At 68.5% G+C, this 57,671-nt stretch carries 49 protein-coding genes and 1 pseudogene (2 of these 50 running past the window's edge); 21 read left to right on the top strand and 29 right to left on the bottom strand.

The genetic code is table 11. The annotated features are described in order from the left end of the window. The 4 genes from EV192_RS36725 to EV192_RS36710 form a co-directional block, all read left to right on the top strand. Positions 1-449, top strand: the 3' portion of a protein-coding gene (locus EV192_RS36725; RefSeq protein WP_132123229.1) for a beta propeller repeat protein. 439 nt of this gene lie to the left of the window's left edge; the window shows 449 of its 888 coding nt (coding positions 440-888); its start codon lies beyond the left edge, outside the window; the stop codon is at positions 447-449. A gap of 23 nt (positions 450-472) precedes the next feature. Further along, a complete protein-coding gene (locus tag EV192_RS36720) occupies positions 473-1,300 on the top strand; it encodes a class I SAM-dependent methyltransferase (protein WP_132123228.1) in 828 nt (275 codons plus the stop codon). Continuing rightward, positions 1,297-1,653, top strand: coding sequence for a nuclear transport factor 2 family protein (locus tag EV192_RS36715; RefSeq protein ID WP_132123227.1), 357 nt, complete (start codon positions 1,297-1,299; stop codon positions 1,651-1,653). Before EV192_RS36720 ends, EV192_RS36715 begins: the two co-directional genes overlap by 4 nt. 66 nt (positions 1,654-1,719) lie before the next feature. Beyond that, complete coding sequence (locus EV192_RS36710) at positions 1,720-2,616, top strand: RNA polymerase sigma-70 factor (protein ID WP_132123226.1); 897 nt, start codon at positions 1,720-1,722, stop codon at positions 2,614-2,616. Between the two features lies 1 nt (position 2,617). On the opposite strand, the gene EV192_RS36705 is transcribed toward EV192_RS36710, so the two are convergent. Next, positions 2,618-3,226, bottom strand: a complete 609-nt coding sequence (locus EV192_RS36705) for a TetR/AcrR family transcriptional regulator (protein WP_132123225.1) — start codon at positions 3,224-3,226, stop codon at positions 2,618-2,620. Between the two features lie 92 nt (positions 3,227-3,318). Between EV192_RS36705 and EV192_RS36700 the strand changes: the two genes are divergently transcribed. Then, positions 3,319-3,684, top strand: coding sequence for an ester cyclase (locus EV192_RS36700; RefSeq protein ID WP_132123224.1), 366 nt, complete (start codon positions 3,319-3,321; stop codon positions 3,682-3,684). 9 nt (positions 3,685-3,693) lie between these two features. Here EV192_RS36700 and EV192_RS36695 read toward each other — a convergent pair whose 3' ends face one another. Next, positions 3,694-4,038, bottom strand: coding sequence for an ArsR/SmtB family transcription factor (locus tag EV192_RS36695; protein ID WP_132123223.1), 345 nt, complete (start codon positions 4,036-4,038; stop codon positions 3,694-3,696). Positions 4,039-4,154: 116 nt separating this feature from the next. Here EV192_RS36695 and EV192_RS36690 point away from each other — a divergent pair, with 116 nt between their 5' ends. Further along, complete coding sequence (locus tag EV192_RS36690; protein ID WP_207926475.1) at positions 4,155-5,582, top strand: MFS transporter; 1,428 nt, start codon at positions 4,155-4,157, stop codon at positions 5,580-5,582. Positions 5,583-5,767: 185 nt separating this feature from the next. On the opposite strand, the gene EV192_RS36685 is transcribed toward EV192_RS36690, so the two are convergent. Beyond that, positions 5,768-6,889, bottom strand: coding sequence for an HNH endonuclease signature motif containing protein (locus EV192_RS36685; RefSeq protein WP_165960825.1), 1,122 nt, complete (start codon positions 6,887-6,889; stop codon positions 5,768-5,770). 417 nt (positions 6,890-7,306) lie between these two features. On the opposite strand from EV192_RS36685, the gene EV192_RS36680 reads away from it, so the two are divergent. The 4 genes from EV192_RS36680 (at position 7,307) to EV192_RS36665 (ending at position 13,856) form a co-directional block, all read left to right on the top strand. Further along, a complete protein-coding gene (locus tag EV192_RS36680) occupies positions 7,307-8,146 on the top strand; it encodes a siderophore-interacting protein (RefSeq protein WP_132123221.1) in 840 nt (279 codons plus the stop codon). A 126-nt stretch (positions 8,147-8,272) separates the two neighbouring features. Beyond that, positions 8,273-10,996 carry an AfsR/SARP family transcriptional regulator gene (locus tag EV192_RS36675; RefSeq protein ID WP_132123220.1) on the top strand — a complete coding sequence of 908 codons (2,724 nt, stop codon included), beginning with the start codon at positions 8,273-8,275 and terminating at the stop codon, positions 10,994-10,996. Positions 10,997-11,210: 214 nt separating this feature from the next. Then, the gene (locus EV192_RS36670) at positions 11,211-12,845 is read left to right on the top strand and encodes a M28 family metallopeptidase (RefSeq protein ID WP_165960824.1); all 1,635 of its coding nucleotides are present in this window, start codon (positions 11,211-11,213) and stop codon (positions 12,843-12,845) included. 33 nt (positions 12,846-12,878) lie between these two features. Beyond that, positions 12,879-13,856: a LacI family DNA-binding transcriptional regulator gene (locus EV192_RS36665; RefSeq protein WP_243727305.1), complete on the top strand. Its 978-nt coding sequence runs from the start codon at positions 12,879-12,881 to the stop codon at positions 13,854-13,856. A gap of 34 nt (positions 13,857-13,890) precedes the next feature. On the opposite strand, the gene EV192_RS36660 is transcribed toward EV192_RS36665, so the two are convergent. Further along, positions 13,891-14,349 (bottom strand): cupin domain-containing protein, encoded by a 459-nt coding sequence (locus tag EV192_RS36660; RefSeq protein ID WP_132123217.1) that lies wholly within the window; start codon positions 14,347-14,349, stop codon positions 13,891-13,893. Between the two features lie 149 nt (positions 14,350-14,498). On the opposite strand from EV192_RS36660, the gene EV192_RS36655 reads away from it, so the two are divergent. Genes EV192_RS36655 through EV192_RS36640 form a run of 4 tightly spaced genes read left to right on the top strand, consistent with a single transcriptional unit; the run spans position 14,499 to position 19,556 of the window. Further along, positions 14,499-16,058, top strand: coding sequence for an ABC transporter substrate-binding protein (locus EV192_RS36655; RefSeq protein ID WP_132123216.1), 1,560 nt, complete (start codon positions 14,499-14,501; stop codon positions 16,056-16,058). 6 nt (positions 16,059-16,064) lie between these two features. Then, on the top strand, positions 16,065-17,003 hold the full coding sequence (locus tag EV192_RS36650) for an ABC transporter permease (protein WP_132123215.1): 939 nt from the start codon (positions 16,065-16,067) through the stop codon (positions 17,001-17,003). Further along, complete coding sequence (locus EV192_RS36645; RefSeq protein WP_132123214.1) at positions 17,000-17,827, top strand: ABC transporter permease; 828 nt, start codon at positions 17,000-17,002, stop codon at positions 17,825-17,827. The genes EV192_RS36650 and EV192_RS36645 overlap by 4 nt, the downstream gene beginning before the upstream one ends. A gap of 1 nt (position 17,828) precedes the next feature. Beyond that, the gene (locus EV192_RS36640) at positions 17,829-19,556 is read left to right on the top strand and encodes a dipeptide ABC transporter ATP-binding protein (protein ID WP_132123213.1); all 1,728 of its coding nucleotides are present in this window, start codon (positions 17,829-17,831) and stop codon (positions 19,554-19,556) included. On the opposite strand, the gene EV192_RS36635 is transcribed toward EV192_RS36640, so the two are convergent. After that, entirely contained in the window at positions 19,510-20,655 is a 1,146-nt protein-coding gene (locus EV192_RS36635) for a TetR/AcrR family transcriptional regulator (RefSeq protein ID WP_132123212.1), read from the bottom strand. The genes EV192_RS36640 and EV192_RS36635 overlap by 47 nt on opposite strands. A gap of 103 nt (positions 20,656-20,758) precedes the next feature. Here EV192_RS36635 and EV192_RS36630 point away from each other — a divergent pair, with 103 nt between their 5' ends. Both EV192_RS36630 and EV192_RS36625 read left to right on the top strand, forming a co-directional pair. After that, positions 20,759-22,504, top strand: a complete 1,746-nt coding sequence (locus EV192_RS36630; protein ID WP_132123211.1) for an AMP-dependent synthetase/ligase — start codon at positions 20,759-20,761, stop codon at positions 22,502-22,504. Continuing rightward, positions 22,501-23,637, top strand: a complete 1,137-nt coding sequence (locus EV192_RS36625; protein ID WP_132123210.1) for an acyl-CoA dehydrogenase family protein — start codon at positions 22,501-22,503, stop codon at positions 23,635-23,637. The genes EV192_RS36630 and EV192_RS36625 overlap by 4 nt, the downstream gene beginning before the upstream one ends. Before the next feature lie 419 nt (positions 23,638-24,056). Here EV192_RS36625 and EV192_RS36620 read toward each other — a convergent pair whose 3' ends face one another. Genes EV192_RS36620 through EV192_RS36605 form a run of 4 tightly spaced genes read right to left on the bottom strand, consistent with a single transcriptional unit; the run spans position 24,057 to position 29,254 of the window. Next, a complete protein-coding gene (locus tag EV192_RS36620) occupies positions 24,057-24,536 on the bottom strand; it encodes a (2Fe-2S)-binding protein (RefSeq protein ID WP_132123209.1) in 480 nt (159 codons plus the stop codon). Beyond that, a complete protein-coding gene (locus EV192_RS36615) occupies positions 24,529-26,805 on the bottom strand; it encodes a molybdopterin cofactor-binding domain-containing protein (RefSeq protein ID WP_132123208.1) in 2,277 nt (758 codons plus the stop codon). Before EV192_RS36615 ends, EV192_RS36620 begins: the two co-directional genes overlap by 8 nt. Next, the gene (locus EV192_RS36610; RefSeq protein WP_132123207.1) at positions 26,805-28,004 is read right to left on the bottom strand and encodes an oxygenase MpaB family protein; all 1,200 of its coding nucleotides are present in this window, start codon (positions 28,002-28,004) and stop codon (positions 26,805-26,807) included. Before EV192_RS36610 ends, EV192_RS36615 begins: the two co-directional genes overlap by 1 nt. 35 nt (positions 28,005-28,039) lie before the next feature. After that, positions 28,040-29,254 (bottom strand): oxygenase MpaB family protein, encoded by a 1,215-nt coding sequence (locus EV192_RS36605; RefSeq protein WP_132123206.1) that lies wholly within the window; start codon positions 29,252-29,254, stop codon positions 28,040-28,042. Between the two features lie 157 nt (positions 29,255-29,411). On the opposite strand from EV192_RS36605, the gene EV192_RS36600 reads away from it, so the two are divergent. Next, a complete protein-coding gene (locus EV192_RS36600; RefSeq protein ID WP_424923416.1) occupies positions 29,412-30,101 on the top strand; it encodes a TetR/AcrR family transcriptional regulator in 690 nt (229 codons plus the stop codon). 3 nt (positions 30,102-30,104) lie between these two features. Here EV192_RS36600 and EV192_RS36595 read toward each other — a convergent pair whose 3' ends face one another. The 4 genes from EV192_RS36595 to EV192_RS36580 are packed head-to-tail and all read right to left on the bottom strand — an operon-like array spanning position 30,105 to position 37,675. Then, the gene (locus tag EV192_RS36595) at positions 30,105-30,983 is read right to left on the bottom strand and encodes a hypothetical protein (protein WP_207926447.1); all 879 of its coding nucleotides are present in this window, start codon (positions 30,981-30,983) and stop codon (positions 30,105-30,107) included. Continuing rightward, complete coding sequence (locus EV192_RS36590; protein WP_243727304.1) at positions 30,967-34,116, bottom strand: efflux RND transporter permease subunit; 3,150 nt, start codon at positions 34,114-34,116, stop codon at positions 30,967-30,969. The genes EV192_RS36595 and EV192_RS36590 overlap by 17 nt, the downstream gene beginning before the upstream one ends. Positions 34,117-34,119: 3 nt before the next feature. Beyond that, entirely contained in the window at positions 34,120-34,533 is a 414-nt protein-coding gene (locus tag EV192_RS36585) for an efflux RND transporter periplasmic adaptor subunit (RefSeq protein ID WP_132123205.1), read from the bottom strand. A 19-nt stretch (positions 34,534-34,552) separates the two neighbouring features. Then, a complete protein-coding gene (locus tag EV192_RS36580; RefSeq protein WP_132123204.1) occupies positions 34,553-37,675 on the bottom strand; it encodes an efflux RND transporter permease subunit in 3,123 nt (1,040 codons plus the stop codon). Positions 37,676-38,036: 361 nt separating this feature from the next. On the opposite strand from EV192_RS36580, the gene EV192_RS36575 reads away from it, so the two are divergent. Together EV192_RS36575 and EV192_RS36570 are read left to right on the top strand one after the other, a co-directional pair. Further along, positions 38,037-38,813, top strand: coding sequence for a sensor histidine kinase (locus EV192_RS36575; RefSeq protein ID WP_132123203.1), 777 nt, complete (start codon positions 38,037-38,039; stop codon positions 38,811-38,813). After that, complete coding sequence (locus tag EV192_RS36570; RefSeq protein WP_132123202.1) at positions 38,814-39,479, top strand: response regulator; 666 nt, start codon at positions 38,814-38,816, stop codon at positions 39,477-39,479. It abuts the gene before it with no gap. A gap of 20 nt (positions 39,480-39,499) precedes the next feature. Here EV192_RS36570 and EV192_RS36565 read toward each other — a convergent pair whose 3' ends face one another. The 11 genes and pseudogenes from EV192_RS36565 to EV192_RS36520 all read right to left on the bottom strand — a co-directional run bounded on the left by EV192_RS36565 (position 39,500) and on the right by EV192_RS36520 (position 50,928). Continuing rightward, positions 39,500-40,678 (bottom strand): cytochrome P450, encoded by a 1,179-nt coding sequence (locus EV192_RS36565; RefSeq protein WP_132123201.1) that lies wholly within the window; start codon positions 40,676-40,678, stop codon positions 39,500-39,502. A gap of 25 nt (positions 40,679-40,703) precedes the next feature. Then, a complete protein-coding gene (locus tag EV192_RS36560) occupies positions 40,704-42,158 on the bottom strand; it encodes an MFS transporter (RefSeq protein ID WP_132123200.1) in 1,455 nt (484 codons plus the stop codon). Between the two features lie 680 nt (positions 42,159-42,838). Continuing rightward, positions 42,839-43,771, bottom strand: coding sequence for an SMP-30/gluconolactonase/LRE family protein (locus tag EV192_RS36555; RefSeq protein ID WP_207926443.1), 933 nt, complete (start codon positions 43,769-43,771; stop codon positions 42,839-42,841). A gap of 164 nt (positions 43,772-43,935) precedes the next feature. After that, complete coding sequence (locus EV192_RS36550) at positions 43,936-45,129, bottom strand: hypothetical protein (RefSeq protein ID WP_132123198.1); 1,194 nt, start codon at positions 45,127-45,129, stop codon at positions 43,936-43,938. A 4-nt stretch (positions 45,130-45,133) separates the two neighbouring features. Beyond that, complete coding sequence (locus tag EV192_RS36545; protein WP_132123197.1) at positions 45,134-46,480, bottom strand: amidase family protein; 1,347 nt, start codon at positions 46,478-46,480, stop codon at positions 45,134-45,136. A gap of 44 nt (positions 46,481-46,524) precedes the next feature. After that, positions 46,525-46,815 carry a hypothetical protein gene (locus EV192_RS56325; protein ID WP_243727330.1) on the bottom strand — a complete coding sequence of 97 codons (291 nt, stop codon included), beginning with the start codon at positions 46,813-46,815 and terminating at the stop codon, positions 46,525-46,527. Positions 46,816-46,831: 16 nt separating this feature from the next. After that, positions 46,832-47,005: pseudogene (locus tag EV192_RS56985) on the bottom strand (winged helix-turn-helix domain-containing protein); the annotation flags it as partial. Between the two features lie 21 nt (positions 47,006-47,026). Further along, entirely contained in the window at positions 47,027-48,565 is a 1,539-nt protein-coding gene (locus tag EV192_RS36535) for a molybdopterin-dependent oxidoreductase (RefSeq protein ID WP_132123195.1), read from the bottom strand. Positions 48,566-48,609: 44 nt separating this feature from the next. After that, on the bottom strand, positions 48,610-49,059 hold the full coding sequence (locus tag EV192_RS36530; protein ID WP_132123194.1) for a hypothetical protein: 450 nt from the start codon (positions 49,057-49,059) through the stop codon (positions 48,610-48,612). 32 nt (positions 49,060-49,091) lie between these two features. Beyond that, positions 49,092-49,286, bottom strand: a complete 195-nt coding sequence (locus EV192_RS36525; RefSeq protein ID WP_132123193.1) for a hypothetical protein — start codon at positions 49,284-49,286, stop codon at positions 49,092-49,094. 88 nt (positions 49,287-49,374) lie between these two features. Continuing rightward, the gene (locus EV192_RS36520; RefSeq protein WP_132123384.1) at positions 49,375-50,928 is read right to left on the bottom strand and encodes a peroxidase family protein; all 1,554 of its coding nucleotides are present in this window, start codon (positions 50,926-50,928) and stop codon (positions 49,375-49,377) included. A 210-nt stretch (positions 50,929-51,138) separates the two neighbouring features. On the opposite strand from EV192_RS36520, the gene EV192_RS36515 reads away from it, so the two are divergent. After that, on the top strand, positions 51,139-51,864 hold the full coding sequence (locus EV192_RS36515; RefSeq protein WP_132123192.1) for an IclR family transcriptional regulator: 726 nt from the start codon (positions 51,139-51,141) through the stop codon (positions 51,862-51,864). Here the strand turns inward: EV192_RS36515 and EV192_RS36510 are convergent. The 5 genes from EV192_RS36510 to EV192_RS36490 are packed head-to-tail and all read right to left on the bottom strand — an operon-like array spanning position 51,861 to position 57,081. Further along, the gene (locus EV192_RS36510) at positions 51,861-53,198 is read right to left on the bottom strand and encodes an LLM class flavin-dependent oxidoreductase (RefSeq protein ID WP_279494975.1); all 1,338 of its coding nucleotides are present in this window, start codon (positions 53,196-53,198) and stop codon (positions 51,861-51,863) included. The two genes, EV192_RS36515 and EV192_RS36510, sit on opposite strands and share 4 nt — an antisense overlap. A 1-nt stretch (position 53,199) precedes the next feature. Continuing rightward, positions 53,200-54,408: an ROK family transcriptional regulator gene (locus EV192_RS36505; RefSeq protein WP_132123191.1), complete on the bottom strand. Its 1,209-nt coding sequence runs from the start codon at positions 54,406-54,408 to the stop codon at positions 53,200-53,202. After that, positions 54,408-55,262 (bottom strand): ABC transporter permease, encoded by an 855-nt coding sequence (locus EV192_RS36500; protein WP_243727303.1) that lies wholly within the window; start codon positions 55,260-55,262, stop codon positions 54,408-54,410. The genes EV192_RS36505 and EV192_RS36500 overlap by 1 nt, the downstream gene beginning before the upstream one ends. Beyond that, a complete protein-coding gene (locus EV192_RS36495) occupies positions 55,259-56,080 on the bottom strand; it encodes an ABC transporter ATP-binding protein (RefSeq protein ID WP_132123190.1) in 822 nt (273 codons plus the stop codon). The genes EV192_RS36500 and EV192_RS36495 overlap by 4 nt, the downstream gene beginning before the upstream one ends. Then, positions 56,077-57,081, bottom strand: a complete 1,005-nt coding sequence (locus EV192_RS36490; RefSeq protein ID WP_132123189.1) for an ABC transporter substrate-binding protein — start codon at positions 57,079-57,081, stop codon at positions 56,077-56,079. Before EV192_RS36490 ends, EV192_RS36495 begins: the two co-directional genes overlap by 4 nt. A 276-nt stretch (positions 57,082-57,357) precedes the next feature. Here EV192_RS36490 and EV192_RS36485 point away from each other — a divergent pair, with 276 nt between their 5' ends. Beyond that, positions 57,358-57,671, top strand: the 5' portion of a protein-coding gene (locus tag EV192_RS36485; protein ID WP_132123188.1) for a TauD/TfdA dioxygenase family protein. The gene runs 604 nt beyond the window's last position; the window shows 314 of its 918 coding nt (coding positions 1-314); it begins with the start codon at positions 57,358-57,360; its stop codon lies off the right edge, out of view.

Here is a 57,671-nt window from a genome sequence, read left to right as displayed (position 1 = left end):
GCAGGTCCTGGAACCATTCGACCGGGCTCGGCAAGCCAGGCGACGTGGTGAACGCGTTCTCCGTGGCGGTGTCGCCGGTCAACCCACAAGTGGTGTGGGCGCAGGGAATCAACATCGCCGAGAACGACGCGCACGCTCCCTCCGAAGGCCGGCACATCTACCGCTCCACCGACGGCGGCCGGACGTTCCGGGTCGCGGTCGACCACAAACCCGGCCAGGTCACCCTGGTCAACGGCGCCCTGCTGGCGCCGAGCCCGACCGACGAGAACGTGCTGTACTTCATCTTCGGCACGTCGTTCGCGCGCTACGGAACGGACCTCTTCCGCTTCGACGCGCGCCACAACGAGCTGTCCGTGCAGCACAACAGCCACGACGGCATCAAGTCGATCTCCTTCAACCCAGGGGAGGAGAAGGTGATGTACCTCGGGTTCGCCGCCGAACTCGGGTAGCGCCTGATCCGTAGGATCGCCGGGTGAACAACGACGACTTCGACAGCTTCGAACGAGCCGGCTGGGTCGGCCGCGCCGCCGCCTACCAGCGCGGCTTCGCCCGGATCACCGCGCACACCATCCCGTTCCTGCTGGACGCCGCCAAGGTCACGGCCGACACCCACGTCCTGGACGTCGGCTGTGGCCCCGGCATCGTCACGTCGGCGGCCGTGGACCGGGCCGCCGACGTCGTCGCCGTCGACGCCGATCCCGAGATGGCCGCGCTCGCCGGGGCGGAGAACCCGTCGGTGCCGGTGCATGTGGCGGTCCTGCCGACCCTTCCCTTCGCCGACAACACGTTCGACGCGGTCGTGGGCAACTTCGTGATCAACCACACCGGTGACCCCGCGGCCACGTTGACGACGCTGCGCCGAGTCCTGAAACCCGGCGCGCACCTCGCGCTCACCTGCTGGACCTACCCGGCGATGCGGGCCAACGGCGTGTTCACCGAGGCGGTCGAGGCAGCCGGCGTCCACCATCCGGACGACGTCCCCGCCGGCAGCCCGATGAGCCAGCACGCCCAGCAGGCCCCGTTCGGCGAGCTGCTCACGTCCGCCGGCTACCGGGACGTGCGGGTGGACGTGCTGAGCTGGATCCACCGGGTGGACCCGCACGCCTGGTGGACCGACATCCTCGCCGGGACGTGCGTGAACGCGGCCGTGATCACCCGCCAGGACGAGCTGACCCAGGCCCGGATCAAGCGGGAGTACCTGCGGATCGTCAAGGAGTACGCCACCCCGGAGGGCCAGGTGGCCCTGCCCGCGGTCGCCCTGCTCGCGTCCGGCGTCGCACCGACGGGTGATGGCGGATGAGCGGTCTCGACGACCTGATCGACACGTACTGCGCGGCGTGGAGCGATCCCGACCCGACGCGTCGGCGCGAGTTGCTGAGCGGTGTGTGGACGGACGGCGCCACGTACACCGACCCGACCGTGCACTGCGTCGGTGTGGACGAGTTGCTCGCGCATATCGCCACTGTGGTGGCACGTCGTCCCGGCGCACAGGTCGTCCGGACGAGCCCAGTTGACGCCCATCACGACCTGGGCCGATTCGCGTGGCACGTGGTGTTGGCCGATGGCTCCGCGTTGCCGGAGGGGCTGGATGTCGTCGAGTTGTCGGCCGGGCGGATCCGCCGGATCATCGGCTTCTTCGGGCCGTTGCGCTAAGTGTCACAAAACGGCGGGATGCGGCGTCTGGTGGGCGACACAGCCGAGAGCGAGGAGGAGCCGTCCATGGCCCCCGAGAACGACCGCCCGGACGCCGCCACCGAGGTGTTCCTCACCCACCGCAACCTGCTGTTCACGGTCGCGTACGAGATGCTCGGCTCGGCCGCCGACGCTGAGGACGTCCTGCAGGAGACCTGGCTGCGGTGGGTGGGCGTCGATCTCGACACCGTGCGGGAGCAGCGCGCGTACCTCGTCCGGATCGCCACCCGCCAGGCACTGAGCCGGCTGCGCACGCTCGGCCGCCGCAAGGAGTCCTACGTCGGTCCGTGGCTGCCCGAGCCGCTGCTGACCGCGCCTGACGTGGCCGAGGACGTCGAGTTGGCCGACAGCGTCTCGATGGCGATGTTGCTGGTGCTGGAGACACTCGCGCCGGTCGAGCGGGCGGTGTTCGTGCTGCGCGAGGTGTTCGACGTCGGGTACGACGAGATCGCCGAGGCTGTCGACAAAAGCCCGGCCGCGGTCCGTCAGATCGCCCACCGGGCACGGACCCACGTCGCGGCCCGCCGACCGCGCGGGGCCGTGTCCAGGGACGAGACCCGCAACGCGCTTGAGGCGTTCCAACGGGCGGCCGACACGGGCGACCTGCAGAGCCTGCTCGACCTGCTCGCGCCGGATGTCGTGTTCCTGGGCGACGGCGGGGGAGTCAAACAGGCCGTGCTGCGGCCCGTCGTGGGGGCCGACAAGGTGGCGCGCCTGCTGGCTCTCGGGCTGGACAACATCGACGCGGCGTCGCTGCGACTGGCGCAGGTCAACGGCTACCCGGCGCTGATCCTCCGGCTCGACGGCGAGATCGACACCGTCCTGGCGATGCGCGTCGAAGACGGCCTCATCACTGGGCTCTACGCCGTGCGCAATCCCGAGAAGCTGTCGCACATGGAGCGGGAAACCGCTCTGCGCCGCTGATTTACCGAGGGCGCAGTCCGTCGAGGATGATCTGGGCGAGGTGCGCTGAGCGTTCCCGGTTGGTCTCCGCGTTGGCGTGGCGGATGGCGGCGAAGGCGCCCGCGACGAGCGCCATCACGTCGTCGACGGTGACGTCGTGGCGCACGACGCCGGCCGTGTGTGCGCGTTCGAGCAGGTCCGCGACCTGGCCGGTGAGGTTCGCCGCGACGTCCGGGGCGGCGGTGCGCAGGTCGAACTCGGCGGCCACCAGCGCGCTCTTCACGGCGACGTTCTCGGCACCCATCGCCATCATCCGGGACAACTGGGTGAACAGCGCCGTGGGATCGCCGGTGGCGGCGAGCACTTTCGCCTCCGCCACCAACTGTTCCAGCTGATCGATCGCGACGGCCAGATACAGCGCTTCCTTGGTGGGGAAGTGCCGGTGCACAGTGCCGGGGCCGACACCCGCGCGGCGCGCGATCTCGTCGAGCGAGACGCCGAGACCGCCCTTGGCGAACAGTTGCTGTGCGGTCTCTAGGACCCGCTCGCGGTTGCGGCGTGCGTCGGCTCGCAGCTCGCGGTCACTTCCGTGAGCTGTCGGTGTGTCGCGCTCGGGCGTTCTGCTGGACATGGCGACCCTAGTGTAACCGGGGCTTCGCACCGTATAGTCCGGTCATAACCGGGGCGACGACCCGGTTATGACGATCACGAGGAGGCCCGCCGATGACCGCGCGCGACCCCGGAGCCCTGGTGCGCCGGATGCAGGAGTGCTTCAACACCCGCCAGTTCGACCAGGCCGACGACCTGTTCACCGCCGATTTCTTCAGTCACGCGCTCGGCACCGCCGGGTTCGAGGCGGGCAAACAGGCCTGGCGGACCCTGGTCGCGCACTTCCCCGACTACCGCGTGGTCGCCCAGGACATTCTGGTCGACCGCGACAAGGTCGCGGTGCGCTCGTCCGTCGAGGGGATTCCGGACGGCGACGTGCCGCCGGTGATGATCGAGATCTTCCGGGTCTCCGATGGCCGGCTCGCCGAGATGTGGGGGCTCGCCCAGGGACTCCCGCTTGACGTGCTCCGCGCCGGTTGACCCGAGGAGTCAGCGCCTGCGTCCGACGGGCTGGGCGGCCACGTCGGTACAGGCGCCGGCCAGGATGGAGTCGAGCAGTCCCGGGTAGCGCTTGTCCAGGTCCAGGCGGCGGAGCGAGACCAGGTTCTCCCGGCCTGAGGGCTGTTGCCAGATCACGCCGCTCTCCCGCAGGACGCGCCAGTGGTGCGTCATGGTCGACTTCGACGTGACGCCGAGCATGCTCAGTACGCTGCCGCAGTTGTGTTCACCGCCGGCGTCGAGCACCTGGACGACGCTGAGCCGCAGGGGATTTCCCAGTGCCAGCAGAACGTTCTCGATCCGGATCTGATCCCGGTCGGGGTGGAGAAGGTTCATATGTCCCACTGTAGTCGGACAGTCAAACAGTCGTACTTGTCAGACGGTACGTTAGTACGCAATCATACGTACTAACGTACCGTCCAAGAGCGACATTCAAGGAGGGCTCATCCCTCATGTCCACGTCATACGCGCCGGCCCCGAGCGGTGTGCGGCCACGGCTGGGCTGGATCCTGGCCCTGCTGGCACTGGCCCAGCTGATCTACGGGCTCGACCTCAACATCGTGTACGTCGCGCTCCCGGACATCGGGACCAAGCTCGGCTTTCCCGGCCAGACACAGCAGTGGGTGATCAGCGCCTACGTGGTCTTCGCGGGCGGCTTCCTGCTGCTCGGCGGGCGCGCGGCGGACCTGCTCGGCCGCCGCCGGATCTTCGTACTCGCCCTCGCTCTCTATGCCGCGTCGTCCCTGGCGGGCGGACTGGCCGGCAACTCCACTGTGGTCATCGTGGCCCGCGCCGTGCAGGGCATCGGCGGGGCCTTGCTGCTGCCGTCCACTTTGGCGTTGATCAACACGCTGTTCGACGAAGGTCCACAACGGAACCGGGCACTGGCGGTCTGGGGCGGTGCCGGCGCCAGCGGTCTCACCATCGGCGCCCTGCTGGGCGGCGTGCTCACCGAGAACCTGGGCTGGCGCGCGGTCTTCTTCGTCAACGTGCCCCTCGCCGGCCTGGTCGCGCTGGCAGCACTGTTCGTCATTCCACGGGACGCGGCCCGGGGCGAGCGCCGCCGGTTCGACCTCGGCGGCGCGCTCAGCGCGACCGCGGGCGTCACCCTGCTGGTTTTCGGTCTGGTGCAAGGCCCGGAGCAAGGATGGGGCGACCCCGTGGTGGTCGGCGCCTTCGTACTGGCCGCCGTGCTGCTGGCGGTCTTCACGATCATCGAGGCGCGCAGCGCCGATCCACTGATGCCGTTCCGCCTGTTCCGCAACCGCAACCTGACCATCGGGATCACTGTCATCTTCATCTACATGGCGACATTCGGTGTGTTGCCGTACTTCCTGACTGTCCTTTTGCAACGCGTGCACACCTACAGTGCCTTGCAGACTGGACTCGCGTTCCTCGTGCCTTCGGTCGCCATCGCCGCGGGCACTCAACTCGGCGCGCGCTTGACCACGCGCATCGGTACGCGTGGCGCGCTGGTGATCGGTTTCACCATCGGTGTCGTCGGCACGGTCTGGCTCGCCTTCGGGTTCGACGCCACCGGATACCCACAACTGGTGCCCGGACTGGTGATCTCCGGCGTGGGGCAGGGCATCGTCTGGACCGCGATGTGGATCGCCGCCGCCACCGGCACCGCGCCACGGGAACAGGGCATCGCCAACGGCGTCGCCTCCACCACCCTCAACATCGGGAACGCCATCGGTCTGGCGGTGTTCACTGCCGTTGCCACTGCCGCCGGCTCTGGCTCGTCCGAGCACGCGTCCGCCGATGGTGAGTTCTTCGTGGTGCTGTTGACGGCGGCGGGCATGCTGGTCGGGTTGCTCGTCTCACTTGCGCTGCGGCGGAACAGTGGTTGTGAGCCCTCCGTGCCTTCAGGTCTTTGATCCTGGTTGTCTTTCGGGGGCTGGGTTCGTCGGGCGTCGCTCTTTTTTGGACCTTTCGAAAAGAATGATTGTGCTGGGCGCGAAACGTTGTTTGGTCACCTTGGAGTGCGGTTTCCAGCCTCGGGTTCCGGTTCCGGCGCTGGTTACCCTTCTGTGGTTCCATTCCAGCCAAAGACAACTGATCTTCACGCAACGAGCGCTGGAGGTGTGGTCTGGTACCGGCGACCTTCAGGACTGGTAAACACCAACACACCCTCACTCGGCTGATAAATGTCCCAGTCGCTGCGCTCGCGGAGCAGATTGTGATACTTACACAATGCGGCGAGATTGTCCGTGCTGCTGAGTCCCTGATCGCAATGACGAACAGTGTGATCGATCTCCGACCGGTGGGCGGTGGTGGTGCAGCCGGGCATGCGGCAGTGCTGGTCGCGCAACCGGACATGCTCGGCCATCGCTGGTGAGGGGAATCGGCGTGGGCTGGCTTCCAGGAGATGTCCGGCTGGGTCGGTGAGGATCCGTCGCCAGGTGGCATCACGCGCCAACTCCCGGGCATGCTCAGCCGTGATCGGCCCATACCCTGACAGCACACCGGGCTGCTCATTGAGGCCCATCAGTGTGGTGGCCGGGACGGTCACATTGACCTGGACCTTCACCCGGTCCCGCTGCTCACCGAAAATCAATCCCAGCAACACATCCGCCCGACACTGCCCCAGCGTCCGATCGGGGGTCTTGGCCTTGCGGGCGAGCTTGTCGATCTGTTGGTGGGCGGCCAACGCCTGCTCGGCGGTCAGGGCAGCGCTGAGGTGCCCGACCCCGTCCTCGCCTGCCATGTAGGTGACATCGCGGTCCTCCCGGGCAGTCACCCGGCGGCGTTCGGCGGAAGCCGGGTCGACTTTGATGACGTGGTAGCGGATGGAGTCCCGGAACCGGCTGGGGTTGGTGCGGCCTCCGTAGGCCAACACCCGTCGTTCCACCCGCCCGGCATCCTCCATCGACAACACCTCGGTCAGGTCATCCATCGCCAGCGCCCGCTTGAAGTCGATGTCCCCGGCGGCCAACGCGTCCACGGTCGCGGGCAGCCGAGTGGCCAGGCGCTGTGCCCGCAGAATCTGCGTGGCGGCGGCTTGCGGGCTGACTCCGATCTCAATGGCGACCTCTTCCCGCGCGCCATCAGCCAATTCAGTGTGGCGTCGGGTCGGTGGCCGCAACACGGCGAACCGAGCCAGCACGCGCACCTTGGCGGCCTCTGCCTCGGCGATAACCCGTTCGGCGGCGGTCAGGACATCCAGGCATTCCGACGCGGACATCTCTTCAACAGGAATGTCGACCGGCGGAAGCGGTGTACGAAAGAGAGTTAGTTCCCCACCCATGCCTCAATGATATCGAAGATTGGTGGTGGTGGCTAATCGTAAATTGAGTGTGGGGGGTCTTTGGCTGGAATGGAACCACAGAAGGGTAACCAGCGCCGGAACCGGAACCCGAGGCTGGAAGCCACACTCCAAGGTGACCAAACAACGTTTCGCGCCCAGCACAATCATTCTTTTCGAAAGGTCCATAAAAGAGTGGCGCCCGAGGAACCAGCCCCCCGAAGGACAACCAAGATCAAAGGTCATAACGGTACGAAGCATCCCCACCACCCCGGACGAAGGCGAACGTGACCCAACCCTCCGGGTTAGGTAAGGCTAAGTTGGAGGTGCACAGATCATCGTAGGAAGGCGTTCTACATGGCGAACAGGCCTGCCCGGCCGGCGACCGTCGGCGTTGTCACCCGGGTTGAGAGTCTCACTCCGCACATGGTGCGGGTCGTGGTCGGCGGCGAGGGGCTCGCCAAGCTGGCTATGGGCGAGTGCACTGACCACTACGTCAAGGTGCTGTTCACGCAGCCCGGCGTGACCTATCCGGAGCCGTTCGACGTCAACGCGATCCGCGAGACGATGCCGCAGGACACCTGGCCGGTCGTGCGCACGTACACGGTTCGCCGTTGGGTGCCGGACGTGCCCGAGTTGTGGCTCGACTTCGTGGTGCACGGCGATGAGGGTGTTGCCGGCCCGTGGGCGGTTCGTGCCCGGCCTGGGGATCCGGTTCGGTTCATGGGGCCAGGTGGCGGTTACGCGCCGAGTCCGGAGGCGGACTGGCATCTGCTCGTCGGCGATGAGAGTGCTTTGCCGGCGATCGCGGCGGCGCTGGAGGGGATGCCCGCTGGTGCGACTGTGAAGGCGTTCATCGAGGTCGCGGACGACCAGGAGGTGCAGAAGCTGGAGACGCCGGCGGGCGCTGAGATCGTCTGGCTGAGCCGGGATGGCCGGCAGGTGGGGGCGGCGCTGGTTGACGCCGTTCGCGGCCTGGCGTTCCCGGACGGTGAGGTGCACGCGTTCGTCCATGGTGAGGCCACGTTCGTCAAGGAACTGCGCGGTCACCTTCGTTTGGAGCGTGGCCTGCCGATGCGGCAGCTGTCCATCTCGGGTTATTGGCGGTGTGGCCTGAACGAGGACGGCTGGCAGTCCAGCAAACGTGAGTGGAACCAGCAGGTCGAGCGCGAGCAGGAGGAGTCCCAGCCTCGATAGCGGCGACCGGTGTCCACCAGTGGGACCATCGGGGGTGGGGCCGCCTGGCGGCAATCTGGGGAAAACCTGGTAACGCCGGTCAGTCCGGGTGAAACGATGCCGTCGGGAACGTCCTGAGGGGGGACGATGACGGCTGGGTTCCGTCTGCTGGGCGACATCGAGGGGCGGGTCGACGGCCGACCGGTCGCGTTGGGGCATCAGCGGCAGAGGTCCGTGTTGGTCGTGTTGTTGGTGGAGGCCAACCGGGTGGTGCCGGTCGACCAGTTGGTCGACCGGGTGTGGGCGGGGCAGCCGCCACACCGCGCGCGGGAGACGCTGTACGGCTATGTGCACCGATTGCGGCGGGCGTTGGCCGTCATGGCCGAGGTGGACATCGTTCGGCAGCCGGGCGGCTATCTGCTGTCGATCGACGAGGATCTGATCGATCTCCACCGGTTTCGGGACCTGGTGCGGCAGGCTCGTGCGACGGACGAGGACGCCACCGCGTTGGCGTTGTTCGAGGAAGCGTTGGCACTGTGGCGGGGTGGGGCGTTCGCCGGCGTGGACATCCCGTGGCTGAACGGTGTCCGCGAGGTCGCCGAGAAGGAACGGTTCGCGGCCGAGCTCGACCACACCGACCTGCGGTTGCGGCACGGCCAGCACACCGACCTGGTGGCCGGCCTGGTCAGCCGGGCCAGCGAGCACCAGTGGGACGAACGGCTGGCGGCCCAGTTGATGCTCGCCCTGTACCGGTGCGGACGACAGGCCGACGCCCTGGCGCACTACGAGCAGACCCGGCTCAGGCTGGCCGACGAACTGGGCATCGATCCCAGCCCGGCCCTGCGTGACCTGCGCCAGCGGATCCTGACCGCCGACCCCGAGCTCATCGTTCCCGTGCCGCAACCGGTTAAGCCCGCCGCACACTCCACATCGGACAGTCAGCTGGATCTCGCGACGCGGGAGTTGGCGATGGCGGTCACCCGCCAGTGGACCGCGGAGGCCGAGACACGGTCGCTGCACCGGCCGGCGCCGGTCCGGGTGCGGTGGTCGACCACGGGCCGGCCGGTTTCCGCCGCCGCGGCAGGGACCGACGTGCTGTTCGGTGACATCGCCGACGTGGCCGCGAAATTCCGGGCGCTTTCGGTGCGTCAGCTGGTGGTGCTGGGCGAGCCGGGCGCGGGCAAGACGGTACTGGCCATCCTGCTGACCCTGGGCCTGCTGGCCGACCGCACGCCGGTCGAGCCGACCCCGGTCCTGCTGTCCCTGTCGTCCTGGAACCCCCACCGGGACCACCTGCACTCGTGGTTGGCGCGCCGGTTGGTGGCGGAGTATCCCGGTCTGGGCAACGCCGGCGCGTACGGGCCGGACGCCGCGACCCGTCTGGTGGCCGAGGAACGCGTGATCCCGGTGCTGGACGGGCTCGACGAGACACCACCTGGGGCGCACGCCGCCGCGATCGACGCCCTCGACCAGGCGATCGCCGGCGGCCGTCCGCTTGTGGTGACGTGCCGGGCCGAAGAGTACGAGACCGCGGTCCGGCACAGCGGCGCCATCCTCGCCCGAGCCGCCGTGGTGGAGATCGAACCCGTCGAACTGGATGACGCCATCACGTTCCTCACCGCACGCCGCCATCTCGGCGACACCCGTTGGCAGCCGGTCGTCGAGCACCTGCGCCACCACCCGGACGGTCCGCTGGCGCGGGTGCTGTCGACGCCGTTGATGGTCGACCTCGCCCGGACCGCGTACACCCGTCCCAGCAGTGACCCCGCTGAACTCCTTGACCCGTCCCGGTTCGCCGACCGGGCCGGGATCGAGGAGCATCTGCTCGACAGTTTCGTCCCCGCCGCCTACGCACACCGTCCGCCACCGCCGGGACTGCCGCCGGCGGCCACCCGGTACGAACCGGAGCAGGGCCGCCGGTGGCTGGCGTTTCTGGCCCGTCACCTACAGCGGGTGCCGACCCGTGACTTCGCCTGGTGGCGCCTGGTCCAGGAGATCCCGCGGCCGACCCGGGGCCTGGTGTTCGGCCTGCCGGCGGCGGTCCTGTTCGCGATCACCGGCCTGGTGGTGGCGGGTCCCATGATGGCCTTGGTCTACGGCTTGTCCACGGCAGCGGCCGGGTGTGCCGCGCACGGCTGGGGAACACGTCCGGAACCGCTGCGGGTGGAGGTGCGGTTCCAGGGCACCGCGACACGTTTCCTCATCCGGTTCGCGGTCGGCGCGGCCATCAGCGTGGTGATCGGGTTGGCCTGGTCGCTCCCGGTCGTCGTGGTGCTCATCCTCGCGGTGGTCTTCGGGTTCGGGATCGGGCTGCACGTGTGGCTGAAGGTGCCCACCGGGGCCGACCGAGCGTCCACCCCGGCGGCCGCGCACCGCCAGGACCGGGTCGCGACGTGCGCGTTCGCCCTGTCCGTGGCGTTGTCGATCGGGCTGTTCTACGCGTTCACGATCGCGGTGAGCCAGCCGTCCAGCGGCCTGGGCACAGTCCCGGAGACGTTCTACTTCGCCCGCGCGCTGCCGGCCGGTCTTGTGTCGGCGCTGTTCGGCTGGTTCGCGTTCCGGCGCCTCGGCGCGGTGAGCTACGGGCTGGCCGGCTTCGTTGTCGGCGGCCAGGCGATGCCGCACCACATCCCGCTCGGTCTCGGCCTGGGGGCCGGAGCACTCTTCGGACTCGCCATCGGCCTCGTCGCGGCCCAGTCCCGGTCGTGGGGCGCGTACCTGGTCACCCGGACCTGGCTGGCGCTGCGCGGGCGGACACCGTTGCGGCTGAACAGGTTCCTCATCGACGCCCACCAGCGCGGAGTCCTGCGCCAAGCCGGCGCGGTCCACCAGTTCCGGCACGCCCGACTCCAGGACCACCTCGCGGACTGAACGCCTGGGTGCTCACCGTCGCATCCGTTGACAGACAGTCACTTCGCGCTCATCAACGGCTGAGAGTCCGAATCACGACTTGTGCCTCTGGTCGCGTAAACGGATGTGTGGCACGGTGTTCCCGCTCGGTCGGTTGGCGAATTCGAGTCGCTTGCGATGGGAGCTTCCGATGTCTCGACGTCCTGTGAAGTTGTCGCGTCTGTTCATGGTTCTGATGGCGGTTGTCGGTCTGTTCGCTGGGGTCACCGCGGTGCCGGCCAGTGCGCAGTCCGCTGTTGACGATGTTTCCGTTGACGGGTTCGGCGGGGCCGAGTGCGCCCACCGGGTCAACGACACGGCGCGCAAGTTGTTGCCCTGCATCCGAACCGAGGATCTTTGGCACCACATGAAAGTGTTGCAGGCGATCGCCGACGCCCATCCGGGGCCGGACGGCCATCCGTCGCGCAACTCGGGCGAACCGGGCTACAAGGCGTCCGCGGACTATGTCGCCAAGGTGATGCGTCAATCCGGTTATGACGTCACAATCCAGACATACCATTTCTTCTACTTCGCTTTCACGGCAGTGCCGACGTTGCGCGAAGTGTCGCCGACTCCGCACGACTTCACGGTCGCCACTGACTGGAACCCCGGACAGAGCACCGGATCCACGACCGCGGCCCTGCAACCCGCCGGCGGCATCGTGATCCCGCCGACGCCGACGCCCAGCTCGTCCAGCGGCTGCGCGGCGACCGATTTCACCGGTTTCGTCCCGGGTCGGGTCGCGTTGATCCAGCGCGGTACGTGCAACTTCGGCGTCAAGGTCCAGAACGCGCAGGCGGCCGGTGCCTCCGGTGTCGTGATCTTCAACGAGGGCAACCCCGGCCGGACAGGCGTGTTCGGCGGCGGTGGCCTGCAGGACGCCGCCGGGAACCGGGTCGTCCCCAACATTCCGGTCGCATTCGTCCCGTTCGCGACGGGCAGCGATCTGGTCACCCAGTCCAGCCAGGCGGTCAAGCCGGTGATGACCATCGGTATCAAGGCGGTCGTGAACCCCAACGCCGAGGACTTCAACGTCATCGCCGACTCACGCGGCGGCGACCCGAACCACACCGTGGTCGTCGACGCGCACCTGGACGCGATCTACGGCGCCGGCATGCTCGACAACGCGTCCGGCTCGGTGACGATCCTCGACATCGCCCAGATGATGCGCAAGGTCAAGCCGCGCAACAAACTGCGGTTCATCTGGTTCGGCGGCGAGGAACTCGGCCTGCTGGGGTCGAACTTCTACGTCGACAACCTCAGCCCGACCGAGCTGGCCAAGATCGGCTACGACCTGGACGCGGACGTGACCGCGACACCGAACTACATGGTCGGGGTCCTCGACCCGGCCGGGGTCGACCTGTTCTCCCGCACGGTGTCGACGACGTTCCCGCCGCAGGTGTACGAGCCGTCCAAGGTCGGCCGGGACCACGGCATCCACTACTTCGACTCGATCGGGCTCAAGAACGAGCTGTTCTCGCCGGTGGGCACGGACGCGTTCGCGTTCAACATGGCCGGGGTCCCGGCGAGCGGCGTGCTGACCGGGCAGGACTGCTGCAAGAACGAGCAGGATGTCGCGCTGTTCGGCGGATCCCTCGGCAACTTCGAGGGCAACGTGCCGAGCTTCGACGGCGGCTGTGTGGACAACCCGTTCCGGTGGTGCGACAACCTCAGCAACAACGACCCGAAGGTGTTGACCTTCATGTCCAAGGGGTTCGCCAACATGGTGGTGAAGATGGCGTTCGACCGGACGGTGTTGGGGTCGGGCCACAAGCCGCCGGGCCACAAGGTCGCGGCTGCGACACAGGTCAGGGGTCAGTCGACGAGCTGACCCAACGTCCTTACGTGCTCTACAGTGGCCTGCGTGACCGCGCGCAGGCCAACCCTCCTCGATGTCGGGCGGCTGGCAGGGACTTCGACGGCCGTCGTCAGCTACGTGCTGAACGGCGGCCCTCGGCCGGTGTCGGAGAAGACGCGGGTCAAGGTCGAAGAGGCCATCCGGATGCTCGGCTACCGGCGCAACCCGCTCGCCGGCGCGTTGAGCGGCGGCCGGTCCAACCTGATCGGCCTGCTGGTGCCCGACACCGCGAACGCCTTCTTCGGCGAGCTGTCGCGGCACATCGAGACGGAGGGCCGTCGCCGGGGCCTGCTCACGTTGCTCGGCAACACCGGCTACCGCACGTCCCTCGCGGGCGAGTACGGCGCGGCGTTCTCGGAGTTGCGTCCGCGCGGGATCTTCGTGACGACCGGCGAAGAGCCGCCGGAGGACGACGAGACACCCCGGGTCTACCTGCAGTGGGCCGTCCCCGGCAGCAGCTCGCCGAGCGTGACCTTCAATGACTTCCACGGCGCGAAGCTCGCCACCGAACACCTGCTCTGGCACGGCTACGAGGACATCTTCTGCGTGGCCGGCGAGCTCGCGGTGGGACCGGCGGAAGGCCGTGAAGGGGGTTGGCGCCAGGCCATGGCGAACGCGGGCCTGCCCACCGAAGGCAGGCTCATCCGGACCGCTTTCGATCGGGTCGAGGCCGGGCGAGCGGTGCGGCAGGTCCTGGAGAACCGCACGCGGATCCGCGCGATCTACGCCACCACTGACGAGCAGGCGTTCGTGACGATCCGTACCGCGACGAGCCTGGGGTTGCGTGTACCCGAGGACCTCGCGGTCGTGGGCTTCGACGGTATCCGCGAGGCACGACTCGGAAGCTTCCCGCTCACCACCGTCAGCCTTCCGCTCGACGAGTTCGCGGTCTGCGCCTTCAACGCTTTGGCAGACGGCGGGCCGGCGGCGTCGGTCGTCCTGGATGGCACGCTCAGCATCGGCTCGACATGTGGATGTGCCTGACCCCGCCGCGCGAGCGCACGGCGGGGCGGGCGTTCTACTGTGTGTGCTCGTCTGAGGCGTAGTTGGGGCTCAAGGACAGGGCGCTGAACCGGAACGGCCGGTCGACCCGGTTGAAGCCGAGCGGGCAGTGCCGGACGCCGGCCGGGATGTACACCGACCCGCTGGTGGTGATGGTGTGCCGGACGCCTTCGATGTCCATGTAGATCTCGGCGCCGAGATCGTCCACATCGGCCGGGTTGTTGCCGTGCCAGATCAGCACCTCGTCGTAGTCGTGCTCGTGCTCCTTGACCCACTGCACCGGCTCGCTGCACTCGTTGATCCAGGTGTAGGTCAGGTGGATCTTGCTCGCGGGGACGTCCTTGGACCGCATGAGCGCGAGCGCCGGGCCCACGTTGTCCGGGTCGACGACGCCGGCGGCGGCTCCTTCGTTGACGAGGTCGTCCAGGCAGTTCTGCATCTTCCTGACGAACAGGTGCTCGTACGGACTGGTCATCGGCCCTCTTCCTCCATAGTCGTTCCCCCTGGCTGTCCGGCCGACGCTAGCACGATCTAAGCGCTTAGAAAGTTGCCCGAGCCCCTTCCGATGCGGCGATCGGCAACGTACGGTATGGCGATCTAAAGGCTTAGAACTGGAGTTGCTCAGTGTCGCGCAGATCCCCCCGCTCCGGGCTTGCCGTGGTGCCAGGCAGGCCGGCCAGACGGCTGTCGTTCAGGTTCGGTGTCGCTCTCGTGGCGGCGACGCTCGTCGGCTGCGCCCCGCCGCAAAAGGCGGGCGACGGCGGTGGCGGTGGTGGCACGCTCCGGATCGCGGCGGCCAACGACGCGGGCGAGAGCTTGAACCCCTACGCGAGCAACCAGAGCCCGACCCAGGAGATGCGCAGCGCGCTGCTCTACGAAGGACTCACCCGGCTGGATCCCACCGGCAAGGTCGAATGGGCCCTGGCCACGGACATGACGTCGACCGCGGACTTCAGCGAGTGGACGGTCAAGCTCCGCCCCGGCGTCAAGTTCACCGACGGGAGCGACTTCACGTCGGCCGACGTGGTGGCGAGCGTCAAGTACCTGCTCGACCCCCAGCACGCCACCCAGGGGCTGGCGTTCATCGAGCGGATCAAGCCGGACGCGGTCGTGCCGGTGGACCCGTTGACCGTCAAGATCGGCCTGAGCAAACCGTTCGGCCCGTTCCGGGACATCTGGGCGAACGTCCTGCTGCCGATGACCAAGGCGGGCTCGGCACCGGACAAGCCGATCGGCACCGGCCCGTTCGCCGTCAAGTCCTTCACCCCGGGCCGCGAGTCCACACTGGAGCGATTCGACGGGTACTGGGGCGACAAGCCCAAGGTCGGCACGGTCAACGTCATCGAGTACCAGAGCCAGCAGGCACAGGCGAACGCGCTGCTGTCGAATCAGGTCGACATCGCGTCCGGCGCGACACCGACCATCGCCAAGTCGGTCGCCGGCAAGAACGGCATCGGACTCCTGGACAGCAAAGGCGACTTCACCCTGCGGATCGGTCTCAACACGACTGTGCCGCCGTTCGACGACGTGCGTGTGCGGCAGGCGCTGCGCCTTCTGATCGACCGGCAACAAGTCGTGTCCAACGCGTTCGGTGGGTACGCGCGCGTGGCGAACGACCACGAGGGCGGCACGCCACAGTGTCCGGCCGATGACCTTCCGCAGCGCACGCAGGACATTGAGCAGGCCAAGAAGCTGCTCGCCGAGGCGGGACAGAGCAAACTGTCGTTCTCGATCGCGACCGACGGACTGCTGCCGGGGATGCAGGAACTGGCCCAGGTGTTCGCGGAGAACGCCGCCAAGGCCGGGGTCAAAGTGGACGTCAACGTCGTCACGCCGCCGGAGTTCCTGTCCAAATGGGGCAAGTGGCCGGTGTTCCTCGACTTCAACCCGATTCCGTACCTGCCGACCGTGATCGGGTCGCTGCTGCCCGGCCGGGTCGGCAACGCCACGCACTGGGACAACCCCGACTTCGTCGGGCTCGCGGACCAGCTGTTCCTGGCGAGCGAACAGCGGCAGTGCGCGATCATGAGCCAGCTGCACAAGATCGAGTACGAGCAGGGCGCGAACATCACACCCGCGTTCGCCAACGTTCTCATGCCGTACCGCGACACCGTGCACGGGCTGGTGCCGGACGTGAACGGCCGGCCGCTGTCCTTCCTGACGAACGTGACAGTCGGAAGCTGAGGTGCGATGACGGTTCCGTGGCTGGTGCGTCGGCTCCTGCTCGGCGTCCTGGTGCTCGTCCTGGTGTCGGTGCTGCTCTTCGTCGTGACGCAGGGCCTGCCGGGCGACGTGGCCCGGATCATCCTGGGCAAGGACGCGACCGCCGGGCAGGTAGCCGGTCTGCGCCGGCAACTCGGGCTCGACCAGCCGCTCGTCGAGCAGTACTGGCACTGGCTCACCGGCGTGCTGACCGGGCAGATGGGAAAGTCCCTGCAGAACGGCCAGTCCGTGGTCGACATCGTCGGGCAGCGGATGCTCAACTCGTTCTTCCTGGGCTTCACCTCGATGGTCCTGATCCTCCCGCTGGCGGTGCTCGTCGGCGTCCTCAGCGCCTACAAGCGCGACAGCGTGCTGGACAAGGTGTTCGTCGCGGTGTCGTCGCTGTTCACCGCGCTGCCGGCGTTCGTCGTGGGCATGCTGCTGATCGCGTTGTTCGCCACGTCGGTCTTCGGTGTGCTCCCGGGGGTCTCGACCATCCCACCCGGGGACATGCCCTGGTGGCATCCGGCCGAGCTCGTCCTGCCGATCACCACGCTCACCCTGATGGGCGTGATGTACCTGGGACGTCTGGTGCGTGCCTCGTTCATCGACGCGATGGACAGCGAATACGTCGAGATGGCGGTCCTCAAAGGACTCAGCAGCCGCCGGATCCTGTTCCGGCACGCCCTGCCCAACGCCGTCGCGGCGAGCCTGCCGGCGGCCAGCCTGGTCGCGGCGGTCACCATCACAGGCGTCGTCGTGGTCGAGTACGTGTACTCCTACCCGGGACTTGGGACAGCGGTGGTGAGCGCGGTGAACTCCCATGACCTGCCGGTGATGCAGGCCTGCGTCCTCATTCTGGCGACCGCCTACTACGTGTTCAATCTCCTCGCGGACGTCTTCGCGGTCATGGGCAGGTCGCGATGAAGGTGCTCAGCCGCGCGGTCCGTACCGGCCAGGCAAGGCTTGGTCTCGGCCTCCTCTCGGCGGTGGGACTCGTGGTCGTGGCCGGACCTTTTCTCGCCGGCCACGCCCCGGACGCGATCGTCGGCAGCCCGTTCGCGAGCCCGAGCGCGAAGTTCTTGCTGGGCACCGACATTCTCGGCCGGGACGTGCTGAGCCGGCTGCTGCACGGCGGCGTCGACCTCACGTGGATGGCGATCCTCGCCGCGGGTCTCGGCGTTGCCCTCGGTTGCCTCGTCGGCCTCACCGCCGCCTACAAGGGCGGCGCCGTCGACGCGGTTCTCATGCGGGCCATGGACGTTCTGCTGAGCTTCCCGGAGATCGTCTTCGTGCTCCTGTTCGTGTCCATGCTCGGCCGGAGCACGCTGCTGACCTCGGTGCTCGTCGGTGTGGCGTTCGTGCCCGGCGTCTCCCGCGTGATGCGGGGCGCGGCCATCCCGGTGATCAACAGTGAGTACGTGCTCTGGGCGAAGGCGAACGGGTTGCCGTCCAGGCAGATTCTGCTCCGCGAGGTGCTGCCGGGGGTCACGTCGCCGCTCATGGTGGAGACCGGGATGCGGCTCGTGTGGGCGGTCGCGGCGATCGCCTCGCTGAGCTATCTCGGCTTCGGGGTCGCGCCGCCCGCGGCGGACTGGGGGTTGATGGTGGGCGAGAACCAGGACGGTCTTTCCGTCGCACCCCTTCCGGTGCTGGCACCGATCGGACTGATTCTGATGATGGCGCTCGGCGGCAACCTGGTGGCGGAGGCCGTCGCCAGAACAGTCGGCCGGACCGAAGGGAAGATCTGACGTGCCCAAGGAGGTGCAGGTCGCCGGCGTCACTGTGACCGTTGACGGAACTGGCAACGAAATCGTCCAGGACATCGGGTTCGAGCTCGGCCGAGGCGAGGTCATGGGCGTGGTCGGCGAGTCGGGCTCCGGCAAGAGCACGCTCGCGCTCGCTCTCCTGGGATACGCGCGGAAAGGCGCGACGATCACGGACGGACGAGTCGTGATCGACGGCGTCGATCTGCTCGCGTTGCCAGAAGGGGAGTTGCGTCGGGCGCGGGGGAGCAAGGTCGCGTACGTTCCCCAGGACCCAGCGACCGCGTTGAACCCGAGCCTGCGTCTGGCGACGCAGCTGACCGAAGGCCTGCGTTTGCCCAAGCGGGAGGCGTTGTCGCGTGTGCGGGAGTTGCTCGAAACCGTGGGACTGCCCAGCGACGACGCGTTCCTCAAACGTCATCCCCGGCAGCTCTCCGGTGGTCAACAGCAGCGCGTCGCCATCGCGATGGCGATCGCGGCCGGACCGCGACTGATCGTGTTGGACGAGCCGACAACCGGACTCGACGTCTCCACCCAGGCCCGCGTGCTGGAGTTGGTCCGAAAACTCTGTCGGGACAACGACATGGCGGCGATCTACGTCTCCCACGACCTCGCCGTCGTGGCCGACGTCGCCGACCATGTCACCGTAATGTACGGCGGTGAGGTGGTCGAAAGCGGCACCGCCGAGGACGTACTCACCCGCGCCGCCCACCCGTACACCCGCGCACTGCTGGCCGCAGTTCCATCCGCGACCGACCGGCACCACCTCGTCCCGATTCCCGGACGCGCCCCAGGCGTCGACGAACGCCGCGAGGGGTGTGTCTTCGCACCTCGGTGCAGTTACGCCGTGGCCGACTGCGAGACGACCCACCCCGCACTCGTGCCTGGGCCGTCGGGGACGCTGGCACGCTGCCTGCGTACGGACGAGGTCGTGCGGACGCCCCGAGTCCTGCCGCGCTCGAACGACACCCGCGTGGTCGATGGTCAGGACCTGTTCTCGGTGTCCGGTCTGAACGCCAGCCATGGCGGCAGGCAGATCCTGTTCGACGTGTCCTTCGGCGTCGGCCGAGGGGAGTGCCTGGCCGTGGTGGGCGAGTCGGGCAGCGGCAAGACCACGATGTCGCGATGCCTCGTCGGTCTGCATGAGGACCACGACGGGGTTCTGACGTTCGAGGGCCAACGGATTCCGGCGGGCGAGCGCGGCAAAGAGATCCGTCGCGCGGTGCAGTACGTCTTCCAGAACCCCTACGGCTCACTCAGTCCTCATCGTAGCGTCGAGAGCAGCCTGATCGTCCCTTTGCGACACTACTTCGGTGTGGACGCGCGCGAAGCCAGGAAGCGTGCGGGGGAGGCGCTCGACCGCGTGGAGATACCCGCCCGGCTCGCGTCTCGTTACCCAGCCGAACTCTCCGGGGGACAACGCCAGCGAGTCGCGATCGCCCGCGCCCTCGTGTGCGAGCCGAAGCTGCTCATCTGCGACGAGGTGACATCCGCCCTGGACGTGTCGGTGCAGGCAGCCGTGGTGGAGCTGTTGCGCTCGCTGCTCGACGACGGGCTGTCGATGATCTTCGTGACCCACAATCTCGCCGTGGTGCGGAGTATCGCGGACAACGTCGTCGTGCTGAGCCAGGGGCGGGTCGTCGAGTCGGGGGCGACCCACCCCGTACTCACTCGCTGGTCGGAGGTTCAAGAACGCGGTGAACGAGTGCCGTAGTCCTCGCCTCGGTCGCAGAACGGCCGGTGGAACGGGCCATGTCCGTGACGACGTTCAGTGCTGCGTGCACCCGGAACCGGATCCCGTCGCCGTCCAGCAACCCCACCCAGGTGTCGACGTGTCGCCGCTGTGCGACCCGCAGCTGGTGGCGGTCGGCGGGCGGCAGGTTCTCGCTCTCGGAGACGTACACCGCGGCCAGGTCGGACTGCTCGAACGTGATCCGCACATAGGTCTCGACCAACCGGTGCAGGGCCTCCGCCGGTGTGTCGGCGTCGGTCAGCGCGGCGGTGGTGGCGAGTTCCAGGCGGCTGGTCGCGCGGTGGTAGGCGGCCGCGAGCAGTTCGGCTTTGCTGGCGAAGTGCGCGTACACGCTGGAGGCGTTGATGCCTGCGGCGTCTCCGATGTCGGCGATGCTCACGGCGTGATAGCCGCGTTCGTGGAACAACCGCACGGCCTCGGCCAGTAGTCGCTCCCTGCGGGGGAGCATCGCAAGCTGCCCACGTTCACGCGGTTGCCGTTGGCCCGGCTCTGGCAGGTCGGCGGTGAGCACGGCCCGCACGCATGCGTTGATCGTGTGTTCCGCGGCGGCTCGGGCCAGGCTGGCCCGGTGGGTGGAAGGGCTCGCGATGACGCTGAGAGCGGCGGTCACCAGGGTGGCCGCGTCCAGTTTGGACAGTTCAGGCCTGGTCTCCAGCAGCGTGTCCCGCAGGCTGTGTACTGTCGTGTCGAACCGTTCGGCCAGCCGCGCCCGCTGCTCGGCAGGCAGGTGGCGGCCCTCCCATTGGTACAGCCGCGCCACGGACCGCCGGTCGAGGGTGTAGCGAACGAGCCGCCGCGTCATGGCGTCGAGTCGCTCGGCCGGGTCCTCTTGGTCGACTGCTGCCGCGGTCTCGGCGAAGCTGTCGCCGAGTTCCTCCACCGCGGCGGCGAGGACGGCCTGCTTCGTCGGGAAGTGCCGGTAGATCGCCGGTCCGGTGATGCCGACCGCCTTGGCGATGTCCTCGATGCCGACGTTGTGGAACCCGCGGGCGCAGAACAGCTCCGCGGCGGCGAGCGCGATGGTCGCCTTGCGGTCCTTCGGCCGTCGGCCTGGCGGCATGGTGTGAGTGTAGCGTCTGCTGCGCTCTCTAGCCAAAGTGCTTCTGAACTGGCATTATGGTCCATTAAGTGAATCACGGTTCGGAAGCGCTTGGGAGCAGGAGATGGTCACGGCTGAGCAGGTGCGCGCCGCGGTCGGCGCGTGGACGGTGCCCAAGTTGCTGCGGCGCAACGCCATCATGCACGGCGACCGGCCGGCGCTGACCGGCGCCGACGGGCACACCCGGACGTGGCGGGACCTGGGCGAGGAGGTGCTCGCCGTCGCGGGTGGGCTGTCCGAACTGGGCCTGCGGCGGGGTGACCGGATGCTCATCGGCATGTCCAGCCGCCCGGAGCACTGGGTTGTCGACCTCGCCGCGGTGGAGCTGGGAGCGATCCCGTGCACGACGTACGCGACCTTGAGCCCGGAGCAGATCCGGCAGGTCGCCGGGCACAGCGGAGCCACGGTGGTGGTGCTGGAAGGCCCCGCCGAACTCGCGCGCTGGGCGCCCGCGCTCGCCGAGATGCCCGAGGTGAAAGTGGTCGTTGTCGAAGACGGCCCGCACACGCGTTACGCCGATCTGCTGGCCGGGCACGCCGCGCCGATCACCGAGGCCGACCAGGGCGACCCGGTGGCGATGATCTACACGTCGGGCACGACCGGCGATCCGAAGGGTGTCGTGCTGTCCCACCGCAACGTGCTTTACCAGTGCGCGCTGCAGGAACTGGTCCAACCCGGGCCGGCGCACCCCAGGACAGTCGCGTACCTGCCGCTCGCGCACATCGCTGAGCGGGTCCTCGGCATCTACCAGCCGATCTACACGGCGGGGCACGTGACGATCTGCGCCGACGCCACCCAACTCCTCGCCACGTTGACGAAGGTGCGGCCACAGGGGTTCTTCGGTGTGCCGCGGGTGTGGGAGAAGTTCGCGGCCGGACTGCACCACGTACTGTCCACTATGGATGGCGATCTGGTCGGTCAGGCGCGGGAGTTGGCCGCCGAGGCGTACCGGATCCGGGCCACCGGCGACCCATTGCCCGACGAGCTCGCCGAGAGGCTGGCGCACGCCGACCGCGCTGTGTTGCGCCCCCTGCGAGAACGGCTTGGGCTCGCCGAAGCGGTCCGCCTGGGCAGCGGCGCCGCACCGGTTCCGGCCGAGGTGCTGGAGTTCTTCGGCAGCGTCGGCCTGTCGATCATGGAGGTCTGGGGTCTTTCCGAGACCACCGGCGCGGCCACCAGCACGTTCCCGGACCGCTACCGGGCCGGCACGGTCGGCGAAGCCATGCCAGGGATGGAGATCCGGCTCGCCGAGGATGGTGAAGTGGAGGTGCGCGGACCGCTGGTGTTCCTGGGCTACCTGCGGGCGGACGGGCGGGTCGAGCCGGCGGTGGCCGCGGACGGCTGGCTGGCCACCGGCGACATCGGCCGGTTCGACGACGACGGGCTGCTGCGGATCGTCGACCGCAAGAAGGAGATGGTCATCACCGCCAGCGGCAAGAACATCGCGCCCAGCGCGATCGAGTCGCTGCTGCGGGCGCATCCACTGATCGGCTACGCAGTCGTGGTGGGCGACCGCCGCCCGTACCTGACCGCGTTGCTCGTGCTGGACGAGGACGTGGCGAAGGCGTACGGCCTGTCCACTGAGGAGCTGGCGACAGAACCGCGTGTGCGTGAGGAGTTGGCCGCCGCCGTCCAGCGGGCGAACGAGGCGTTGTCGCGACCGGAACAGATCAAGGCGTTCCGGGTGCTCGACCGCCCGTGGGGTCCGGAAAGTGCTGAGCTGACCCCGACGCTGAAGCTTCGGCGCCGGGTGATCGAACAGCGCTACGCGGACGTGATCGATGAACTGTACGTGGGAGGCGTGTCTTGACATTGACCGACGAGCGACGTGACTTCGTGGCCGCGATCGAGGAGTTCTGCCGGCGTGAGGTCGGGACTCGCGAGCAGTGGCTGAAGCTGACCGACGGCGGCGACAACCCGCACAACGCGGAGTTGTACCGGAAGCTGGCCGAGCTGGGTTGGCTGGGGGTCGCGGTGCCGGAGGCGTACGGCGGCGCCGGCCAGAGCATGGTCGACCTGCTGCTGTTCCTGGAGACCACGGCGTACTGGCAGGCGCCGATCGGCGGGTTCGCCACGTCCGCGATCACCGCGGCCTCGTACGAGAAGTTCGGCAGCGAGGACCAGAAACGCCGAGTGCTCGGTGACTTCCTGAGCGGCACGGTGTTGGCTGTGTCGATGTCGGAGCCCGGTGCCGGTTCGGACGTCGGCGCGCTGACGTGCAAGGCCGAGCGAAGTGCCGGCGGGTGGGTCGTCAACGGCCAGAAAACCTGGTGCTCCAACGCGCACATCGCCGACCACATTCTCCTAGTCGCGCGTACGTCCACGGCGGGCGGCAAACACGACGGGCTCACCATGTTCTCCGTCCCGGCGGGAGTGGACGGGATGGTGGTGCGCGGCATCGACACCATGGGCGGCCGTGAGGTCAACGACCTGTACTTCACCGACTGCTTCCTGCCTGACGACGCGGTGGTCGGCGAGGTGGACCAAGGCTGGCGTCAGCTGATGGCGGGACTGAACCTGGAGCGGATGATCCTGGCCGGTTTGATGCTCGGCACCGCACGCAGGGCGTTCGACGACACAGTGTCCTACGTGCGGGAGCGTCAACAGTTCGGCCGTCCGGTCGGCAGTTTCCAGGCGCTGCGACACCGGCTCGCCGACCACGCCACCGAACTGGAGTGCACTCGGCTGCTGGTGCACGACGTGGCGCGGCAGATCGAGGCCGACCCGACCCGGCTGTTGCCTCGGGAGGCGTCGATGGCCAAGTTGAAGGCCACCGAGTTCGCCAAAGCCATGGCGCTGGACGGCATGCAGATGATGGGCGGCTACGGCTATGCCACGGAGTACGGTATGGAACGGCTGCTGCGATCCACCGTTGTGTCTACTGTATACGGCGGGACTAGCGAGATTCAGCGCGACATCATCGGGAAGACCTACGGACTCTGAGCCCTATGGCGTTCAGTTCGGCTGCGGTGCTCAAAAGAATGCCCTCGCCGGGCGGGCTGATCGACCAGGAGACAGGGGAACAGACTGCGTCCTGCCTCCCGGCCGACCTGCCCGAGGGGAACCATGGGCGTCAAGGGGACCTTCGCCGCTCGGCGTTGGGTTCCGCTTTCAGTCCCCTTGACACCCATGGTTTGCGAAGCACAGGTCGGCCGGGAGACAGAACGAAGCAGAGGTCTGCGGCGCGGGCACGCGCCTGGAGACGGGGATACGCCCGGTTCCGTGGCTGGGGGTGTTCGTGGTCCGTGGGGTAGGCTCTCGAAGCCGGCCCACGTGGCTCAGCCGGCCGCACGCCCGGCCTCGGCCACCAGTCCGGCCTCAGTCCTCGGCCACCAAACCCGTCCTCCCGGGTTGGGTGGGCTCTAAACCATGTTCCGGGCGCCGGCTGTGATGGCTTCGCGGATCCGGAAGTACGTGCCGCAGCGGCAGATGTTGCGGAGGCCGTCGAGGTCGGCGTTGGTGATCTCGCGGCCTTCGGCGGCGACTCGGCGGACCAGTGCCACGGCGGCCATGATCTGGCCGGGCTGGCAGTAGCCGCACTGGGCGACGTCGTGGTCGAGCCACGCCTGTTGCATCGGGTGCAGGTCTTTGCCGACCGTGGCCGGAAGTCCTTCGATGGTGGTGACTTCGTCGGTCGGCCGCAGGTCGCCGACTGGGATCGCGCAGGGGTTGACCGCCTGGCCGTTGACGAAACTCGTGCATGCCTTGCAGACGTTGATGCCGCAGCCGTACTTCGGTCCGGTGATGCCGAGGATGTCCCGCAACACCCACAACAGTCGCACGTTGTCGGCGACGTTGACGGTGACCGGCTCGCCGTTGACGCGGAAAGTGTGCTCAGGCACCGGGAGCTCCTCGGTTCAGGCCGTCGGTCGGGGAGGGTGGGACGGGCGGGACAGTCGGCTTGGGGTCGAAGGAGAGTGTGCCGTGGTTGATCGGGAAGCTGGTGGGCATCGTTCCGGTCGCGCGGCCGTACGCGCAGGCGACTGCGGCCATCGAAGCGGCGACGCCCAGTTCGCCCGCGCCGCCGGGGTTCTCCGAGGTGTTGGGCATCACGATGATCTGGAGTTCCGGTGGGGTGTTCCACTGCCGGGTGTAGAAGTAGTTGTCCCAGCTCGCTTCCAGGAAGTACCCGTCGCGCAGGTGCAGGCTTGAGGTCAACGCCTGGGCGATGCCGTCCATGATGCCGCCCATCATCTGCGCCTCCAGACCGCGCGGGTTGACGGCCAGGCCGACGTCGACGGCGAACACGGCCTTGGTGACCCGTGGTCCGGCCACGCCGTTCGGAATGGGCCGGTTGACGGTCTCGGGCCGGCAGTCGATCTCCACCAGGGCCGCGCTGACGGCCTTGTACTCGGCGTGGAAGGCGACACCCTGTGCGGTGCCGGCGGGCATTGGACGGCCCCAGTTGCCGACCTCCGCGACCTTCTGCAACACAGCGCGTGAGCGGTCGTCGCGGAGGTAGTCGTGCCGGAACTGGTACGGGTCCTTGCCCATCCGCGCGGCGAGCTGGTCGACGATGAGCTCACGGGCGCAGGTGACGTCGGGGGAGTAGACGTTGCGCATGCTGCCGGTGTTGAAGCCCTTGTCGGTTTCGCTCAGCAGCCGGGTGGCGAGGCCGAAGTTGTAGGACATCGTCTGGGACAGTTGGAAGAACGTCTCCGAGAAGCCGATGTCGCCCACTGGCAGCCGGGCGGCCATGGCGGTGATGATCTCGCCGAGCCCGTGGCTGAGGTCGGTGGCGACGCTGGTGTGTCGCTGGTCGTACGTGAGCACGGTGCCGCTGATGTACGCGGCGCGGACCCGTGAGGTGGCCATCGGGTGGGCGCGTCCCTGGCGGGCGTCGTCGGCGCGGTGCCACATCAGTTTGACGGGTTTGCCGACCTTCTGGGACACCTCCACGGCTTCCAGTGCGGCGTCGAAGAACAGCTTGCGCCCGAACGAACCGCCGCCTTCGGTGACGTGCACGGTGACCGCGCCGAGCGGCAGCCCGAGCTTGGCGGCGATGGTCTGCTGGGCCACGATCGGCGACTTCAGCGCCGCCCAGACCGAGGCGCGGTCAGGCCGGACGTCGGCGACCGCGCAGTTCGGTTCCAGCGCGCTGTTGCTGCGGAAGTGGAACGTGAACCTGCCTTCCACGGTCTGGGTGAACGGCGGCTTGAGCCCGAGCGGCAGTTCCGCGGCGGCCAGCTCCCGGAGCACCGACGAGTCGGATTTCCCTTCCGCGGTACCGGGTTTCCAGGAGACGCGCAGAGCACGTACGGCGTCGATGCACTGGCCGAATGTGTCCGCGCGTACCGCCACTCCAGTGGAGATCACCACAACGTCCGTAACTCCCGGCAGGGCACGGACTTCGTTGAGGTTGGCGACCGAGCCGACCTTGCCGTTGATGGTCGGTGGACGGCACACCATGGTTGGCTTCGCGTCCGGGATGTCGAGGTCCATCGCGAACTTCTTGCGCCCGGTCACCGCGTCCAGCGCGTCGATCCGGTTGTGCGGCTTGCCGATGACGGTGAAGTTCGGGCGTGCCGTGAGCTCGACGGGCATCTGCCGGGTTCGTGTGCTCGCGGCCTTCGTGGCGAGAGCACCGATCTCGATACGGTGGCCGGAGCGATCGGTGATCACCCCGGCTTTCAGCGTCAGGTCGGTGACCGCCACGCCGAGTTCGGTCGCCGCGGCGTCGAGCAGCCGACGCCGGGCGACGGCCGCGGCGACCCGGATCGGGGTGTAGGTCGCGATGGTCGTGTTCGAGCCGCCGGTGAGCTGGTTGAACAGCAGCTCCGGCCGGGCGTCGGCGAGCGTGACTCGCACCCGGTCCAGCGGCACGGCCAGTTCCTCGGCGATCAGCATGGCCGTCGACGTGGTGATGCCCTGCCCCACCTCGGCGCGAGGCAGCGCGAACGACACCGTGCCGTCCTGGTCGACCCCGACCGTGATCAGACCCGAAGTCGGCAAGGCCGCCACGGTCATCATGTCGTTGAGATCGAGGATCTGCGTGATGTCCGGCGAAGGCAGCTGGGCGTGGGCGGTCGGCGGCACTTCGAGTTCGGCGGCGGTGAGGAGGGTCGGCGCCGCCAGGACGTACCCGAGGAACCGCCGCCGGTCGACGCCCATCAGCTGGGACGGTTGATCGTGGGGATCTCGATCTTGGTCTGCTTGCCCTTGGTGAGATAGAACAGGATGTACTGGCGCAGGGCCTCGTCGATGGTCCAGGCGACCGGGGGGACCAGCGGCAACGGAATGAGACCTTCCCGGAACCGCACCAGGATCGGCCAGGTGTTGGCGATCAGCGGGTCCCACACCGGCTCGCGGCGGATGCCGTCCCAGTCGGCCACCTGCGTGCCGACCAGGTACCGGGCGAGCGCGTTGCACAGCGGCCGGCCGATGCTGCCGGGGCTGGTCTGTTCGGCGAGCTGGCCCAACAGAATCTCGGTCAGCTCAACGCCTTCCCGGGTCGGCCCCATCGCCGGTGGCATCACCTGGTCCGACTGCGAATTGGCGGCGGTCCAGGTGGCGGGGATGTACTCGTCCCGGATACCCAGCATGTGCGCGGTCACCTGCCACACATGCAGGTACGCGTCGGACTGGGCGGTAGTGATCGGGACCTGCCACTCGCGCATCTTGCGCATCGCGAAGGTCGGCAAGGTGTGCCAGGTGACCAGCATGTCGTTCTGGCTGATCGGAACTTCGCCGGTCCAGTTGGGGGACTGTGGCAGCAGGTGTCGTACCGCCGCATGCACCAGCCGGGTCTTCACGGCGTTGACCACACAGGAGCCGTCTGGCTGGTACGCGTTCAAGGCCCCGACGGCGAAGCCGAGGATGCTGGTCTTGGCGACGCGGTCTTCCATGTTCGCGCCGCCCTTGGAGTAGTAGACCGCGCGGGCCTCCTTGGGAATGGCGGTGCTGAGCATGCCGCCACCGACGCCGTTGAGCAGGTTGAGGTACAGGCCCCTGGACTTGTTGAACTCGGCCGCGGTGGTCAGCTTGCCCTTGTCCGCCCACGACGGCAGTTGACGTGCTTTCTCGATGAACGCCCGCAGATCGTCCGGCAGGCCGTCGGGCAAGGGCTGGTCGTTGCGGTTCCAGTTCCACAGTAGACGGTTGGCCTCGGGCACGGCGCCGCGGTCGAGCAGCGAGGCCACCAACGGGTCGGCCTCCTCGTCCCAGACCCAGCGCGGGTCGGCCCCGGCGCCGGACCCCGCGATCGAACCGCTCGGCGCCCACGCCCAAGCCGGGGACGCCATGCCCAGCGCGCTGAGCGCCCCCAACGCCCCGCCCGAGATCAACATCTTGCGCCTGCTGAGCTCTGCCATACCTGGTACTCCTCGTCGAGTGGTGGTCGCCGGCGTCAGGACGGTCGGTTGGCCTGCGGGATCTCGATGCTGATCGGCCGCGCTTCGGACAGGAACAGCAGCATCGATTTACGGAGGAATTCGTCGAAAAGCCAATAGGCCTGCGGTGCGCCGGGGAAGGGCAGAAGGCCTTCGCGGAACGCGATGAACGGCCCCCACGCCGTTTTCAGCAGCGGGTCCCAGATCGGCTCGCGGGGGATCCGCAGCCAGTCGGCGATCCGGTCGCCGAGCAGGAACCGCGTGAACGAGCCGAGGATGGGCTTGCTGAGCACACCGCCGTCGACCACAGATCCGAGGCCGAGGAGGATGTCGGCCAGCGCGATGCCCTCCGGGGTCGGCGCCAGCACCGGGTCAAGGACCTGTTTGGCCTGGGAGTTGGCCGCGTCCCAGGTCGCGGGGATGTACTCGTCCTTGATGCCCAGCATGTGCCCGCCCACCTGCCACGAATGCAAGAAGGCCGCGGACTCGGCGGCCGGGATCGGCACCCGCCACGCGACCAGCTTCTGCATGACGGTCGTGGGCAGGCTGTGCCAGGTGACCATCATGGCCGCCTGGCTGATCGGGATCTGCTCGTCGGCGACCGCCTCCCAGCCCGGTGACTGCGGCAGCAGGTGCCGGACAGCCGCGTGCACCAGCCGGGTCTTCACGCAGGTCACGATCATTTCGCCGTCAGGGTCGAAGGCGTTGCGCGTGCCGATGTCGTACCCGAGTTTGGCGGTCTTGGAGATGCGGTCCTTCATGTCGGCGCCGCCCTTGGAGTAGTAGACCGCGCGCGCCTCCTTGGGGATGGCCGTGCTCATCATTCCGCTGGCCAGGCCGTACAACACGCCGAGGTAGAGACCGCGTTTCTCGTTGAAGTCGTAGGCGGTGGCCAGCTTGCCGCGGTCGACCCAGGACGGCAGCTGCCTGGCCTGCTCCATGAAGTCCCGCAGGTCCGCCGGCAGCCCAGCCGGCAACGGCTGGCCGTTCTTGGTCCAGGTCCGCAGCAGTTCGTTGACCCTGGGCACGTCACCCCGGTCGAGCAGCGAGGCGACCAGCGGGTCGGCCTGCTCGTCCCAGACCCACCGTGGGTCGGTGCCCGCCCCCGTGCCCGCCACCGACCCCTTGGCCGACCACGTCCACGCCTGCGCGGGCGCCGCGAAACTCAGCGCTCCGGTCGCGGCCAACGCGCCACCCGCCATCAACACGTTGCGCCTGCTGAGCTTGTCCATGCCGACGATCCTCCTTGGCCGAAAGCATTTTTGATATGCTGATACAGGACATGGAACCGTGTATCATCCATCACAGCACACCGTGGTGGTCATCACAAGACCCGTCGTGACAGCCGATGGCGATGGCGGCAGAATCAGTCGCCTGGAGGAGGTGGCCGTGGAACCGACACTGCCGGTACTCATGGGGCCGGGCCCGGAGTCGTTGCTGGAGCGCGCGTACATCGACGCTGTCGAACAAGTCGACGACATGGACCCGGTCCGCACGCGGGTACTCGACGCGGCGTACGAACAGTTCTGCCGGATGGGTCTCCGACGGTCCACAATGGAGGATGTGGCCCGCAGGGCCGGGGTGTCCCGGATCACCGTCTACCGGCGGTTCACCACGAAGGACGCGTTGGTCGAAGACGTGGTGCGGCGGGAGTTCCGGCGGTACTTCGACCAGTTCCTGATCGACATCGAACAGGCCGACACCGTCGCCGACCGGGTGGTGATGGGCTTTGTCAGCTCACTGCGCGCGTTCCGGCGCAACCCCTTGATCGGCGGCCTGATCGCCGCGGAGCCCGACCTGATCGTTCCCTCGATAGTCAGCGACGGCGGCCAGACCCTCGCCACCGTGCGGCAGTTCGTCGCGGGCCAACTCCGCCGCGAACAACGTGCCGGCAACGTGTCGAGCGATCTGGACGCCGACCTGGTGGCCGAGATGATGGTCCGGGTGTCCACCTCGTTCCTGGCGATCCCCAGCGAGTTGATCGACCTTGACGACAACGAGCAGCTGGCCGCGGTGGCCCGTCAGTTCCTGGTGCCGATGTTGGAACCACGACGAGCCACTGGCGACCCAGTCAGTTGAGCGTCAGCAGGGCGGTGCCTGGAGTGTCTGGTGCGCGGCCGGGGTGCGGCCGTACACGTCCGGGCTCACCTGGCGGCCGTGCGCGTCCAGTGCCAGCGCCCTGTCCCGGGCCCTGGTGACGCCGGCCGGGCAGAGGTGCCTGAACCTGGTCAGTTGCAGGATCTCCGGGTGCGTGTCGCCGATCGCGTCGACCCGGACGACACCGACGCCGGGCGCGTAGAACTTGCGGTGGTGTCCGCCGGCCGGATCGAGCGGGCCGAACTCGTCGGTGACGAGGACGTCGTCGTAACACCCCGTGGTCACGCAGGTGTGCTGGCCGGTCTGGAAGACCTGGGCGCAGTCCTTGAACTCGATGGCCGGCGCGAGCCCCTGCAGGTACGCCGGGGTGCCGACGGTCGGGTTGGCGAGCATGCCGATGCCCGCGTGTGCCTTGGCGAGACCCGAGATCCAGACGTTGGGAGCGCCGGTGAACACGCCGTTCTCGTACTCCTCCGGGTACTCACCGAGATTCCACACCGCGCCCTGCTTGTCCTGGGCCATGAACGCCAGTTCGGCCTCCTGGATCGCGTGGTGCGGCCCGAAGTCCTCGTCGAGCAGGACCATGCTGGGCACGCCGTCGATCACCTTGGTCAGGTCGGTCACGGTCGTCACCACAGTGTGCGCCGCACCGTCCACTGTGCCCTTGAGCACCCACTTGGTGCCCGGCACCAACGGGAAGAACTTGTGGTCGACCTTGGGCACCGCGGGGAAGTCGTTGCGGTGCAACGTGAGCGGCCCACCGCAGTCGGTGGCCTGGGCGGCCGCCGGGGTCGCCGGGACCAGCAGCAGCGGGGCGAGCAGGACGCCCACCAGTCCTGTTCGGACACTATGTCGAAGGCTCATCGGTGTCTCCTCCCAAAGCGCGCCGCCGGCGGCCGAACCGCAGGTAGAGCGACGGCACGACGAACAGGTTGAGCAGGGTCGACGTGACCAGGCCGCCCAGGATCACCACCGCGAGCGGGTACTCGATCTCATGGCCGGGCCGGTCGCCGAGGACGACCAGGGGAACCACGGCGAGCGCGGTCGCCAGCGACGTCATCAGGATCGGCGACAGCCGTTCCCGCGCGGCGCGCAGCACGAGGCCAGGGCCGAACGGCACGCCTTCGACGGTTTCCAGGTGTTGGCTGTGGTTGATCAGCAGGATCCCGTTGCGCGCGGCGATCCCGAACACGGTGAAGAACCCGACCAACGACCCGAGCGAGATGACCGCGCCGGAGATGTAGGCCGCGATGACACCCCCGACCAGGGCCATCGGCAAGGTGAGGAACACCAGCACGGCCAACCGCCAGTTGCCGAACGACACCTGCAGCAGCAGGAGGATCACCAGGCCGGCGACGATCGCGATCTCCAACAGCCGGTTCTGCGCGGCCTGCCGCGCCTGGTACTCGCCGAGGATCTCCGCGTGGTAGCCGAGCGGGAACTGGACCGAGTCCAACGCGGTCCGCACGTCGCGGGTCACCGAACCGAGGTCGCGGCCGCTCACGTTGGCCGCCACGTCGATCCGGCGCGAGTCGGCCTGCCGCTCGATCAGGTTCGGCACCGGCTGCACGCTGACCTTCGCCACGTCCCCGAGCCGCACCGGCTTGCCGGACGGGGTGTCGATCGGCAGCTCGCTGATGGCCTGCACGTTGTCCCGGGTCGCCGGGGTGCTCCACACGACGACGTCGTACGCCTTGCCGTCGCGGAAGATGTCGCCGACCTCCTCGCCCGCGACCAGGGTGGACGCGGCCCGGCGGACGTCGCCCGGCTTGAGCCCGACCTGGGCCGCCTTGGCCAGGTCCACCTCGACCTGCACCTGCGGCTGGTCCACCTGCAGCTCGGTGTGGTCGTCCACGATCCCGGGGATGCCGGACAGCTTGTGCAGCACCTCGGCGGCCTTCGCCCGGATGGTCGGCAGGTCCTGGCCGTAGATCCGGATCACGACCGGCTCCTTCGACCCGGTGAGCACCTCCTCGATCCGTTCGTTCAGGTACGTCTGCACGTCGTGGAACAGGCCGGGATGCGCCTTCACCACGTCCTCGATCGCGGTCAGGGTCTTGTCGTAGTCGACGTCGGGGGCGACGCTGATCCAGTTCTCGCCGAAGTTGACACCGGCCACCTCCTCGCCGAGGAACGCCTGTCCGATGTGCGAACCGAAGCTCTGCACGCCGGGGATGGCGCGCAGTTCGTCGCTGATCTGCGTGGTGATCCGCGCCTCCTCGGCCGCGGACGTGCCGGGGGTGGTCACCCAGTGGATCAGGAAGTTCCGTTCCTTGAAGTGCGGGAACAGCGACTCGCCGAGGAACGGCACCAGCAGCAGGCCGGCCAGGATGATCACCGCGGTGGCCGCGTAGATTCGCCGTGACCGGTTCACGATGCGGCCGAGCAGGCTGGTGTAACCGCGTTGCAGCCATCGGACGATCGGCGACTCACGCCGTTCGACCCTGGTGCGGCGCAACAAGATCAAGCACAGCGCGGGCGTGACCGTCAACGCGATCACCATGGACGCGCCGATCGCCAGCGTGTATGACACCGCGAGCGGGGCGAAGAACGAGCCGATCAGCCCCTCCAGCAGGAACACTGGGATGACGGCCGCGACGATGATCAGCGTCGCGTACACGATCGGACTTCGCACTTCCAAGGACGCGGACAGGATCACCGCCGCGGTCGACCGCTTGCCGCCTTCGCGCCGGTGTTCTCGCAGCCGTCTCAGGATGTTCTCCACGTCGATGATCGCGTCGTCCACCACCGCGCCCAATGCCAGCACCAGCCCGGCCAGCGTCATCGTGTTCACGGTCGCGCCCCGCCAGTGCAGCACCAGCATCGCCGCCATCAGCGACAACGGAATAGTGAGCAGGCTGATCAGCGCGACCCGCCACTCGAACAGGAACAGCATCAGGATCAACACGACCAGCAGGAAGCCCAGCACCAGCGCCTGGGTCAGGTTGTCGATCGACGTCTCGATGAAGTTCGACTGTCGGAACACGTTCGTGTCGAACGCGATCCCGGGCAGGCCGGGCTGCATCGAGTTGACGGCCTCGGTCACCCCGCGGGTGATGTCCAGCGTGTCGCCCCACGGCAGTTTCTCCACGACCAGGAGCAGGCCGGGGCCGTCGTTGATGATGGCGTCACCGATCAGCGGCTGATGGTCCTGTTTCACGTCGGCCACCGCGTTCAGCGGCACCGGCTGGCCGTCCTTGTTCTGCGCGGTGGCCCGGCCGAGGTCGGCCTCGGTCAGGATCGGCAGGACGTGCCGGATGCCCAGGCGTTGGTCGCTGGTCTCGACCGCGCCGCCGGTGCCGATCACCGAGCCGGAGGAGAACTTCAGCAGGCCCGAGTCGACCGAGTCGGCGGTCGCCTCCATGACCCCGTCCAGGGTCACCCCGGCCGCCTGCATCTTGCCCGGATCGACCTGCACGGTGGTCATCTGCAGCCGTTCGCCCCAGATCGCCACGTTGGCGACCCCCGGCACGCGCAGGATCTTCGCGCGGATCGTCCAGTACGCCATCATCGACATGGAGATCAGCGAATGGTCCTTCGAGGACATCCCGATCTGCATGACCCGCGCGGTCGCCGCCAGCGGCGGCAACATTATCGGGGGAGCGGCCCAGGTCGGCAGGCTCGGCGTCACGTTGGACAGCCGTTCGGCCACCAACTGCCGGGCCTTCAGCACGTCCGTGCCCGGCTGGAAGATCATCTCGATGGACGACAGCTGCGGCACCGACTTCGACCGCAGGTCGTCCAGCCCGGGAATGCCGTTGAGCGCCTGTTCCAGCGGGACCGTGACCAGCGACTCCACGTCCGCCGTGGACAGTCCGAGGCAGTTGGTCTGCACCTCGACGCGGGGCGGCGCGAACTCGGGGAAGACGTCCACGCGCATGTCCCGGATCTGGATCACGCCGACGGCCATCATCGCCGCCGCGGCGGCGACCACGAGGTAACGGAACTTCAGGCTGGAGCCGACGATCCACCCCATCAGCGTGCGGCGGCGTGTCATCGTTCAGCCCCCGTCGACCCCGTACTCGGTGCCGAGCAGCTCGGCCGCGCCGACAGTGACCACCGTGGTGCCGGGTGGCAGTCCGGACTGCAGGGTGACCACCTGACCGGACACCTTGCCGATCGTCACCGCCTGCCGGATGTACGTGTCCGGCTCCGGGTTGGTGAACGCCCAGGTCTTGCCGTCCTTGTCGTACAGCACGGCGGACAACGGGATGGTCGGTCCGGCCGGCTCGGTCCTGATGCCGATCCGGTTGACCGCGTCGGGAGTCAGGGTCAGCTTGCTGACCTCGGACCCGGAGACGGGTTCGACCTTCGCCGGCGCCGCGTCGGGGGCGGACGTGGCCTCGGTGGCGGCGCATCCACTCAGTGCCAGGACGGCGACCGCGCACGCGGCCCAACGGATTCGGTGACGCATGTCCCCTCCTGGGAGTTCGTCAGTCAAGGTCGTCCGCCGTCGCGGGCGATGTGGCCCGGGGCGCGAACCGCAGGTACAGCGCGGGAACCACGAACAACGTCAGCAGCGTGGACGTCACCAGGCCGCCGAGGACGACCGCGGCGAGCGGCCGCAGGATCTCCAGCCCGGCGACGTCCCCGAACAGCACCAGCGGAACGAGCGCGACCGCCGCGGTCAGGGCCGTCAGGACGACGGGACCGACGCGTTCTCGCGTCACCCGCGTGACCAGTTCAAGGCTGCGTGGTTCCGTGCTCTCGGCGTCCTGACAGCTCCGTACGAGCACGACAATGTTGCGTGCGGCGATGCCGAAGACCGTGAGCAGGCCGACGAGTGCGCCGAGCGACGTGAGGCCGCCGGTCGGCCAGGCGGCCACCACACCGCCCACCAGGGCGAGCGGCAGCACCAGCAACACCACTGTGGCCAGCCGCCAGCTGCGGAAGGCCGCCTGCAGCAGCAGGAAGATCACGACCAGGACGATCAGCCCGAACCCGGCGACGCGCCACGTCGTGTCCTGTCGCGCGGCCTGGTCGCTGAGCACCTCGGCGCGATACTCCAACGGCATGGTCATCCGGCCGACGCGATCTCGTACGTCGTCGAGGATCGGGGTGAGGTCACGGCCGTTCACGTTCGCGGTGACGTCGATCGCGCGGGACGTGTCGTCGTGCTTGATCACCGTCGGGTACGGCGTGACGTGCACGCCTGCGATGTCGCCGAGCCGTACGTGGTCCCCGGCCGGCGTGTCGATCAGCAGGTCGTTGAGGGCGGCGGGGTTCCCGCGGGTCTCCGGCGCGCCCCACACCACGACGTCGAAGATCTTCTGGTCCTCGTACAGGCTGCCGACGGCGAGGCCGGAGAAGAACGTGGCGGCGGCGCGTCGGACGTCACCGGGTTTGATCCCGTACCGCTGGGCGGCCCCCAGGTCGACCTTGACCTCGAGGGTCGGCTCCTCCGGCTCGGCGTGCACCTTGGCCTCGACCACGCCACGGACGCCGGCGATGGCCTGCCGGACCTCCTCGGCCTTGCCCTTGAGGGTGCTGAGATCGATCCCGTAGACCCGGACGGTGAGCGCGGCCGGGTCGACCTTGGCCTGGTCGAGCCGGTCCTGCTCGTAGGTGAGCACGTCGCTGTGCAGACCCGGGTAGGCGCGCATGGTGCGGGTGACCGCGGCCAGGGTGCCGTCGTAGTCGGCCGAGTCGGCCAGGTCGACCCACAGTTCACCGGAGTTGACGTTGACGATCTGGTCGGCGGCGACCGCGCGGCCGATGTGCGCGCCGACGTCCCGCACGCCGGCGATCCGGCGCAGGTCCTGGGTGGCGGCCGTGGTGATCCGGCTCATCTCGGCCAGTGACGTGCCGGGCACGGACTCCCAGCGCACCAGCAGGTTGCGGTCCCGGACCGGCGGAACCAGCGCCTGGCTGCCCGGCTGGGGGATGACCGCGAGCGCGGCCAGGACGAGCACGCCGACGGCGATGAACGCGTTCCTGCGCCAGCGGAGGAACAGCGGCGCCAGGCGATCGAAAACCTTGTGCGCCAGCCACACCAGTGGATTCGTCCGGCGCCGGACCGGTCCACGGGACAGCAACAGCACCGACAGCGCCGGCGTGACCACCAGGGCCACTACGGTCGACGCCGCGACAGCGAACGCGTACGAAAGCACGATGGGTGTCCAGAAGGCGCCGGCGACGCTGTCGATGGCCAGCAACGGCAGCGGGGCGAGCAGGAGGATCAGGGTCGCGTAGAAGGTCGGGCCCCGGATCGCGGCCAGTGCGTCGGCCGCGACCGTCGAGACCGGCCGGTCATCGCCGGAGTCGCGGTGTTCCCGGAGTCTGCGCCGGATGGTCACGACGTCGCCGACGGCGTCGTCGATGATCACGCCGAGCGCGACCACCAACCCGGCGAGAACCGCCATGTTGAACGTGGTGCCGCGCAGGTACAGCACGTACATCGCGGTGAGCAACGACAACGAGATCGCCACGAACCCGATCAGGGCCGCGCGCAGCGAGAACAGCGCCAGTCCGAGCAGGACGGCGACACCGATCAGGCCGATCAGCGCCCACCGGCCGAGGTTGTCCAGCGCGGACGCGATGAACGTGGCCGGCCGGTGCACGGTGGTGTCGATCTCGACGTCGCCCAGGCCCGGCTTGAGCGCGGACATGGCGTCCTCGACGGCCTTGGTCACCGCGACCGTGTCCGCGTCCGGCGTCTTCTCGACCACCAGCATAATGCCCTGGCCGGAGTCCAGCACGGTGTCGCCGATCAGCGGCTGGTGGTCCTCCACGACGTTCGCCACGTCGCTCAGCCGTTTGGTCTGCCCGGCCTGCAGGTCCTCGACGGTCACCGCGGACAGGTCGTTGGCCGTGGTGATCGGCAGCACGTGCTGGATGGACAGCCGTTGCGAAGGCATGTCCACGAAACCGCCGGTACCTGGCGTCGAAGCCTCCACGAAGGACAGGGACGACACCCACAACGCGTTGCCGGTCGTGGTCAGCACCTGAGTCAAGGTGACACCCTGGTCACGCAGCTTGGCGGAGTCCACCTGGACCTGGAGTTGACGGTCGCGCTGCCCCCAGATGGCCACGTTCGCCACGCCGGGCACCCCCATCAGCTTCGGCCTGATCTTCCAGCGGGCCAGCACCGACAGGTCGATCAGGGACAGGTCCTTCGCCTTGAGCCCGATCATCAGCACCCGGCTGGTCGACGAAGTGGACTGCAGCATGACCGGGCCGCCGCCGACGTTCGGCAGCGCGTGCGCCTGGGTGAGCCGCTCCTGCACCGCCTGGCGGGCCTGCAGCAGGTCGGTGCCGGCCTTGAAGGTCAGGTCGATCGACGAGAGGCCGGGTGCGGACTCCGACCGGATCTGGTCCAGCCAGGCCACCCCGTTGAGCAGGTCCTGCTCGATCGGGACGGTGATCAGCTGTTCCACCTCGGCGGCGGACAGGCCGAGCGCCTCCGCCTGGATCCGCACCTGCGGTGGCCCGAACTCGGGGAACACGTCGGTCGACGCGTTCGGCAGCTGCGCCACGGCGAGCCCGACGACCGCGGCGACGGCGCCGATCAGCAGGACCCGGAACTTCAAACTCAACGCCACGATCGCCCGGGTCATCGACTACTCCAGGTATGCGCGGCACGTTTGGCGAACATATCGAAGTGCTCCCCTCGCCGGCCCCAAAGCGAACCGGAGATCAATTCGCCACTCCAGGCAGTCTCGCGCGAATGTTATGCGGACCGGGCCAATCCGCTCGTCCGCCCAGGGAACTGTTTTCGTTCTCCGCCGCGCGATGGAGGACCAGTACCGGAAGTGGATACGAATACTTCGGCCATACGGGTGACAACAGTTCGGTCACACTGTTCCGTAACCTGTAACGACCTTGCCTCGCGGGGTGAACAACGGGTTGCATGGTGGCACTCGGGCGCGCGCCAGCTGCTGGCGGAAAAGACGTGGTCAGGCTCGGGGGAGGGTGAGAATGAACAACGTCGTCGTCTTGTTACTGGGTGGGCATCAGGTATTGCTTGGCGTGACCATCTGGGTGTCGACAATTTGTGTGCGCAGCGCGGCGGCGAAGGCCACGTCGATGCGACACGCGGCGGAGAAGATGCGCCGGGAGCACGAATTTCAGGTCCGGGTCGCGATCACGCGGGAGCACACACATATTGCGCGCGAGTTACACGATGTCGTCGCGCATCATCTCACTGTGATTGTCGCCGGCGCGAGCGCGGCCAAACGTATGTCAACATCTAATGGGGCGAGTGAAACGCTCGGTGTCATCGAGACAGTCGGCCGGGACGCGCTCGTGGAGATGCGGGAGTTGCTCGGGCGCCTGCACACCGACCAGGTGCCGGCCGGCCCACCGCGGCTCGACCAGCTGCCCGACCTGGTGACCCGGGTGGGGCAGGCCGGCCTGCCGGTGCGGCTCACCGTGCTGGGCGACCGCCGACCGTTGCCCGACGACGTCGAGGCCCACGCGTACCGCATCATCCAGGAGGCACTGACCAACACCCTCAAGCACGCCGGCCCGACCCGAGCCGGCGTCGTGGTCGGCTACCACCCTGGCTGGCTGCGGCTCCGGATCCACGACGAAGGCCATGGCCACGGCCGGCCGTGGCCGGGCGCCGGGTACGGGCTGGTCGGGATGCGGCAACGCGCCGCCCAGCTCGGCGGCGTCATCGCGGTCGGCCCCGGCCCGGACGGCGGCTTCCAGGTCGCCGCCGACCTGCCCGTGCCCGCTGAGCTGAGACGGTAGATGACCATCACCGTCCTGACCGCCGACGACCAGCCGCTGATGCGATCGGCGTTGCGGATGTGCCTGGCCGCGGAACCGGACCTGGAACTGGTCGGCGAGGCGACGGACGGCCTGGAGGCGGTCGAGCTGTCGATCCGACTGTGCCCGGACGTGTTGCTCGTCGACATCCGGATGCCCAACCTGGACGGCATCACCGTCACCCAGCTGCTGACCGCGCGCGCACCCGCCACGAAAGTGTTGGTGCTGACCACGTTCGATCTCGACGACTACATCGTGGACGCGTTGCGCGCGGGTGCCAGCGGCTTCCTGCTCAAGGACGCCGGCGCCGAGGAGGTCGTGCACGCGGTCAGGGTGATCGCGGCCGGTGACGCGGTGCTGGCGCCCCAGGTGACCCGGCGCCTGCTCGACCGGTACGCCCACCGCTTCCCCGGCCCCACCGTGGAGCCCGCGGACCTGCTCCGCGGGCTCACCAACCGGGAGATCGAAGTGCTGGCACTGGTGGCGCGCGGCTACACCAACGCCGAGATCGGCGCGGCACTGACCGTCGCGGCCAGCAGCGTCAAGAGCCACGTCAGCCACCTGCTCGCCAAGCTGGGCGTGGCCGACCGGATCCACCTGGTGATCCTGGCCTACGAGACCGGCATGGTCGACCCTGGGACGCTGTGACCGCGTCCCAGGGTCGACTGTCACCAGGTGACGGGCAGTTCCCGCACCGTGTAGAAGACCGCGTTCTCCTTGAACTCCAGGTGTTCCAGTGGTGTCGCCAGCGCCAGGGTCGGGATGCGGCGGTACAGGGTGCGGTAGACGACCTGCAGCTCCACCCTGGCCAGTGGTTGGCCCAGGCACTGGTGGGTGCCGTAGCCGAAGGCGACGTGGTGGCGGGCCTTTCGGTGGACATCGAGCACGTCCGGGTCCGGGAAGGCGACGGGGTCCCGGTTGGCGGTGCTCTTCACCGCGATGATGCCTTCACCGGCGCGGATGAGGTGGCCGCCGATCTCCAGGTCCTCGCGCGCCACGCGGCGCGCTTCGGTGTGGGTGATGGACAGATAGCGCAGTAGTTCCTCCACGGAGTCGGTGGGGTCGTCGCTGTCGCGGACCGCGCGAAGCTGGTCCGGGTTGGCCAGCAATGCGGCCGTGCCCAGAGCGATCATGGCGGCGGTGGTGTCATGCCCGGCCACCAGGAGGAGTTGGCCCATCACCGCGATCTCTTGTGGCGTCATCGCGCCGGTCCGGGCCAGCTTGCTGAGCACGTCGTCGCCTGGCGCGGTGCTCTTCTTGACCACGAGTTCCTCCAGGTAGGCGTTCAACTCCTCGCTGGCGGCCACGGCCTGGTCGGGATCGGGCTCGTCCATGACGAGCGTGCGGGCCACTCCTTGGAAGAAGTCCCGGTCGGTGTACGGCACGCCGAGCAGTTCGCAGATCACCAGCGACGGGACCGGCAACGCGAACGCCGTCACCAGATCCACCGGTTTCGGCCCGGCGAGCATGTCGTCGATGAGGCCGTCGACGATGCCCTGGATCCGGGGCCGCAGCGCGTCCATCTTCCTGATCCTGAATTCCGACGTCAGCAACCGCCGTTGGGCGGCGTGTTCCGGCGAATCCATCTGCATCAACGTTTTCATCCGCGTGTCGCGTGCCTTGCTCACCGCGTTGGTGTGCGGGAAGCCGGGCTGGGTCGCGTCGACGCTGACCCGGGGATCCGCCAACACCGCCCGGACGTCGGCGTACCGGGTGATCAGCCACGGCATACTGCCGTCCCACAACTTTACCCGCGAAACCGGCGCGTCGGCCAGTTCCGGCGCCGGGTCGAACGGGCATCCCGCCGCACGCGCCATCGGGAACGTCCCTGTCTTGCTGCCAGTCATCGAACCTCCTTGGGTGGAGCGGGAATTACTCACCGACGACGCTTGTGACGGCGGCCGGACGTGGCGTGCTGCGGTTGGCGCGCCGCGCGGTGAAGATCCCGAAGGCGGCGATGACGGCGAACCCGATCAGGAGGCACCGCGCGGAGGTGATCATCGCCGGTCCGCCCAGGTTGACCAGCAGACCGGCGACCGCCGCGCCGAAGGCGGTGGACATCGTCAGCACCGTCGCGATCGCGGCGGCGGCCTTCTGCCCCTCCTCCGGATCGTCGGCACTGGTCATGGCGGCCACCGACAGGTGTGGCATGGCGATGCCGATTCCCGTACCACCGAACAGAAGCACGGGCAGCCAGGCGACGACCACAAGCGTTGACGCGTCCTGGTGTTGCAGCAAAGCGAGCACGGCGAGACCAACGGCGAGGACGGCCGGGCCGGCGACCTGGAGCCGTCGGATCGTCCGCTGCCGGCGGGCCGAGGAGCTCACGATCTGGCTCACCGACCACCCCAGCGACAGAGCCGCGGCGAAGAATCCGGCCGCCACCGGCGGCAGCCCACCCATGTGCTGGCTGAACAGCGGCAGGAACGACTCCACAGCGACCCCGGACGCGAGGAACGCGATCGTCAGGTACACCCACCGCAGTGCCGAACCGGCCTGGTAGGTCGACCTGGGCAGGACCCGGACCTTGGCCCGCCGCTCAGTCGCCAGGAACGCCGCCACCAAAGCAAACCCCACCGCGATGACCGCACCGATCGCGACCGCGTCAGAGAGGATCCCGGCGACACTCACCGCGCCCACAGCTCCGACAACCAGCGCCAACGACGCGACAGGCACCGGGACCTTGCTCTCACCCCGTTCACTTCGTGGCAGCGCCCGTGGCACGAACGCCGCGATCACGACCGCGACAGCCGCCAGCACGACGAACGCCAGCCGCCACGACCCGAACTGCGCGAACAACCCACCCAGAGCCGGCCCCACAAAGTTGCCGACACCGAACATCGCGGAGATCAAAGCGCTGCCCCGCGCCCACAACCGAGGCGGCAACGCCGAATGGATCACAGCGAACCCCAACCCGGTCAACAAACCAGCGCCCAACCCCTGAACGCCCCGCCCAACCAGCAACACGGCCATCGCCGGACTCACCGCGCAAATCACCGAACCAGCGGCGAAAACCCCGAAGCCGATCAAGTAAGACCCGACATTGCCCCGCCGAGACAACACCCGACCCACAAACATGGTCGCAACCACCTGAGCGACGAGGAACGCCGTCATGTTCCAGGCGTAAAGCCGCTCACCACCGATATCGCTGACCGCCGTAGGCAACAAACTCGCCGCCACATAGATGTTAACCGCACCGACGAGAACACCCCCCGCCAACACCACAGCGGTACTCAGATAACCACCAAGCTCCCGCCACGACCCCACACTCTGACCGTTGTCCACGCGCGTATCTCCTCGTCGTTGTACAAACCGCGCCGTGATCATGCCGGCCCCCGGGGACCCGGTAATCGGACAAATCGGACGTGAGTTGCATCACATTTTCGACAGCGACTTTCAGGTGAGAAGAAACGACATGCTGCAACGCGTGGCCGCACCTGGGAAGGGGCGAGTTGCGCTGGGCGGGGAGAGTCGGCGGGCGGGCCGACCCACCCAGCAGCCGCACTCCAGCCCTCAGCCACCGACCCGACAGCCGTACTTCAGTCTTTGGCCGCCGACCCACCCAGCGCACTTCAGTCCTTGGCCACCGACCGGCTTTTGTCTTTGGCCACCGGCATGGCCTCGGCCTTTGGCCGCCCAGCTCGGCCTTTGGCCACCGACTGGGCCTTAGTCCTTGGCCATCGGCCTGGCCTTGGTCCCGGCCACCCAGGCTCGGCCTTTGGCCACCCATCCCGGCTCCCGGCCCCTCCGTCAGCAGGTGCACCTGACCTCAGGCGCGTGCCCGCGCACCACACTGGTGCTTCGTTCTGTCTCCCGGCCGACCTGGGCGCAGCCCAACCACAGGTGTCAAGAGGCTAAAAGCGGCGAGCAACCCCGAGCGGGAACCGGCCTCTTGACGCCTGTGGTTGCCTCTGGCAGGTCGGGCGGGAGGCAGGACGCGGCCCTTCCCCTGTCTCCTGGTCGATCAGCCCGCCCGGCGAGGGCATTCTGTTCCAATGGCACCCACATCAAAGGGGAAGGTCGAAAGCCGCCACCGTGCGCCCGACAAGGCTCCCCAGATAAACCGTGCCAGCCCGCTCCCGAACCCCGGTCGTCTCGTAGAACTCCGTGCCAGGCCCCTGAAAATCATGGACGACGCGACCATCAGCGTCCACAGCCAACACCCAGATGAGCCGTCTCGGCTTGGGCTGCAACGCTTTCGGCAGTGCCCAGACCACCTTGCGCAACACCGGCGGACGGCCCAGCAACGCGTCCAGCGTCGGATTGCGCGAACTGGCCAGGGCGATCCAGATCAGGCCGTCGGAACCGAGCGAGATGTTGTCGGGGAAGCCGGGCAGGTTGTCCATCAGCACCTCGTCGGTACCGGCTTTCGGGCCGGTGAGCCAGCGCCGGGTGAGCCGGTAGGCGCCCGTCTCGGCATAGGCCACAAAGGACTCGTCAGGGGCCAGCGCGACGCCGTTGGCGAACTGTAGGCCGGTCCGCAGCACTTCGACCGCGCCGTCTGGGTGCCGGCACAGCAGTCGGCCGGTGCCGGAGTGCTCCAGCAGGTCACCCATCCAGTGCTGGAGGCTGAACCGGCGGGACGAGTCGGTGAAGTACACCGTGCCGTCCGCGGCGACAGCCGCGTTGTTGCACAGCTTGACGGGTTCGCCGTCGACCTGGTCGACCAGGGTGTGCACCCGGTCCGCGTCGATCACGAGCAGGCCACGTTCGGCGTCGCACACCAGGATCCGCCCGTCCGGGAACACCTCGATGCCCAGTGGGCGGCCACCGGTGTCGGCGATCGTCCGGATGTCGCGGCCGTCCGGGCTGAGCCGCAGGATCCGGCCGTCGTCGACGCCGGTGATGACGGTCCCGTCGGCGTCGAGCGCCACGTCCTCCGGGCCGTGCCCGGGGATCGGCATGACGCGCGGCGGCGGCAACGGTGTCTCGCTCGTCATTCGCCGTGCCCTGTCCGGCGCTACCGGCGGCTTCCACACGACGGGACGCAGTGCGGGCTTCATGGCTGGGCGACACTCCGTTCGGTCAGTACGGCCAGTGCCAGGTTGACCAGTACCACCGCCGCGAACACCAGCGCAAGCGCGGCCAGGCACCGCATAGCGGTTCACAACTCCGGCAGGTACTCCGACCGCACTGTCCCGTCGCCGAAACACAGCACGCCCACCGACATGTACCCCTTCGGGCTGCGGTCCTGGCGGTCACCAGGGTTCGGCTGGCACGTGCCCCACCAGGTCCGATGCGCGACCAACGCGTCCCGCGCGCCGGCCTGCCCGAGAGCCAGCCGCCAGACGGGCACCTGCGTGTGCGCGTACCACGGTCCCACCTGGTTCGACCGAGCCGCTGATTCCGCGTACACCAGTACCAGGGCGAGCTTTTCCTTCGCGTCGGGTTCGTCGCGTGCCACCGCCACCATCGCCTGGGCTTGCAGCAGCACGAAGTCCGTGGGCCGCTTCTGATGGACCTTGAGGTGCTCCTCCAGTGCGAACTCGCGTACCAGGTCCAGGGCCACCTCGTCCTTGAGCGCCACCGCCAGCATGACGGCGTCGATGAACCGGTTGTCGATCTCCACCCCTTCGCCGGTGGTCAGGCTCACTGGGCCGTCGAGGTCGACCGTCAGTTCCTTGCTGGTCCGCCGAACCTTGTCCGCGATCTCCGCGCGCGCCGCCAGTGCCAGGTACCGGCCGACCTCTGGCGTGCCGGGGGCGACCAGATGCTGGTACCGCGCCGCGTCCATGGCCTCCTCGTGCAGCCCGGCGAGCGTGCGGACGCTGGTGGCGGAGCCGTCCCGGAGCCGGCCCAGCACCCGGCTGACCTGGGTCGTGGACGACTCGAGTTCCTCGCGTCCCCGCTCCAGGTCGTTGCGGGGACCGTGCCTTCCCACGAACGTGTCCGTGTCCCGCACCGGCCGGACCGGGCACACGATCTCCCGGTCCGGGAACGTCACCCAAGGGCGGCCAGCGCGGTCGTACCCGTTGTCCGCCAGCCACTGCTCAGCGGGCTCGTTCTCGTGAAACCGCACGACCATCCCGCACGGCCGGAAGCCCGCGGTCAGGTCCGGGTGCACGCCGCCCGGCGTGTACTCGGCCGGAACCCCGACCTCGATCTCGACCGGGTCCCCGTCGTCCACGGGGAGGAACAGGAATCCGGGGCCGCCCGCCGGGATCCCGCCTGGCCACTCCGCCAGCAACGTGCCGGCCCTGCGGGCCTCGTCCTCGGCCGTGGCCAGTACCTCGCTTCGCTGGGCGGTGACCTTCCTAGTGAACGTCGCTTCGCCGGGGATCTCGTCAACGACCGCCATGGCGTCATCCTGCCCGAAGATCATTCCGCGGGAGCACGTCCTCGACGGCGACGGCGATCCGCAACAGCCGCTCGTCGTCGAACACCCTGCCTTCCAGGCACAGGCCCACCGGCAGGTCGTCCGCCGTGGTCCCGGCGGGCAGGCTCACCGCCGGCTGGCCGGCGACCGTGCCCGGTTCCGTGTTGCGGATGACTGTCGGGAACAGCGGCACGGGCCGCTCGTGCAGCATGATCGTGTCGTCCTCGCCGATCAGTGGCGGCAGAACCGGGCACGTGGGCCAGGCCAGGACGTCGGCTCCGGAGCGCTCGAACGCCTCACGGTACGCCTCGCGCAACCGCCAGCGGGCGTCGCGAGCGGCCGTGTAGCGCTCAACGGTGACCGGTGCCGAAGCCATCCCGGCGAGCAGCGCACGCACGTCGGGCGAACTGATGCGCGACGCGACTTCCGCCAGTCCGGCTCCGGCCAACGGAGATCCGGTGAGCAGCAGACGTTGCCGCAACAGCCGGGCGAACTCGAACAGGACAAGGGGGTCACCCGACTCGGCCGCCAGCGTGAGGTCGTCCCGCACCTCCACCTCGACCAGTTGGGCACCGGCGGCCGTCAAGGTGGCCAGCGCGGCCCGAACGACCTCCGTCACGCGCGGGTCGACATCGCGGTACCTGCTGGCCGGAACGCCGATCCGCAGCCCTTCGAGTTCGCCCGGCGCGCCCGGCGTCGATCCCGAGGTGATCACCTCGTCGATGATCCGCACGTCCCGCGCGGTGCGGGCGTGCACGCCCACGGTGTCCCGGCTGTACGACAGGTTCACCACCCCGTCGCCCGGATATCGGCCGGTGGACGGGCGGAACCCGACGATCCCGCAGAACGACGCCGGGATGGTGACCGAGCCGCCGGTGTCGGTCCCCAGGCTGACCGGCACGACATCCAGCGCCACGGCGACCGCGCTGCCCCCACTGGAACCGCCGGCGGACCGGGCCGGGTGCCACGGGTGGCGGACCGGTCCGAACGTCGCGTTGTTGCTCGTGATGCCGAACCCCAGTTCATGCAGGTTGGTCTTGCCCAGAACGGTGGCACCCGCCGACTTCAGCACGCTGACGACGCCGGCGTCGGTCTCCGCGACCGCGTCGGCGAACAGCGGGCTGCCCGCCGTGGTCGCCAGCCCCGCGACGTCGATGTTGTCCTTGACCGCCAGGGGAACCCCGGCCAACGGCCCGTCGTCGGCCGTCGAGCGTGGCCCGACGGTGATCCACGCGCCGTGGGAGGCCGTGGTCTCCTTGGCCCGGTCGACGCAGCCGCCGACCCGCTCCCGGCGTCCGGCGATCTCGATGTCCAGCCACTCTCGTAACGACACAGACTTCCCCTATCGGCTCGTTGCCCGGGAAGTCTGCCACTCGGTCAGAGTCGGGCGAGGGCGGCGCGTGCCTCGGCTGCCAACAGGGTTTGGTTCGTGGCCGCGGCCAGGGTCGCGCCGAGGGCGTTGTGCGCGTTCGCGATGTGGCCGAGATGGTTGACCTCCTGGGCGATCTCAAGCGCCTCCTCTCCACAGTGGACTGATTCGCGGTGCCTGCCGGACATTCGGTGCACGGCGGCGAACACGCCGATCGAATAGCCTTCTTCGGTGCGGTGCCCGTGCGTGCGGTAGAAGTCGACGGCCCGGCGGACCAGGTCCCGCCATCGCGTCGACATTGAGCACGTACCCACCGGATCGTCGGCCGATCTCGACACCGTCGGCCGCGGCGAGCGCCTGTCGCAGTCGTGACAGGTAGGTGCGCAGCGTTTCCCGCGCGCGCAGCACCACCCGATCCCCCCACACCCGGTCCACGAGCTGATCGGCCGAGACCACGGCGTTCGCGTCGACGAGCAGGGCGATCAGCACACAGCGCTGCCGCGCCGGCCCTCAGCCGCTGGTGAACGTGGTGGAGTGCCACCCGGTGGCGCCGTCCGGGATCGGGGCGACCCGCTGGTCGGTCTGGGTGTACCCGCTCTTGTCGGTCGCCCGGCATTCCACCGTGTGCAGTCCGGGCGCGAGGTCGAGTTGGGCCTGCCACATCCGCCAGGTGTTCGGGTTGACGTCGGTGGCGAGCGTCGCCGGTGTCCAGGGTCCGTTGTCCGCGCGAACCTCGACCTTGGCGATGCCTCGTGGCTGCGCCCAGGCGACCCCGGCGACGGTCACCTTGCCGGGCCGGACGGTGGCGAAGCCGTTCGGGGAGTCGATCCGGCACTGGGTCTTGATCGGGGCTGTCCGGCCCCAGCCGCGCTTGAGCCAGTACGCCTGTTTGTCGGCGAACTTGTTGAACTCCATGTCCACCACCCATTTGGTGGCGGACACGAACCCGTACAGTCCTGGGACGACCATGCGCGCGGGGAAACCGTGCTCGGCGGGCAGCGGCTCGCCGTTCATGCCGATCGCGAGCAGTCCGCGGTCGAGCACGTCGGCGACCGGGGTGCCCGCCGTCCACCCGTCGACACTGGTGGAGAACAGCTGCTCGGCCCCGGGTTTGACGCCGGCCTGGTCGAGGATGTCGCGCAGGGGAACGCCGATGAAGTTCGATGTGGACACGTACGGCCCACCGACCTCATTGGACACACAGGTCATCGTGATCGTGCGTTCCACCAGCCGCATCCGGCGGATGTCCGCGAACCGCAGCGTCAGCTCCTTGTCCACGGCGCCGTGGATGCGCAACACGTAGTCCTCGGCGCGCAACCTCGGCACGTTCAGCAGCGTGTCGACGCGGTAGAAGTCGCGGTTGGACGTAAGGAACCTTGGCGTGCCCAGCTGTGCGAAGTCCGCGTCGGACGGAATGGCGGGCGCTTGTTCGGCTGCAACGAGGCTGCCTACGGCTGTGCGTGAGTCCTCAATATTCACCCGATCGGCGATAAGTTGACCACCCACTCCGGCGACGCCGACGCCGACTGCGACACCCGCGGAGGTGTAGAGGAACTGGCGGCGACTCGGTCCCTCTGCTGGGGTGTCCACAGTGTCCTTGTGGGACGCTCTGGTGTGTAGCATATAGAAGACGCCCGCCCCGACGACCAGGCTGGCCCCGGGTGCCAGAATGTCCACGAAGGACGTGTCCGGCCGGGCGAGCACCGCCGCGATTCCGAGCCCGCCCAGCATGACGGCCAGCACCATGCCCGGCCGTGGGCCGCGTCGGGAGAGCAGCCCGGCGATCACCGCGAAGACCAGCAACACCACGGCCATGCCGGTGAGCAGCACCAACTTGTCGTTCGTGCCGAACTGACGGACCGCGAATTCCTTCAGGTCCGTCGGCGTCAAATCGATCGCGGTGCTGCCCACGGCGAAGAACGGCGACGCGCTCGGATTGAGGACACTCGCAACGAGATGCCCAGCCGCCAGTGCCGCGGCGACCGCGAGCACACCGACCACAGCCGACCGAAAGAACGGCAACCGTCGTGCGTCGCCCTGAGAGTCCATGCAAGGTGTTCGGCACCGACACCGGCGCGGATGGCGTCGTCTCCTCAGATCTGCCGACGCGGGCCGTCAAGGGGTGACTTCACGGCCTCGTTGGCGGACGGATCGTTGCTGATCTCGTACTCGCTGCGGTCGCGGGCGGCCTGGACGTGGCTGGTGTAGTCGGACACCACGGCGGCCTCCCGCCTGCGGTTGAGCATTGTCAGCGCGCCCCAGTAGGCCAGTGCCACCAGGACCAGCAGAATACCGACGCGCACCAGGAACGCCTGCAGGTCGCTGCCGCCGAACGAAATCGCAGCGATCAGCGCGGTCAGGCCGAGCGTCAGCAAGTGGAAGAGCACCGACACCAGGGTCGCGGCCGAACCGGCCGACTGGCGCTCCCGGCCGCCTTCCACTGACCGGGCCAGGTAGCGCCTTCCGCTGAAGGCGAGCGCACGGCCGACCACGACCACCACAATGACCCCGGCGAGCAGGAAGTACAGAAGTCCAGCGTCCATATCTGGGGGATACCCAGGAATCCGACCGGCTATCACGAACTCCTGCCGGGAACCGTCAGCCAGGTCAGCGCCGTCGCGCCGACCCAGGTGACCGCGCCGATCACGCCGAGGGTGTGCAGGCCGGAGGTGAAGGCACTTGCGCTCCTGGTTGGCCAGAGCACTGGGGGAGGAACGTACGCCAAGGTGACCGCGCCGATGCTCGGCACTGTGGCCGGACACCGTGACACCTTGACGTACCTCTGGCCGGCCAGGGAACCGGTGTCCGCCGCGGGCGGGTGGCGAACAGTGCGGCCCTGACCTACTTTTCGGGGAGTGTCACTGGCCGCGGCTGGCGGGGTCCACTCCGGCGAACGTGAGCAGGTCGGTTATGTGGAACTCGCCGGCGGTACGGCCGGGCAGGGTGGGCCGGAAGTTGGGGTTGACCGACAGGTAGGAGGTCGGGTCGAGCTGCAGCAGGCCGATGAACACCTCGCCGCACAGTCGGGCGCCGACGCCGGCCAGCGCGATGCCGTCGTTGATGACGTCGGCTTCGCGCAGGATGTAGTACCAGAGTGGGGTGTTGCTGTCCAGGCCGAGGTTGAACTGGCGCAGTTCGGGGAAGACCTCGGGGCCGAGCGGTGGTTGGCCCATGGCGGCGGCCAGTGCCTGGCCGGACGGGATGGACCAGGTGATGTGCCGCAGCAGGTTGCGTTGCGGCAGTGCGGTCGGCGCGTCCCCGCTGGGTATGGCGGCCAGCGGGAGGTTGAACAGCGGAGTGGAGATGTGCGTGTCGATCCGCTTGTTCGGCCGTACGGCGGTGACCTGGTTGCCGCGGAAGTCGAAGAACGTCTGCCAACCGATGAACCGGCGGGGCGCGCGGGCTCGGCCGCGCAGGTCCACCGGGTCGGCCTGGCCGAGCCCGGCCGGGTCGAAGATGAAGCCGAAGAACGGTTTTCCGGCGTCGCCGGCCAGGTTCGCGCGGTAGGACGGGCGGACCATGCTGTGCCCGAACCGGTAGACGGCGCCCTGGAACTCCACCGGCATGAACTGCTGGCCGGCCGGCGGGCGGTAGAACTTCCGGCCGCGGTTGAGGATGTCCTGGACGATGCCGAAGGTGATGATCTGCGGCAGGAAGTCGTTCAGGATGATCCACTGGTAGTGCCAGGTGACCAGTCGGCGGGCCTCGGCGAACACCTGGGCGGACGGTGTGCCCTGGGCCCGCACGAAGTTGACCACTTTGTTGTGGAACAACAGGAACGCCGAATGCAGCCCGGCGATCATGAGGTTCTCGTCGTTGCGTGGGTCGGCGATGATGGCCACGCCGTCGGCCCGCCGGGGCAGGTCTTCGAACTGGCCGCCGCTCTCCACCCGGAACTTGGCCGGGTCGGCGGTGTCGTACAGCTCGGGGCTGCCCACCGGACCGCCGCCGTACACCGTGTCCAGGTTCAGCGTGGGGTTCCTGGTGTTGCGGGTGGTCTCGGGTGGGGTCGGCACGCCGAGCGTGGACGTCTGGTCGAACGTGAAGTCGTGGTCGATGAACTGGCCGAAGAACGTGGTGCCGGCGGTGTGGAACGGGTTGTCGCGGTTGTTGGGGGACAGCTCCGGGTTGGTGATCAGCCGGACCGGGCCTTCCTGCAACGGGTCGGCCGCGTCCATCAGGCCACCGGGTTTGCCGATCTCCCGCATCGCGTCCTGCAACGCGGGGGACGCGGTCGCGAACGGCGGCAACTGGAAGACGCGTCCGAAGAACAGCGGTGAGGTGGCCGCGAGGGGGTCGGCCAACGCGGCACCGGGAAAGGCGGATACCGCGGTGGCCGCACCGGCCGCGGTGACGCCACCAAGGAATCCTCGTCTACTAAGGTGATGCCGGTCTTTCTCGGCAGGGGGCATGCTCGTCTCCTAGGATCGCCAGGGGGCGGATAAAAGACCCACAATGTCGGTTGTCTAGACCTGCCGCCATGGCGGCAAAGTCCTAGGGGATAGCAAGAAACCCTTAGGCATCCCTAGGTAGCCTTACCCAGTCGGCCGCCTAATGGCCGTCGACGTTAGGCCGAACCCGCGACCCGGGTGGTTCCGGTCCAAAGAACCTATGATTCTGCCATGAAGAACAAGCCCCACTACGCGGTGGAGTCGGTCGACCACGCGTTGCGTCTGGCCACGCTACTGCAGCAGGAGGGGCCACTAGGCGTGTCGGAGGCGGCCGAGCACCTCAGGGTGTCCCGGTCCACCGCGCACCGGCTGCTGGCCATGCTGGTCTACCGCGACTTCGCCGAGCAGGACGCCGACCGCCGCTACCGGGCCGGCCCGGTCCTCAGCCCCGCGGACGCCACCACGGCGCCGGTGTCCGCGCTTCGCCGGGCCGCGCTTCCGCACATGCGCGCGCTGGTCGCCGACCTCCAGGAAACGGCGAACCTGGTCATCCTCGCCGGCAACCATGCCCGGTTCGTCGTGACCGTGGAGTGCGACCAGGTGCTCCGGGTCGGCGACCGCAGCGGCCGGACGCTGCCCGCGCATCTGGCCTCCGGCGGCAAGACCCTGCTGGCCGCGCTGCCCCGGGATCAACTGGCCGAACACCTGCCGCCGGACGACATGGCACGCCTGCGCCGCGAACTGAGCCTCGTCCGCAAGCGTGGATTCGCGATCAACGACCAGCTCACTGAGACCGGCCTCACCGCCGTCGGTGTCGCGATTCCCTGGCCCGCTGCCACGCCGACGGCCGCGCTCTCGATCGCCATGCCGTCCGTCCGGTTCTCCCGTGACCTCCTGCCGACCTGGGTCTCCGCCTTGTCCGAAACCGCGGCCGCCATCGCCGCGGACCTGCTCTAGGCTCGCGTCAAGGACGCCTCGGTGTAGCGGTTAACCGGTCGCGGCAGGCCATAGTGGTCGCGCAGGGTCCGGCCGGTGTACTCGGAGCGGAACAGGTTTCGCCTGCGCAGCAACGGGACCACGTGGTCGACGAACTCCGCCAGGCCGGACGGCAGGAGCGGCGCCATCACGTTGAACCCGTCCGCCGCGCCGGTGGTGAACCACAGCTCGATGTGGTCGGCGATCTGCTCGGGCGTGCCCGCCACCACCTGGTGCCCGCGACCGCCGCCGAGCCGGCCGATGAGTTGGCGCAGCGTGAGTTTCTCTCGCTCGGCCAGGTCGCGAACCAGTTCGAACCGGCTCTTGGCGCCGTTGATGCGGGTGACCGGCGGCAGCGCGGGAACCGGTTCGTCCAGCGGGTGGCCGGTCAGGTCGACGCCGATCAGCTCGCTCAGCTGCCGCACCGCACGCACCGGGACGATCAACTCGGTCAGCTCGTCGGCCAGCCGGTCCGCTTCGGCCTCGGTCCCGCCGAGCACGGGTACGATCCCGGGCAGCACTTTGACGCTGTCCGCCGACCGTCCATTTGCGACAACGCGGCGTTTGAGGTCGGTGTAGAACGCTGTCGCCTCTTCGTGGGTCTGCTGGGCGGTGAACACGGCCTCCGCCCACGTCGCCGCGAACTCCTTACCGTCCTCACTGGACCCAGCCTGCACGAGTAAGGGGTGCCCCTGCGGGCTACGCACCGAGTTCAGCGGGCCGCGCACGGCGAAGAACCGTCCCTTGTGGTTGATCTCGTGCACTTTCGTCTCGTCCGCGAACACACCGGACTTGCCGTCCACGACCAATGCGTCGTCCTCCCATGAGTCCCACAGCGCGGTGACCACGTCGAGGAACTCGGCGGCTCGCTGGTAGCGTTCGGCGTGTTCGGTGTTCGCCTCCTTGTTGAAGTTCTGCGCCGACCGGTCGCCCGCGGTGGTGACGATGTTCCAGCCGGCCCGGCCGCCGCTGATGTGGTCGAGTGACGAGAACAGGCGGGCCAGGTTGTACGGCTCGCTGAACCCGGTCGACGCGGTCGCGATCAGTCCGATGTGCTCGGTGGCCTGCGCGATCGCGGTCAGCAGCGTAACCGGCTCGAACCGGTTGGCGATGCTGTGCCGCACGTCGCCCCAGATCTGCACCCCGTCGGCGAGGAACACCGAGTCGAACGTGCCGCGCTCGGCGATCCGGCCCAGGTTCTGGAAATGCGCGACGTCGTCCACGGCCCGTGGGTCGGTCCGCGGGTGTCGCCAGGCCGCCTCGTGGTGGCCGACGCCCATCAGGAACGCGTTGAGGTGGAGCTCGCGGTCGGACAACTCAGACTCCCAGTCGGATCGGGTTGTGGATACTCAGTGGGTCGGTGTAGATGGCGTCCAGCTGCACCGCGCCGGCGGCCACCCCGAGGACGTCCTCACCGAAACTGCTCGGCACTGTCGTGTCGGCCGACGTGCCCAGCCGCGACGTCGCGGCGACCTCGGCCCGCAGTGCGGCGACGCATTCGGCCAGCCGGATCACGCCGAGTTCGGTGACCACCAGCACCTCCGGGTTGACGATGTCGACCAGCACCGCCGCGGCCCGGCCGACCAGCGTGGCCCGCTCGACGAGCAGCTGGACCGCCGCCGGTGACCCGCCGACGGCCGCGTCGCCGAGGTCCGCGATGGACGGCCGGTCGATCACACCCGCCCGGTACGCCCGCCAGGCCCAGGCCCGGTCGGACACAGTGGCCTCCAGGCAGCCGTACCGGCCGCACGGGCAGCGGACCGTCGCGTCCCCCAGCGCCAGGTGGGCCACCTCGCCGGCCGCCGAACGGGCCCCGCGATGTGTGGCGCCTCCAGTGACGATGGCGGCGTCCACGACGTTGCCGACGAACAGGTGGACCATGGACTCGCGATGGCCCGCCGCGCCGAACAGTTGCTCCGCCCTGGCCAGGGCACGCGCGTGACTGTCCACAAGGACCGGTAAGCCGGTCCGCGCGGTGAGCAGTTCCCGCACGGCCACTCCGCGCCAGCCGAGCGAGGCGTGCTCCACCAGGACGCCGTGCTCGGTGTCGACCCATCCGCCTGCGGCGACGCCGAGGCCCAGCGGGATGCGTCCAGGGAGCAGTTCACCGTGCAGTCGCACCAACCTGTCGGCGGCGTCGGTCAGCACCTGTCGCGGGTCGTCCGGATTCTGGTGCGGCACCCGGAGTTGGACCCGTACCCGGCCGCGCAGGTCCAGCAGGGCCAGTGTGCAGTATTCATGGGCGATGTGGATACCGGCGACAATATGCCGGCCGGTGTCGATGTCCAGCGGGATGTGCGGCCGGCCGACGCCCTGGTACGGCACTGGGCCGACCACCTCGGTGAGCAGGCCGAGATCGGCGAGTGCGACGCAGTGCCTGGTCACCGCGGCCGGGCTGAGCCCGGTCAGCCGGGCGATGGTGCTGCGGGCGACCGGCCCCTGCCGCAGCACGGCGCCCAACAGCACCGACGCGGCCGAACCGCGTCGGTGCTCGCCCGGCAAGGCCGCGATGGTCAGCTCGCTCATCAGGCTCCGACCGGCACGCGCCATGACGTGAACCGGCGTTCCAACGCGACCAGTGCCTGGTTGAACAGCACGCCGATGGCGGAGATGGTGATGATGCCCGCGTACATCTGCGGGATGGCGAAGTTGAACTGGGCGGCGTTGACCAGGTAGCCGAGACCGGCCTTGGCGCCGACCATCTCGGCGGCCACGAGCACCAGGATGGACACCGCGCCGGCCAGCCGGATCCCGGTGAACACGGTGGGTGTGGCCGCGGGCAGGATCACCTTCTGGAACAGCCGGAATCCGGACAGGTCCATGGATTTGGCCAGCCGCAGCAGGGTCGGGTCGACATCACGGACCGCGCTGATCGTGTTCAGCAGGATCGGCCACGTGCAGGCGTAGAACACGATGGCGATCTTCGACGTCTCGCCGATGCCGAGCAGCAGCACGAACACCGGCAGCAACGCCAGCGCGGCGGTGTTGCGGAACACTTCGAGCAGCGGCCCGAGCAGCGTGGCGACCGGTTTGTACCAGCCGATCAGCAGGCCGAGCGGAACGGCGACGGCCACCGCGAGCCCGAACCCGGCCAGCGACCGGACCAGGCTCGCCTCGGTGTTGCTGGCCAGCTGTCCATTGCCAAGCAGATCCCACCAAGCCCCGAGCACAGTCGAGAACGGCGGCAAGAACGTCCCGTCCACCAGCCCGAGCCGCGGCGCGACCTCCCAAACACCCAGCAACAAGGCAACAGCCACCACCTTCCCAGCGGCAGTCACCAGCACCCCGCCAACCCGTCGCCCCACGTGCACCCCAACAGCCGGTGTGTCGCGCGTTGCGGGATGGTGTGTCGCGCGTTCCCGTACCATGAATTCGGTCATGCCCCCACCACTTCCTTTTCCTGTCGCTGGGCACGGGACACCTCGTCGCGCAACAGGTCCCAGATCTGGTGCCGGTAGCGGGCAAACGCGGAACTGGACCGGAGGTCCACTTGGCTGGTCCGGTCGGCCAGCTCGATCGGCACCACCTGCTTGACCCGGCCGGGTCGCGACGTCAGCACGGCCACCCGTTGTCCCAAGTAGACGGCCTCGTCGATGGCGTGCGTGATGAACACGACGGTCTTGCCGGTGCGCTGCCAGATGCGCAACAGTTCGTCCTGCAAGGACTCGCGGGTCTGCGCGTCCAGTGCGGCGAACGGCTCGTCCATCAACAGGACGTTCGGGTCGTACGCCAGGCTGCGCGCGATCGCGACCCGCTGCCGCATGCCGCCCGACAGCTGGTGCGGGTGTCGTTCCTCGAAACCTTTGAGCCCCACCAGGTCCAGGAACTCCCGGGCGCGGTCGGCGCGTTGCCGGCGGGGTACGCCGGTCGCCTCCAGTCCGAACTCGACATTCCCCTGCGCGGTGCGCCACGGCAGCAACGCGTACTGCTGGAACACGATGCCCCGATCGAGTCCGGGACCGGTGACCGGCACGCCGTCCAACCGGATCTCGCCCTCGGTCGGCTCGGTCAGCCCACCCAGCAGGTCGAGCAAAGTGGACTTGCCGCACCCGCTCGGTCCCACCAGCACCACGAACTCGCCGCGCGCGACGTCCAGGTCGACGCCCTCGACCGCGGTGAACTCGGTGCGCCGCCGGGACTCGCGGTCCTTGACCAGGAACCGCTTGGTCACGTTACGGAAGCTGATCTGGGTGGTCATCGGGCGACGTCGTTGAAGTCGTTGGTGTACAGGTCCGCGGCCCGCACCTGGCCCGGCTTGATCTCGCCGCGGTCGACCAGCCAGTCGACCCACAGGCCGAGCTCCTTGTCCACGATCCGGCCGCCCTTCTCCGCGATACCGTTGGACTTCCAGTACTTCAGCGCGGACCCGTCCTCGTTGCGGCCGCGCTTCTTGACGATGTCGACCTTGCGCGCGACCACCTGGTCCCGCGGGGTGATACGGCTCCATTCGATCGCCTTCGCCACACCGGTGACGAACGTGCGCGCCGTGTTCGGGTTGTCCCTGAGGAACTTCTCGGTGAACACGTACGTACCCGCGGTGAACGCGCCGAGCAGGTCGTAGTCGGAGAACAGCTTGCGGATGCGGCCCTTCTCCAACGCCTTGTCGCGCAGGATACCGCCGAGCACACCGACCTCGATCTGGTTCTGCCGCAACGACTGTTCGGTGTTCACCGGCGGCACCACGATCGGCTCCACCTTCTTGATCTCGTCGAGGGTGAGGCCGTCGCGCTTGAGGTAGATGTCGAGCATCGCCTCGCTGTGCGCGCCGAGCGTGTTCATCCCGACCTTCTTGCCGAACAGGTCCCGCGCTGTCCTAACCGGACTGTCCTCGGTCACGTAGAAACCGTTGTAGGCGAACTCGTCGGCGCCGTAGTAGCCGATCACCGCCTTGATCGGCGCGCCCGCGGCCCTGAGCTTGACCACCGCGCCGTTGAACGCGCCGCCGAAGTCCACCTGCCCGGTGGCGGCGGACTGGATGTCCTGCGGACCGCTGATGGTGTTGCCGACCCACTCCAGTTTGAGGTCGCCGAGGTAGCCCAGGTCCGCGGCGAGTTCGGGCAGGGTGACGTCCCCCACCGAGCCCTGGTAGCGCACTGTCTTGGTCTCACCGCCGGCGCCGGCGGCGGTCGAACAGCCGACGGTGGCCGCCGCCAAGCCGAGGAAGGTCAGGCCGAGGAAGTCCCGTCGGGTGCTGGTCACGTCGAATCCTTTGCTGGGAACCAAAAAGTGCGGACTGGCGCACGACGCAGAGCCTCACACCCAGGTCAGGCCCGGTCAACACGCCTACCGGGCGTCCCACATCATGGAGTCGACGGTCCACGACCCTGGACATCCACTCGTTAATTTCTCCGCGCAACGAAGTCGAGCCCCGTCCACCTGGTGGGACGACTTACTTTCCGGCCGAGGAAAGTTGTGCCCGCTGTGTCCGGTCGCGCATCGTTGATCGAAACCGCTTCTCGCGAAAGGACATCCGCGATGACCGCACAGCTGTCCACCGAAGTCACCGTGCACAAACTGGGCGCGGGCATCGGCGCACGGATCGACCGTGTCCGGCTCGGCGGCGAACTGGCGCCGGACGCCGTCGCCGCGATCAGGGCGGCGCTGCTTGCCAACAAGGTCGTGTTCTTCCGCGATCAGGGGCACCTGGACGACACCGGGCAGCTCGCGTTCGCCCGGCTGCTCGGCGAGCCGACCCTGGCCCACCCGACGGTCAAGGGCCGGGAACACACCAATGTGCTGGCGTTCGACTCCGACTACGGCAAGGCCAACAGCTGGCACACCGACGTCAC

Origin of the sequence: Actinocrispum wychmicini (assembly GCF_004345645.1) — a bacterium.
GTDB classification, from domain to species: Bacteria; Actinomycetota; Actinomycetes; order Mycobacteriales; family Pseudonocardiaceae; genus Kibdelosporangium; species Kibdelosporangium wychmicini.
The sequence above is the reverse complement of the archived record's forward strand: the minus strand, read 5'-3'. Positions and strand labels throughout refer to the sequence as shown.

What these genes read in the sequence shown, in the direction of transcription:
- EV192_RS36695 (WP_132123223.1), bottom strand. Translation starts at nt 4,038, where the DNA reads ATGAACCTTCTCCACCCCGACCGGGATCAGATCCGGATCGAGAACGTT.
- EV192_RS56325 (WP_243727330.1), bottom strand. Translation starts at nt 46,815, where the DNA reads ATGTCGACGCGATGGCGGGACCTGGTCCGCCGGGCCGTCGACTTCTAC.
- EV192_RS36650 (WP_132123215.1), top strand. Translation starts at nt 16,065, where the DNA reads ATGACGGTTCCGTGGCTGGTGCGTCGGCTCCTGCTCGGCGTCCTGGTG.
- EV192_RS36495 (WP_132123190.1), bottom strand. Translation starts at nt 56,080, where the DNA reads ATGACCACCCAGATCAGCTTCCGTAACGTGACCAAGCGGTTCCTGGTC.
- EV192_RS36535 (WP_132123195.1), bottom strand. Translation starts at nt 48,565, where the DNA reads ATGGACTCTCAGGGCGACGCACGACGGTTGCCGTTCTTTCGGTCGGCT.
- EV192_RS36670 (WP_165960824.1), top strand. Translation starts at nt 11,211, where the DNA reads ATGGCGGTTGTCGGTCTGTTCGCTGGGGTCACCGCGGTGCCGGCCAGT.
- EV192_RS36715 (WP_132123227.1), top strand. Translation starts at nt 1,297, where the DNA reads ATGAGCGGTCTCGACGACCTGATCGACACGTACTGCGCGGCGTGGAGC.
- EV192_RS36705 (WP_132123225.1), bottom strand. Translation starts at nt 3,226, where the DNA reads ATGTCCAGCAGAACGCCCGAGCGCGACACACCGACAGCTCACGGAAGT.
- EV192_RS36605 (WP_132123206.1), bottom strand. Translation starts at nt 29,254, where the DNA reads ATGGACAAGCTCAGCAGGCGCAACGTGTTGATGGCGGGTGGCGCGTTG.
- EV192_RS36555 (WP_207926443.1), bottom strand. Translation starts at nt 43,771, where the DNA reads ATGACGAGCGAGACACCGTTGCCGCCGCCGCGCGTCATGCCGATCCCC.
- EV192_RS36595 (WP_207926447.1), bottom strand. Translation starts at nt 30,983, where the DNA reads ATGAGCCTTCGACATAGTGTCCGAACAGGACTGGTGGGCGTCCTGCTC.
- EV192_RS36710 (WP_132123226.1), top strand. Translation starts at nt 1,720, where the DNA reads ATGGCCCCCGAGAACGACCGCCCGGACGCCGCCACCGAGGTGTTCCTC.
- EV192_RS36615 (WP_132123208.1), bottom strand. Translation starts at nt 26,805, where the DNA reads ATGGGCGTCGACCGGCGGCGGTTCCTCGGGTACGTCCTGGCGGCGCCG.
- EV192_RS36675 (WP_132123220.1), top strand. Translation starts at nt 8,273, where the DNA reads ATGACGGCTGGGTTCCGTCTGCTGGGCGACATCGAGGGGCGGGTCGAC.
- EV192_RS36690 (WP_207926475.1), top strand. Translation starts at nt 4,155, where the DNA reads ATGTCCACGTCATACGCGCCGGCCCCGAGCGGTGTGCGGCCACGGCTG.
- EV192_RS36680 (WP_132123221.1), top strand. Translation starts at nt 7,307, where the DNA reads ATGGCGAACAGGCCTGCCCGGCCGGCGACCGTCGGCGTTGTCACCCGG.
- EV192_RS36590 (WP_243727304.1), bottom strand. Translation starts at nt 34,116, where the DNA reads ATGACACGCCGCCGCACGCTGATGGGGTGGATCGTCGGCTCCAGCCTG.
- EV192_RS36610 (WP_132123207.1), bottom strand. Translation starts at nt 28,004, where the DNA reads ATGGCAGAGCTCAGCAGGCGCAAGATGTTGATCTCGGGCGGGGCGTTG.
- EV192_RS36515 (WP_132123192.1), top strand. Translation starts at nt 51,139, where the DNA reads ATGAAGAACAAGCCCCACTACGCGGTGGAGTCGGTCGACCACGCGTTG.
- EV192_RS36500 (WP_243727303.1), bottom strand. Translation starts at nt 55,262, where the DNA reads ATGACCGAATTCATGGTACGGGAACGCGCGACACACCATCCCGCAACG.
- EV192_RS36630 (WP_132123211.1), top strand. Translation starts at nt 20,759, where the DNA reads ATGGTCACGGCTGAGCAGGTGCGCGCCGCGGTCGGCGCGTGGACGGTG.
- EV192_RS36570 (WP_132123202.1), top strand. Translation starts at nt 38,814, where the DNA reads ATGACCATCACCGTCCTGACCGCCGACGACCAGCCGCTGATGCGATCG.
- EV192_RS36520 (WP_132123384.1), bottom strand. Translation starts at nt 50,928, where the DNA reads ATGCCCCCTGCCGAGAAAGACCGGCATCACCTTAGTAGACGAGGATTC.
- EV192_RS36530 (WP_132123194.1), bottom strand. Translation starts at nt 49,059, where the DNA reads ATGGACGCTGGACTTCTGTACTTCCTGCTCGCCGGGGTCATTGTGGTG.
- EV192_RS36565 (WP_132123201.1), bottom strand. Translation starts at nt 40,678, where the DNA reads ATGACTGGCAGCAAGACAGGGACGTTCCCGATGGCGCGTGCGGCGGGA.
- EV192_RS36575 (WP_132123203.1), top strand. Translation starts at nt 38,037, where the DNA reads ATGAACAACGTCGTCGTCTTGTTACTGGGTGGGCATCAGGTATTGCTT.
- EV192_RS36585 (WP_132123205.1), bottom strand. Translation starts at nt 34,533, where the DNA reads ATGCGTCACCGAATCCGTTGGGCCGCGTGCGCGGTCGCCGTCCTGGCA.
- EV192_RS36580 (WP_132123204.1), bottom strand. Translation starts at nt 37,675, where the DNA reads ATGACCCGGGCGATCGTGGCGTTGAGTTTGAAGTTCCGGGTCCTGCTG.
- EV192_RS36635 (WP_132123212.1), bottom strand. Translation starts at nt 20,655, where the DNA reads ATGCCGCCAGGCCGACGGCCGAAGGACCGCAAGGCGACCATCGCGCTC.
- EV192_RS36700 (WP_132123224.1), top strand. Translation starts at nt 3,319, where the DNA reads ATGACCGCGCGCGACCCCGGAGCCCTGGTGCGCCGGATGCAGGAGTGC.
- EV192_RS36505 (WP_132123191.1), bottom strand. Translation starts at nt 54,408, where the DNA reads ATGAGCGAGCTGACCATCGCGGCCTTGCCGGGCGAGCACCGACGCGGT.
- EV192_RS36645 (WP_132123214.1), top strand. Translation starts at nt 17,000, where the DNA reads ATGAAGGTGCTCAGCCGCGCGGTCCGTACCGGCCAGGCAAGGCTTGGT.
- EV192_RS36560 (WP_132123200.1), bottom strand. Translation starts at nt 42,158, where the DNA reads ATGATCACGGCGCGGTTTGTACAACGACGAGGAGATACGCGCGTGGAC.
- EV192_RS36685 (WP_165960825.1), bottom strand. Translation starts at nt 6,889, where the DNA reads ATGTCCGCGTCGGAATGCCTGGATGTCCTGACCGCCGCCGAACGGGTT.
- EV192_RS36660 (WP_132123217.1), bottom strand. Translation starts at nt 14,349, where the DNA reads ATGACCAGTCCGTACGAGCACCTGTTCGTCAGGAAGATGCAGAACTGC.
- EV192_RS36550 (WP_132123198.1), bottom strand. Translation starts at nt 45,129, where the DNA reads ATGGCGGTCGTTGACGAGATCCCCGGCGAAGCGACGTTCACTAGGAAG.